We start from the raw sequence: 57652 nt of genomic DNA, 5'->3' as shown, positions 1-57652 counted from the left end.
TTCACGCCCAATTGGTCGTTCGGTATCGAATACGACCATCTCTGGATGGGGCGTGACAACGCCGGCTTCGCAGGCGTGGTTACTCCTGGAGGGTTTGTCCTCACCGGCGGTGGGATCAGTCAGGATGTGGACATGGTCACGCTTCGGTTGAACTACCGCTTCGGTGGATACGGCGCACCGGTCGCGGCCAGATATTGATGGCACCCACCTTGGCAAACCAAAGCCCCGGCACGCCGGGGCTTTTTCGTGGTCGATCGCGTCAAACTGGTCACATTCGTGAAGCAAGCAATCCGAGCCGCTGAGCTATGGTGACCAGCTGTGCCAGAGACCGCACGTTCATCTTCTCCGTCACTCGATGACGATGTGCCTTGATTGTCCGCTCCATCGCTCCCAATTCAGACGCGATCGGCCTGTTGAGTCGCCCGCGCACGACACCTCGAATACTTGACGTTCACGTGCAGTCAGTGTCGCCAGCATCGCCTGCATCTGCTGCAGCGCCGTCCGCGACGAGCGTCGCTCAATTCTTCGGTGCAAACGCTTCGGTCGCCGCCTTCATGGCAGACTCGCCCATGCTTCTGGTTTGTTCGGTGAGCAATCGCATTTGGGCCTGGAAGAAATCAGACTGGATCTCAAGGGCGTCCTTCATGTCCTTGGCCTGCATGAGCTTGTCGCCGAGGTCGAACGTCGCGGTGACGTTGCGCTGCATGTAGCCGCAGAACTCCTTAGCGCCGCTTGCAATCGGCAGCTTCGAGGCACTTAAGCCCATTTCCAGCTGCTCGAAATAATCGGCGTTGGCCTTGCGCAGGCGAAGAAGCGTATCGGCGAGCATGGTGCGGATACCCGCTGCGGATGGATTGCTATCGGCCATGGTGTCATTCCTCCTTGTTACGCAGCAAGTCCCCCGAACCACGCACCAAAATAGCCGGCGTAGAGCGCGGGCATTTCAAGGTTCATCGAATGTCCGATACCGGGCACCACGACGAGGCGACAGTCTGGCATTGCCACGGCCATCGCATGAAGATCGGCGGGGGGGATCCAGCCGTCCCGTTCGCCCCACAATACCAGATGCGAATGCCCGATCTCCGGCATGCGGCTCTCCAATTCCCGGCTCTCCCGCTCGCGCGTGAGATTGACGGGTGTCCCGATCCAGATGCCTTCGGAGACGCCGAAGCTTTGTTCGATAATCCGCTCGAACAGCGCCTGGATGTCCGCGCCCCCTGGACGGAATTGCGGGACCTTATTCGGGGCCATGCTTTCTGGGATAAACAGGGATGAGGCCGCGGTCGCCATCACCGAACGGGTCAACTCTTTGCTCGCCATCATGGCTCGGAACAGTCCGATCTGATCGGTATTGAAGGCCATCCCCAGCGGCGTGACCGGATCAAGCGCGAACACCCGTCCGAAACGGCGCGGTTGCATCAGCAGCATACGGGCCGCAATGATGCCGCCGGTCGAATGCGTTGCAAGATGGCAATAGTTGATATCCAGGGTGTCGAGCGCAGCCAGCATGTCCTTTGCGTGCTGCAGCATCGTGTAGTTGGTGTAGTCAACCGTAGGCTTCGGCCGGTCGCTGTCGCCGCAACCGCGCCAGTCGATGCCGATGACGCGAAGACCAGAAGGAAACAGCGGGGCAGCGAGCTCGATCCAGTCCTTGCTGGCGAGATTGCCGTGGATGAAGACGACGGTGACGTCGCCTCGTCCCCACTCTCGCCAACCCAGCTGGACTTCGCCTGCCTGCACCCTCGGCATCAACCGGCCCTACTTGTTTAGGCCAGCGGTAGGCGCGGCCCCGGGCGGTGTCGGAGCCACCGGCAAGGCCGTGACCACCGCCCCCTTGAGCATGCGGTCGGTCCCGAGCGGCGATGACGTGTCGACGCTTCCCCGCGTCACGAAATCCACGACATCGGACGAGTATTCGACCGGATTGTCTGTGTGAATGAAATGCCCGCTCTCCGGATAGATCTTGAGGATCGGTCGATTGCCCGCATTGGTCATGCGCGTCATGAACGGCGTGATGGCGTCGCGTCCGAGGTCTGTCAGCCCATTGAATGCCGGCGTCGGGATGAACGGCTCCTTGTCGCCGAATGCGAGGAAGATCGGCGCCTTGATCTGCGTGAGCCGCTCGTACAAGTTCTTCGGATCATCCTGCTGGAGCTCTGCGCCGATCGTGTAGATGTCGTAGATAAAGATGTTACACCACTGCTCCAGCTCCTTCGGATTGCCTTTGGTCAGCCCGACGCGCTGCTCGGTGTGGAGGCGGGCATATTCGCTGTCGCTGAAGAAATAGCCGCTTTTGGCAGCCGACACCGCGCCGGTCTCCGGGTCACGCTTCTTAAAGTAGAAGAAGTCACGGATGTTCTGCTCGTCACGCGCCTTCTCCGCGGCAAGGATGCCCGTCTGGTCCCAGGTCGCCCTCCATTTGCCGAAGTCATGATCGAAGGCCGGGTCGAACAGTGGCGCCTTTTTGCCCTTGGCGATGGTGATCTCGCGCGGATATTCCTCGAGACCTGACGGCGCCTCCAGCGCCAGGCCCTGCACTGCATCCGGCCAGGTCAGGGCATAGCCCATCACGAACTGACCGCCGAGCGAATGGCCGAGATAATACGCCTTCTTGACGCCGAGCTGGTTGACGACGAGGTCGTAGATGACCTCGCGCATGTCCTGCATCGTGCGCGCCGGACTCTTGTCGAGATTGCCGGGCCCGGACATGCCGTAATGCGGCAGGTCGGGCACGATCACGCGAAGGCCGCTGCGCAGCGCATACTGCATGATATTGCCGTAGTGACCGCCGAAAGCGCCTTTGCCATGGATGACGACGAGGACCTTCGGATCCTTGTCCGTGCCGGCATATTCATCCATGTAGCCGATCTGCCAGGAATTGCCGCCCTTGTCCTTGGCATTGGCGTATTTGACCGGATAGGGGTAGGTCACGAACTCCTTCCAGAACGACTTTTTGGGGTCGATGTTCTCTGCGACGCCGGGCACCCGATAATTCTTGTCAATGAATTTCTGCGCGCGGTCGAGGCTTGCCACATCATCCATGAACGCAACGAACTTCGGGTCATTCTTGCGCTGGTTGATGATCGGAAACACACCATAATGGGCGACCGGGCTTTCCTGAGCAATAAGGTCCGCGCCAGGCACGCGATCGACTGCCTTCTGAGCCAACTTGAAGTTCAGCCACAGGTCATTGGTGATGTGCATCACCAGCGTCCGCGCCTGGATGCGGCCGAGATAAGGGTTGATGTTGTGCGTTTCGCCGACACGGTTGCGCCAGACAAGGTCGACCGCATCATAAAGCTTGGCGCGGTTGACGACGTTCAACGCCGCCTTTTCGTTCGGGGGGTCCCAATAGAAGATTTCGGGCTGGACGGCGCCCCAATTCTGGGTCGTACGGAAGGCAAAGTCATAGCCCGTCATGCCGAGGATCGACCAGCCGAACGCCACGCCCGGCATCGGATGCTTCTCTTTGGCCAGCTTGTAATAATCACCCTTGGTGTCCTGCCACACCGGATCGGATTCGATCGCTGCCGTCATCATCTGGAATGTCCAGTTGCCGACCGGATCTTCGCCATCCGATTGCGTGGTGCCGCCGATCGGCATCATTGCGCCGATATATTCGGGATGCATCACGCCCCAGACATAGGTCTGCGTGCCGCCCATGGAAACGCCGGACACCAACGCAACGCGCGCGACCTTCAGCCCGTCGCGCAGCATCCGGTAGTTGGCCTGGACCATGTCGTAGTAACTGTACTGCGGAAATTTTACGCCGAGACCGTCCGAAGGTTTACTGGCGCCCCAGGTCCCAAGCGGATCGACCATGATGACATAGTAGCGATCCGTATCGATCGGCCGGCCCGGGCCGATAATTGGCACGGTGCCTGACAAGGCTGCTCCTTTGACCCACTGCTCGTACATGTCGGTGGAGTCGCCGGAATAGTATGAGTTGATGACAACGGCATTGGTGATCTCACCGGCGGCGTTGCGGCGCGGCGTACCGACGGCGATATAGGCCGTGTGCAGTTTCCCGGCGCCAAGCGATTCCAGGGTGACACCGCCCTCCCCGCCATTCTCCCACTTCGAGGAATCGGCGAGATCGTACTTGCCGCCAAGTCGGAAATTCGCGATCTCATAGGTCTTCTTCAGCCCGTCATGCTGCATCTGCGATGAGCGGCGCGTGAAGGGCTGCGCGACCGCGAGCGATGTCCCGATCAACAGCAACAGCAGGCTGATGAGATATCGCCGCATGACATGTCTCCCAATCATGGCGAATTCCTCCGGCAGGCCTGATTTTTGCCGAAAGCTAGGAGCGGACGCGGCGCGACCTTTGATCTAGCGCAAGGGAATTCGAACTGCCCGCGCGAGAATTTTGAGAACGAATTACATGCCGGGTCGCAGCGATGCCTTTCCTCACCCACGGCTCCTACCGGATCCGGTATGAGCTCGACGGTCCTGCGACGGCGCCGGCCTACGTGCTGGTCAATGGACTGACTCAATATTCCGAACTGTGGACCGCTTATCGCGACGCGCTCTTAGCACGGGGCTTTCGCGTCGCGACATTCGATCTGCTCGGCCAGGGCGCCTCCGACAAGCCTACGCTTTTCATCAATCAGGACGACCATGTCCTTGCGCTGCATCGCTTGATCGAGATGCTCGGTGAAGGACCGGTCTTCCTCAGTGGAATCAGTTTCGGTGGCCTGATCGCGCTCCGCTACGCGATCGAGCATGGGGCGCGCCTCTCGGGTCTGGTGCCAATGAGTTGCTTTGCCGAGCTTTCGCCTCAACTTCTCCTGATCGGCAACGCACTACGCACCGGCCTAATTCTGGGTGGAACCGGCTATCTCCAGGATCTGCTGCTGCCGATGAATCTGTCCGATGACTGGTTGAAGCCGCTGTTGGACAAGCTCGACGGGGTCAAGCGGCAGGGCTGGCTGGTCAATGACCTCTACGCGTTGCAGAACCTGATGGAGTCGTTCCTCGACTTCAAGCCGCTGACGCCGCAACTCGCCTCCATCGCCGTCCCAACCATGATCCTGAACGGAGAGTTCGACTTCCTGACGCCGCGCGCCCTCCACGAGACCCTGAGAGTCGGAATCCCCAACAGCGCGCTCGTGATCATCCCGGGCGCCTATCACGCTTTCACGTTGGAAAAGGGTGCGCTCACAGCCGACCTGCTCGCGCGCTTCGCCGATGACGTGCTGGCAGGACGCTGGGAGGGTAACAAGGCGGTCCGGATTGCGCCGGAAGATCCTGGCGGTGAGCTCACTCCATTTCCCGCCGGTTACGACCATCTGCGCGCCATCCCCGTTCAGAAGACGCTGAGATGAGCGGATTTCTCGGACCACTCGACTCCGAAGGCCGCGTGCCGCCCAGCCAGCAGACCCGCATCGCCGCTTTTCTGATCTCGGCCCATGGCGCTCTCGCAAGGCAGTTCGCCCTCGCCCTGCCGGCTAAGTTCGAGGCCGGCTGGCAGACAGAATTGAACGCTCAGTTCTACCGCGAAAGCGAGATCGTCTCGCTTTTGATGCGGGCAACCGCATGGGTGCCGGATCTCGCCCTAGGTTACATGGCCGTGTCCTGGGAGGCCGCCTGGCTTCCGACGCCGAACGAAGGCATGGCCGATCGCTCTCTCTGGCAAGCAGTCCATCTTGCCACGCTCGCGCACGCCCTCCACGCCGCAATCCGGCCAGCGGCGTTGCTACCGGTCGAGGCAAACGCGAATGACCCCTTCGTGATGGCGTTGCGCCGCATCGAGTTCGAGAGCGGGCGTCTGTTGCAGGCACAAATCCTGTTCCTGAAAGGTCCCGACCTATTACCCTTCCGCGACACCGTCAGTACAGTCCTGGAAAGCCGACACACCGAACTGCGCAAGCTCTGGCACGACACGCTCGCGAGCCTGGGAATCGTCTGCGAATGATGCGGAGCCTTGACGCAGATCAAAGCACCGCGACTTCCGCCCTCCAGCATTCATTGACCGTCCTGCACGCGCCGACCGGAGTTCTCCCTCATGAAGGCCATTTCCCTCGAAGAAGCCGTCGCAATGATCCCGGCCGGCGCGAGTGTCATGGTCGGCGGGTTCATGGGTGTCGGAACACCAGAGCGCCTGCTCGACGAGGTGGTTCGGCAGAAGAAGAGCGGCCTCTCGCTGATCTGCAACGACGCGGCGATCCCCGGCAAGGGCGTCGGCAAGCTGTTCGATGCTGCGCTGGTCGCGCGATTGACCGCAACGCATATCGGTCTGAATCCGAAAGCACAGCAGCAAATGTTGGCGAACCAGATCGTCGTCGATCTGGTACCCCAGGGAACCTTCGTCGAGCGCATTCGTGCGGGTGGATGCGGGCTGGGTGGAGTTTTGACGCCAACCGGCGTCGGCACGCTGGTTGCCCAGGGCAAGCGCGAGATCGAAGTCGACGGAAAGCCTTTTCTGCTTGAGACAGCCTTGCGTGCACAGTTTGCGCTGGTGCATGCTTTCCTTGCCGACTACCTCGGCAACTTGGCGTACGCGCTGACCTCGCGCAACTTCAATCCAGTCATGGCGATGGCCGCCGACACCGTGATCGTCACGGCGGAAAACATTGTGCCTGTCGGCGTGATCGCGCCCGACCACGTCGTGACGCCGGCGCCGCTGGTCGACTACCTCATTACAAACGGGTGACGGCATGGATCCGCAGATCATCATCGCCCGGCGCGTCGCCAAGGAGCTTCGGAGCGGCGACCTCGTCAATCTCGGCATCGGTATCCCGACGCTGGTCGCGAACTACGTGCCAACGGACTTGAAAGTGTTCTTCCAGTCGGAAAACGGTCTGATCGGAACGGGGCCCATCCCCGAGCAAGGCCTGGCGCATCCAACGCTAACGGACGCAGGGGGGCGCCCAATCAGTGCGCTGCCCGGGGCCTCCACCTTCGACAGCGCGATGTCTTTCGGACTGATCCGTGGCGGCCATGTCGACGTCACGGTGCTTGGCGGCCTTCAAGTCGATGCCCATGGCCATCTGGCCAACTGGATGATCCCGGGCAAGATGGTTCCTGGCATGGGCGGCGCCATGGATCTCGTCAGCGGCGCCAAGCGGGTCATCGTCGCCATGCAGCACGCAGCAAAGGGCAAGTCGAAGATTGTTGCGAAGTGCAGCTTGCCGCTGACCTCGGCGCGGCCGGTGAATCTGGTCGTCACCGACTTGGCTGTGATCGGCTTTGCCGACGGCAGAGCGACGCTTCTTGAGACCGCGCCGGGCGTCACGATCGGCGAAGTGATGGCTGCGACGGAAGCCGACCTCCTCGTCGGCGACCATGTCCCGGAGATGATGATCTGAAGGTGAAGGACATGCGGATATTTGGCGATTTCGATGAGATAAGATCCGCGGTCGGCACCGAAATCGGCGCCAGCGACTGGATCGAGGTGACGCAGGACCGGATCAACAAGTTTGCGGAGGCGACCTGCGATGAACAGTGGATCCATGTCGACCAGGAGCGCGCAAGGACGGAAATGCCCGGCGGCACCACCATCGCCCACGGCATGTTGTCCCTGGCGTTGGCGCCGATGTTCATCCGCTCTGTGATGGGGTTGAAAGGCCTCCGAAATACCCTGAACTACGGCGCCGACAGGATCAGGTATCTTTCGCCGGTCCCGGCGGGATCGAAGCTGCGCGGCCGCGTCAGCGTTGCTGAGACGGAGGACGTGCCTCCCGATGGGCTGCGCGTGAACTATCATCTGGTCATCGAGATCGAAGGCGGCAAACGACCGGCCTGCGTCGCCGAGTTGATCGCCCTGCACTATCGCTGAGTCGCGTTCCCGTCCTCATCAATCGATGATGTGATAACCGCCATCAATATAGAGAACGCTTCCCGTAATGAGCTTGGCGCCGTCGAGTGCGAGAAATGCCGTGGCGTTGCCGACGTCGTCAATGCTGACGAGACTGCGCGCCGGCGCCTTGGATTGCGCCTTGTCCATCAGTTCGTCGAAGTCGGGAATGCCTGATGCCGCTCGCGTGGCCAGCGGTCCGGGCGAGATCGCGTGCACGCGGATTCCCCTCGGACCCAGCTCAGCGGCGATGTAGCGCACCGAGGCCTCGAGCGCTGCCTTGGCTACGCCCATGACATTGTAGTTCTCGACCACCATCTGGCTGCCATAATAGGTCATGGTAAACATGGTGCCGCCGTTTTTCATCAGCGGCTCGGCCAGATGAGCCATGCGCATGAAGGACCAGCAAGAGACCTCCATCGTCTTCAGGAAACCGTCGCGGCCGACGTCCACCACACGTCCGTGCAAGGCTTCCTTCGGTGAGAAGGCGATCGAATGCAGCAGGAAATCGAGTTGGCCCCAGTCCCTCTCGATCCGGGCAAACACGTCTTCAGTCTGCCCCTCCGTCATGACGTCGAGGGGCATGAAAATAGACGCCTCGAGTGCCTGCGCAAGAGGCTCGACGTGCTTCTTCGCGCGCTCGTTCAGGTAGGTGACGGCGACATCCGCGCCGAGGGCGCGAAAGGCCTTGGCGCACCCCCATGCGATCGACTGGTCGTTGGCGATGCCTACGACGAGGCCTTTTTTCCCCTTCAGGGCAATCTTGGAATCTGGAAACACTGGAATCATGATGCCCTCTCCTGCCTTTGATTGTTCGCTGTTCTCTTCATCAGCAGCGCCAGTGTGTGCTGCGCGATCATCAGCTCCTCGTCGGTCGGAACCACATAGACTGGGATGCGACTGTCGGAGCCCGAGATCAGCTGTGCGTCGCGCAAATTCTCGGCGGCGCTGAGGGTGACGCCGAGCCACGCGAGCTGGCGAACGACATGCGCGCGAATTGTTGCGGAATTTTCGCCGATACCGGCTGTAAAGACAAACGCGTCCAGCCCCTGCAGCGCCGCGGCAAGCATCCCGGCATTGAGGCCGATGCGATAGCTGAAATATTCAATCGCCAGTCTAGCTCTCGGATCCTCACTGCTCTCCAGCTCCCGCATATCGTTGCTGACGCCGGATAACCCTTTCAAGCCGCAATCGCGGTAAAGGAAGTTCTGGACGTTGGAGGCTGACATCCCCTTCTCGGAAATGAGATAGAGCACGACCCCGGGGTCGACCTGACCAGGGCGGGTTCCCATCGGAAGCCCATCGAGAGCGGTGAAGCCCATGGTGCTTTCGACGCTTTGTCCCGCGCTGAGAGCGCACATCGAGGCGCCGCTTCCGAGGTGAGCGACGATCACCCGACCATTCGCGATTTTCGGCGCGACCTTTGGCAAGGTCTTCGCAATGTATTCGTAGGAGAGACCGTGAAAGCCGTAGCGGCGCACGCCCTCAGCATAGAGCTGATGCGGGATCGCATAGTGATCGGCGACCGCGCTGTGCGTACGATGAAATGCCGTATCGAAACAGGCTACCTGCGGAAGCTCCGGTAAATTGGCCAGGATCGAGCGGATCGGCGCCAGATTGTGAGGCTGATGCAGCGGCGCGAGCGAGATGAACCGCTCCAGCCGGGTCACGACACCATGATCGACTAGAATCGGCCGGTCGTAGTCCGGGCCGCCGTGAACGACGCGGTGACCGACCGCGATCGGATGAATGCGTAATTCATCCCGCAACCAGGCGCCGGCAATGTCCATCGCGGCCGGAACATCCGGCACCGCCTCGATCGGATAGGCGCGATCCGCAAGCGGATCGCCGGCGGAGCCACTCGCACGCAGACGCGGGCGGCTGCCGATCCCATCCATCTGCCCTTTCAGCTGTCGCCGCAATATTCCGTCGCCCTCGATCGAGTAGACCTGGAACTTGACGCTGGAGGAGCCGGCATTGATCACCAGGATGGTGTCCACGGCGTTCACGCGGCAATCGTTGGCGCACGCCGGCGCCGGGCATAGGCATACAGCGCTGCGACCGCGCACGAGGCCATCCGCGCGCGCGCCGAATCCGCGCGTGACGTCAGGACGACGGGGACCCGGGCTCCGAGCACGATGCCCGCGCCGTCCGCCTTAGCGAAATAGGCGAGATTCTTTGCCAGCATGTTGCCGGCCTCCAGGTCGGGAACGACGAGGATCTGCGCGCGACCGGCGACCTCGGACTTGATCCCCTTGATCCGCGCCGCCTCCACGTCGATCGCGTTGTCGAAAGCCAGCGGTCCGTCGAGGATCCCTCCGGTGATCTGCCCGCGGTCCGCCATCTTGCAGAGTGCTGCCGCCTCGATCGTAGACGGAATTTTCGAGGTCACGGTTTCAACCGCTGACAGGATTGCCACGCGCGGCGATTTGCCGAACCCAGCTTCCACATACAAATCAATCGCGTTCTGGATGATGTCGCGTTTGGCGTCCAGATCAGGGAAGATGTTGATGGCCGCGTCCGTCACGAAGATGGTCTCGGCATAGGCCGGCACGTCCATCACGAAGACATGGCTGATACGGCGGTCGGTGCGCAGGCCTCCGGCCTTCGCGGTGACCGCGCGCATCAACTCGTCCGTATGCAAGCTGCCTTTCATCAACAGCTCACCTCGGCCGGCGTGAATCAGCTCTACCGCCTTTGCAGCGGCTTCGTCGCTATGTGCTGCGTCAACAAGCTCGAAGGCCGCGATGTCGAGACCATGCCTGGCGGCCGTATCCCGGATCTTCCTTTCAGGTCCGACCAGGAGCGGCCGGATAATGCCGGCCTGTGCACTATCGACAGCGCCGCGCAATGAGCTTTCATCGCACGGATGCACAACGATGGTTGGGGCCGGCGGCACGGCCTGCGCGGCCGCGATCAAGCGGTCGTATTTGCTCGGGGACTGTGCCTGCGACGTGTCGGCTGACATGAGCCGGTTCCTTCCAGACAGTGTTACGATGCCTTCGCCTTGGGGTCGAAAGGGGCAACATTCGACGCCCTCCCCGACGTTTCGGCTTCGAGACCGAACAGCTGTGCGACACGCTGCAGGCGGCTGGCGCGCTCGCCTGTGATGTCCTCGCTGGCCGACAGCACCTCGCTCATCGTCGTGAAAGCCGCGCGGCGTTGATTGACATCGTCGGGAAGCAACTTCGGGATAACGGCCAGCGCCGCCTCGCGATCGAGCAGCAGCATGAAGAACTGCTCGCGAACCAGCATCTTAAATTCGGCAAGCGTTAGTCGCGTTCCGCTGTCGTCGCGACGAGCCTGACGCAACGCCTCGATGCTGCGTTCATCCACCATTCCTCTCGCCGAGCCGATATAAAGCAGGGCACGGATGGCCGCCTCGCGAAGCCCCCCTTCGCCAATCCTGGATCGGAGCTCGGCGATCCGTTTGTCGAGCATGGCACGGTGTTCGGCCGGCATCTCGCGCCGGCGCGACGGTTCAGCTTTCGGATCTATGCCGACCGCCGCCTGTAGCGCCGGCGAGCCGTAGACGTTGAGGAAGATCGCCTCGCTCATCGCTTCCTGCGAATCGCGCCAGCTGTCCAGCGCATGAACGATCTGCTTGGAGACCTGCTCCTGAAATGCCAGGAACGGATTGTCGTTCGAAACCGGCTTGCGGTTCTCTTCTAGCCCTTCCGCTGCCGACTTCACTGCTTTCATCCACGGATTTTGGCTGCTGAACGCCTCATACTGCGTCCGTAGCGGATGCAGATTGCGCATCATCTCCGCCGTCTGCGGCGCCACCATGCCCTTGATCCAGGGCTGCACGAACTTGCGGTAGGCGGCAAGATTGAGCTCCGAGACGCGTTTTGCCGCGGCAAAGCGCCGCTCGTCCTCAGGGGAATTGCCACCCATGGCCCGAATATCGTCTAGCGTCCGGGCCTCACAGCGCATCACCCACTGGCCCACAACGAGATCGGAACTAGTGGTTTCTTCGTCCTTGGCTTCGAACGTCGCTTCGTAAAGGCCGGGCGGGAGTACATCGATCAGATCGATGTTGCTGGAAAATTCAGCATGCTCCTTCTTGGCGACGCCACCTGAAACGAAGATGCCGAGATGGCCGACGTTCTCGTGAACTGTATAGACGATCGTCTGCCCATAGGCCCTGATGTCATCCACATCGGCATAGCATTCGAGGATCCAACCCAGCGCCTGCTGTGGCGGAGTGATGTTGTCGCCCTTGGAGCAGAACACCACGATCGGCGAACTGATGTTGCGCAGATCTACCTTCTGCCCGTCGGACAAGGTGATATTGCCGGCGGCCAAGTTGTTGCCGACGAAGAGTTCGTCGACAATGAACTGAATCTCCTCGGCGTTGAGATTGACGTGCCCACCCCACCAGCGCTCGAACTCTAGGTAGCGATCGGCTTCGGTATCGACCTTCGAATAGACATTGTACTGCTTGGTCCAGAGCGTGTTCGAGGGGTTCTGGCTTTCGAAGTTCTGGACCAGCCAGGCACCATCGAACTTCCCGCCGCCGAGATCGCTAACGAGCGCGGTTAGCCAGCTTCCGCCCAGCAGGCCGCCCGAATATCGCATCGGGTTTTTGCCATGCACGCCCGCCCAGTACGCGAGAGGCGCACCGGCGATGATCAGCGGCCCGAACAGTTCGGGCCGCACCGAAGCCAGGATCATGACCGCCCAGCCGGCCTGACAATTGCCGATGACGCAGGGTTTCCCGTCAGCTTCCGGGTGACGACTGATCACTTTTTCGATGAACAGTGCCTCGGCACGCGCGATACGCTCGATCGTCTGGCCCGGCACCGGCTCCGGCAGGAAGCCGATGAAGTAGCAGGGATGCCCCGCCTTCATCGCGACGCCGATCTCGCTGTCGGCCTTGAACCCGCCGATGCCTGGACCGTGCCCGGCGCGTGGATCAATCACGATGAACGGCCGCCGCGTGGAATCGATCTCGAGACCGGCTGGCGGGACGATGCGGACAAGCGCGTAATTGACGGGGTCGTCCAGCTTGCGGCCATCGATGATCAGTTCGGCCGCATATTGCAGAACGTGTGGCGCGGTTTGGGCGACGTGCTCCCGATATTGGTCGCCGCGCCGGCGCATCACATCGAGGAAGAGTATGCTCCGTTGCCCAGCATCGACCATGTATTCAACCGCCGAGGCGACGAGACCGGACATCGGACCACCGGGCAATCCAGGTACTTCCATCTGCATGCTCCGACCTCAGTGTCGTATGAATGCATCCAAAGCCTGCCGCAGCTGCAGGCCCTTGATATAGGTCAATGCTTGACGGCCGGTACGCCGGCCTAGTCGTGTCACGTCCGTCATCCCGCCCGAATGTGTCGAGTTGACTGCCGAGATTCAGGCCGCCCGCCTTTTGCGGTGCCCTTGATACAGATCAAACGGGCAGCCGACCGCCCCGTTCATAGACGAGCCTCAGGCCGATGTGTTTTCCGGCTTCCGAACCGAGACCTCGCATGTCGGACATCGCTAAATACGGCGTGATGGAGCACTTGCGGGACGGCAGCACGGCCCAAATCCGACCGTTGCGGCCGGCCGACGAGGCCGCTCGTCCTCGACGCGCTGGATCAGACCAGCGACAAGGAACGCGCCTTCTTCATGGATGCCGACTTTAGAAATCACGGCGCGCTAGTGTCCGAAGTCGGGCAACGCGGGGCGGTTCACCTGCGAGCGCGCCGGTATCGATGGCCTGACGTTTCACGATCTGCGCGGCACGGCCGTGGTTCCCTTGCGATCGCGGGCGCCAGCGTGCGTGATTCATGTACCGTGCAGTCCCTGGTGTGGACCTGACTCGATCGGCGGCGCCCAGGACGTCCTTGATCGCCTGTTCAAGTTCGTCGCGCATCAGACCGATGGCGTCCTCGATTTGCCCGGGAGCGCCGTCAAAGACGCCTTGCAATGCGCGCAGCAGCTTGGAATAGGCGGCGTCGCAAGCATCCGCCAATCCGCCGACTTTCCCATCGAACTGCTGAAGCGGGGGATCATTGACCATCTGGATGACGTCTCTCGCATCATCAATGGCGATGGTTTGCGCGGGATCAAAGCTGAATTTGAGTGGAGAGGCCGGATCCGGCATGATCTTCATCCCCTTCGCCAGTTCCTCGAATGTGTAATAGTGGGCAACGCCGGTTGCGCTGGCCGGCGAGGTCGGCGTGCCCTCCCCTTGCTCCACGATCGTGTTGATTGCCACCACGGCACTATCGACGTCGGTGACGGCCACCGCTCCGAGTGGCCCGGCCACCTGCCTGCTGGGGTTTCCCGTGAAGATGGAATTACCTTGCCGCACGATCTCCGCGCGGATCGCTGCATAGAACTGTCCAATCGTCCTGATCTGCGGCGGGAACCCAACAGTACGGTTTTGACCGGAATCTTCAGGGGAGTCTCCGGCTCTTCGATCACCATGAAGGTCTGCTCGACCAGATTCCTGGAATAGCGCTTGAGGTGCACCACCAAGCTCGACTCGATTCCCATCGGCAGATGGTCCGTATAGCTTGGGACGAATGATGCGTTCGCAATTTGCGGCACCCCGCCGATTGCATTGAGGATGTTGCAGGCGAAACCAAAGGGAGGCAAGAAGAAGGCCTTCGATATTCCGCTGTCGCGACAGATGATCCTTTGCCTCGTCCGCGCAATCCGGTTCGGCAGACAGATGTATCTGTGCAAGCACATCATCTGCGAAGCCAGCAGCAGGCGATCAGCAGGGCTGTATTTTCTGCGTTGGGCGCATCGATGATTCAAGAACGTTCGTTGCAGGCATGGCTCGGAAGAGGTGGCAGCCGACGTGAGACTCAACGGGCCCCTTCCGATAGAAAACAAGGTGCAGCCGTACCGGCTGCTCGAATTGAACAGGAATCAATCTGGATCTCTGCGCGTTGAAATTTCGACGGTTCTGCGCTGGCGTATGGATCGGTCCAATCCATCATGGGCAAGTTTGAGCTAGCTCCAGCTAATACGGTCCATGCTCACAGTGCCGACAACCACGCCTGCGCACCTTCGGCCCGCACTGGCCGATCGGCACCTGAGAATCGCTGGTTAATCGCAGACAAGACGAGGACTCGCTGCCCGCCAGCTTCCGCTTCTGGAGACGTGCTCCAGCTTGGGACGCCCCAGTGCTTTTCCAGATCCGACTTTCCGGTAGCCCTCTTTCGTCTGTCAATCGTCTGGTCGAGCCGTTACGGTTCCTATTCAATCGGAGAACGGAGCACTATGCGTTTGGCGGTACCATGGCGACCTTTTTTTGCGCGGACCTTCACCGCTGCGCTGGCCATTGCATGGTTGCTGGCGACCCCGTGTCAAAGTCGAGCGGCTGGTCCAACGCCGAAACGCATTCTGATGCTGCATTCATACGGTCTTCGCTTCCAGCCGTGGGCCGACTATTCCGAGGCCCTTCGCGCCGGAATAAGCCAACGTCCTTTCGTGACCTTTCAGGACCATTCGCTTCTGAATGCCCGGACGGCCAGCGACAAATCAGACGCAGCATTTGTCGACTACCTTCGTGCGCTCAACCATGATCAGCAGCCCGACCTTATCATCGCTATCGGCTCGCCCGCCGCGAATTTCGTGCAGGCGCACCGGAAGGACCTTTTTCCGACAACCCCTATGCTCTTCACGTTGGTAGAGCGTCGCCGGGTGGACATCGACAAGCTGACCGAATACGACACGGTGGTGGCGGTTGCCAACAATGACGTCGCTTTTTTTGATAACGTCGTGCGCGTCCTGCCCCAAACAAAGACCATCGCCATTGTTGTGGGAGCTTCGCCGGGCGAAACATTTTGGCGGAACGAATTGGCCAAATCCACCGCGCTGTTTGCCGACCGCGTGCAGTTTCGGTGGTACGATGAGCTTTCCTTTGAGGATATGCTCAAAGACGCGGCCAACCTCCCGCCACACAGCGCCATTTTTTGGCTTGGCTTGACTATCGATGCGGCGGGAGTGGCCTATGAAGGCAATAGCGCGTTCTCACGGCTTTTTGACGCCGCCAACGCACCGATCTTTTTCCACGATTCGATCTTTTTCGGTAAGGGCATCGTCGGCGGTCCAATGCAGGTCATTGCCGGGCAGGGCAAGAAGGCCGCGGAGGTCGCCCTCCGCATTCTTGACGGTGAAAGGGCCGGCGACATCAAGCCGACGTTCGTCGTCCCGGCAGCGCCTATGTTCGACTGGCGACAAATGCAGCGCTGGGGAATTTCCGAGAGCCGTCTGCCGCCTGGCAGCACCATCTACTTCCGCGAGCCGTCGGTGTGGGAACGGTATTGGTGGCAGATCTCGTTGATCACCGGAGTTATACTTTTGCAAGGCGGGCTTATATCGACCCTGCTTCGCGAGCATCATCGACGTCATTTGGCGGAAGTGCAGTCCCGGCAACGCATGGCCGAACTGGCCCATGTTAATCGCTTCTCGACGGCTGGCGAACTGACCGCAACAATCGCGCACGAAATCAACCAGCCGCTCGGGTCCATTCTGACTAATGCCGAGAGCGCGCAGTTAATCTTAAAATCTCAGAACCCTGACATTGCGGGGCTGGCCGAGATTGTTGACGATATCTTGCGGGATGACCGGCGCGCCAGCGAAGTCATCCGGAGGATGAGGAGCCTCCTTAAGAAGGCACCTTTCGAGCTGAAAAAACTCGATCTCAATGATCTTGTTCGTGAGACCATCGAATTTCTTTCGATGCTGGCCGTTGGACGAAAAGTGGAGCTGATTGGACAGATCATGCCGGAGGCGCTTCCGATCCTGGGCGACCGCATCCAACTTCAGCAAGTCATTCTGAACCTTGTCGTGAACGCGATCGAGGCGATGAAGGACACTCCTAGCGAAAGCCGCATCATCAGCATCCAGACCTCGCGCGCCGAGGGCTCTGCCGAGCTGTCCGTGTCGGATCGCGGATCGGGCATTCCAAAAGACCAATTAAAGGAAGTCTTCGAACCCTTCTTTACCAGCAAAGCGGAAGGCATGGGCATGGGCCTGTCCATCGCCCACACTATCGTTGAAGCGCACCAAGGGCTGATAGCCGCAAAAAATCGAGATCACGGCGGTGCAACGTTCACGATCAGACTTCCTCTGGTTTGATGGGGCAGGACGGTCGGATTCAACACAAAGGCCCCCTTGCGGACGGCACTTAGATGCGCAAGGCTCCAGTTGCCGAATTCGATAACCATTGGACTGGCGTGAAATGAAACGCGAGGATTTATTGGCAAGGTTACAAAAGTTGGCCGTCGCGGCTGCTTTAGGGATGCTTGGATCCGAGTCGGTGATCACAGCAGTCTCCGCCCAATCATCGGCAAATTGCCGTGCCTACGCCGAGGACTACTCTCTGCGCTACTCGATGCACGCAAGGTCAAATTTCAGAATCGGGGGCCGTCGCGCTGGCGTTAGTACGTTGGCCGCCCATAGGTCCCGCGCCGCTCAACGGTCCACGCTCTTTGACAACGCCTATGCGCGTTGCAAGCGCGGCCGATGGCCGTAATGGGCATCGGCACGGCAGTCGGTCCGGGGGACTCGGTGCAGCAGACTATTCTCTCTTCGAGCGAGCCAGGTGGAAGAACGAAAGTGAAGCCTAGTAGAGCCTTAGGCCCGCTACGCCCAACGCCAGATTGATGCCGAATACGCCCTCGACCGACAGCGGTTGCAGCGAGATCGTGCGGTTGGATCCTCCTATAGGCACATTAGCGCCGAGTCCGATACCGAGCGACGCGTTTCCGCCTGCCCCTACGAAGGTCCCCTGCAACGCGCCTGGACCGATATGGCTCGTCGGCGCAAAGACTCTCCAGAATAATCTTCCCGCGCCGGTGACGCCTACATCGAAGCCAAGGCGAGTTATCCTGCCCCTATAGCGATACAGCAGATCTGCGATCCGGGCGAGGACGCCGACTGAAAGAGGGACACGACGGCGAAGATTCCGTGGCCCACCTGGTCAGCGAGCGTCGACAATGGGGTTCGATGATCTCGCTCTCAAGCGCGCCGTCTGGCGCTTGCTGCGCGGCATGATATGGAACGGCGCCGGCGGCTGGGTGATCTTGTCGTGGAAATTGAACTTCCCGCGCACGGTCTCGATGACATTGAACCGGCGCGGATAGCGAGCCTTCCGGCATGTCCCACTCCAAACGGGCGCACCGCGCTCCCGAGGATGGCATTTCAGGGCAGGTGCACGCTATCGAGTTGATCTGACCACGGCAAGCCTACAGCACGGACAAGGGTAAATACCGATTTCGCGGCACACGTGGCGCGTTAACGTAACACGGACAGGTACCGACGCAGGAAGTCCATCATGGCTGCCAACACTGCTAACGGCCCGCTACTTCTAGTGAAGAAGCTCGGGGGCGTCATGCTGATCCTTCTCGGCATCATCGGCATTGCCGTTGGTCTTGAATATCGTACCACGGGATTCTCGACCGGAATAACTGGAGCGGGTGTTGTAGCGCTTCTCTTGGGCATGGCGCTTCTCGCGCTCAAAATCATCCGTCGTAACGCCAGTTAGTCGGTCATCTTGTACCCGGTGTGGCGCCCCGCGATCCGCCATGATCGCCGCGACGCGTATCGCGTCGATATAACGGTCCGGGAGCAGAGCGACCGGTGGATCTCTCGAAGGGGAGGAAAAGGATGGATCAACGCCAAGTGGACGCGTCCGCGATCATGATCGCACTCACGTTTTTTACAGCCCCCATGGCTGCTGCGATGCTCGGATATACCGCTCATTACAATTTTGGGCTGACTAGGCAGGAAATCCGCACCTTAGCGATAATCGGCGCAATCACCATTGCAATTGCTGTTGCCACGCTAATGGCGATCGATTTTTTCTATCGAAGGCTGCGCAAACCATGATCCATCCCATGAGGTTAGGCATCCCTGATCGCGCTGGTGATTTTGGTTCCCAGCCCAGTGAGACGGTTCGACGCCTGTGAACAGCCGCTTCACATTGGATTTTCCTGCGAATGGAACAGCACAAAGCAGCCCAAGCGGACAGCCACCCACCGAACTCGGGCATTCAGGACAACGGCGGAATCCCTTAGGGCGCCACGAGTTTCTTCCGAATGGCATAGCGGACTAGTTCGGCCGTGGAGGACATCCCTAGCTTGCGCATGGCCGATGCACGATGGGTCTCGACGGTCTTTACGCTCAGCTGCAACAGGTCACTTATGGATCTGTTGGTGTGCCCTTCCGCAATCAACTGGACCACGCTCTGCTCGCGCGACGTTAGTAGGGTGTCTGACCTGCCCTGCCTGTTGAGCTGATAGTCGTGGAGCAGCTTCTCCACCAGAGCACTGGTGAAGTAGGGCCTGCCGTCGAGCAGCGCTTCGATTGCGGAAATCAGATGCTTCTTAGCATCCGACTTGAACAAAAAACCGCGGACGCCTGCCAGAATAGCTTCGGTCAGCAGTTCCTCGTCCTCATGCATCGTCAAGATCAGCACTTCCGTATGCAGATCGAGTGCCTTCAGCCGGCGGCTGACCTCTAAACCGTTCATGAGCGGCATCGAGTAATCGACGATCACGGCGTCCGATCTCGTCTCGACAGCCAAACTGACTGCTTGTTCACCGTTCGTCGCTTCGCCGGTGACAATCCAGTTGGATTGCGTTTCAACAATCGCGCGAAGTCCCGAACGTACGACCGCATGATCATCCGCAATCAAGATGCGTTTCATGGCGCCGTTCTCGATTCCGGCCGCACCCCTGGAGACGCTCAGTGCGGCAAGGTCAGACGATCATGCCGCTCATGGTTCTAAGCGCCATCCTGCAAAACCCTGAGCCTGCCACCGCGAATGTACCGACGTGGCGGTCCTCAAGAACATCATACGCAGTCACGCCTCAACCAGATGCGAGCGAACAGCGTACCGAACCAAACCTGCGGCTGAGTTCACCTCCAGCTTGCGCATCGCGGCCGCTCGATGAGCTTCAGTCGTCTTGACGCTGAGGTTCAGGATCGCGCTAATGCCTTTGTTGCTGTAACCCTCCGCCACCAGTTTGACCACAAGCTGCTCGCGTGGCGTAAGCCTCCGGCGCCCATCTACGCCCTCGCCGCCGTGATCGAGCTCGTCTCGACAGCTTTCGCTGCAGAACCGCTTGTGCGCCAGAAGTGCGTCGACGGCCGCCAACAGCAATCTGTTAGCATCCGACTTCGCGAGAAACGCGCGGGCGCCTGCCTCAAACGCCTGCTGCGCCAGCAGACCCGACTTGTGGACCGTGAAGATCAACACCTCCGTCTGCAACGGATAATCCCTGATCCGCCGTGCGACCTCCACGCCGGTCATCCGCGGCATGGAGAAGTCGATGATGGCCACATGCGGCCGGCTTTCGATTGCCGCCGTCAATGCCTTGCTGCCGTCGTTCGCCTCGGCAACGACCTCCCAATCGGCCCGCTGTTCGAGCACCGCTCGCAAGCCCGATCGCACCGCTTCGTGATCATCCGCGATAAGAATGCGTTTCATGGCAGAGCACTCCAATGTCGTTACGCAGTAGCCACCCGCCACCGGTAACCCTTCTTCTTCTTCTCTCAGTGGGCCCCTGCACGGACCCTCACGGAGGTCGTTGCCCTTCGCCGGCTATCCGCATTCGTCGCGAGCTCACGCGGAAGTACCACGCGCAAGATGGTGCCGGGGCGCCGTGATGCCGGATCGGATCTGATGTCCAGCGTCCCTCCAATCTGCTCGAGCCTTGCCCTCATCGCCGGAATCCCGACGCCGATTGAAGTCGCCCTTGCTCGTTGCTTGCCGTAGTCTGCGCCAAACCCCCGCCCGTTGTCGCTGACCGTCAATCGAAATTGGTTATCGACCGCGTCGATGACGATGCTCACTTCTGTCGCTTGCGCATGGCGAAATATGTTCGTGAGCGCTTCCTGGACGATCCGCAGCAGTGTCCGCTGCTTCTCGTACGGGAGACGATCGACCTCGGGCACGATCCTGCTCGTGACCCGCAATGAGGTCCGAACCGCAAATCCATCGGCGTAGTTTTCTATCGCGGCTTTAAGCTTGTCGACCGTCAGAGTTCGGGGGTGCAGCAGATACGAGAAGGCACGAATTTCTCTGAGGGCCTCGTCGATTGACGCATCGATGTCATCGCAAAGCCGTTCGGCGTCGACCGTATCGCTGATGCTTCGCCGGATCCGCATCAGGCCGAGGCTCGCGGCAATCAAATGCTGACAAGTCGAATCGTGGAGATCAGAAGCAATCCGTTGCTGGATTCCCTCCTGGATGGACGCCAAATCGAGGTCGACATGCGCGTTGTCCGATCCGTGGATCGCGGCGTCGGGTGCGCTATTGTGCACGCGACGATGGCTCCCGATCAGCCGGTTCGCGCCACTGCCGGCCGGATCCACGACGGGAACAATCGTCGTTTCCATATTTTGCAGCGGGCCCGCAAATGCGAGACGGTGGCGAATCTTCACTTCCGCTCCTTCTGCGAGACAGGCGCGGAGAGCTTCGCGGGTAGATCTGGCGTCGTCCCTGCTCATGCACTTGGACACGTCCATGTCCCGGACGTCGTCGGCCGAAATGCCAAGACGCGACTCGAAGGCCGGATTGATCCCCTCATAGACGAAGCGTCCGCCAGGCAAAGGGCGCACGACGAAAAGAAAATCCGGTGAATACATCCAGTACAGGCGGCCGCTGGCTTCTTCAAGCCCGAGCGGCAACCACCCTGTACTGCTGGTTCGAACTGATTCGGGGCGGGAAAGCTACGGAGCTTCACGGTACGCACTCACTTTGCTGCGGCAACATCCGACATTGCAGCTCAACATCGAGACGCGCCGTCCTGCGCGCGCGAGGCGTCCATTGTCAATCAGAGTACGGACGCCCTTGCGGGCCCGCCGGATTATACACCGTCTGGTCGACTTTACCAGAGGTAGTAATTGTCATAGATTAAAATCGCGGATCCATGAGGTGGAACCTGGAGGTGATCGAATATGAAACTCATTCCAGACTAGGCAGCACTGGATTCAAATGAAGTGCAATAGATGCTAAAGTATCGCAGAAAGCCTTCACGAACTGCTTGTGGCGACAACAGCTCCCCGATGCGCAATCAGCGGCTTCCGAGACTCGTGAAGTCGTTCTCGGGTACCGCCACGGCAATCCGACCGCACCTGCGTCCGTGCGCTACCGGGCTCCAACTCCGCTCGCGCTGGATTTCTTTTTCTTTCCCGCCTTCGCGCTCGGAGCGGGTTGTTGAGGCGGCGAAAGCACCAGCGGATGAGACGGCACCTGGAGGCGGTTAACGCCGACATCATCCCTCAGTGCATCGGTATCCAGGCGCTGGCTCCGGTCAGCAGAATCGCGGGGATCCGCAAAAGCCACGGAGGCGGCTGTTAGACCAACGATGATTCCCACCAATACACACCCGCATCTCGTCATCTTCCGAGCCCTTCAAAACGCGAAATCAAGTCGGGGACCAACCCTGAGATCCCTGTATCGCCGCTCCGGAACGTTCGATGTTCGCGCCTCGTACAATACACTGGTCGTGATGGACACGTTGCTGGCGAAACTATACCTCAGCCCGACGTCCGCTGAGTAGATCTGATCCTGTCGGCCCCTGTTAAGCCCGTCCGTGAACCAAAAGGCTTCGAACAATGGCGTGCTCACAATCGACCATCTCGGGTCCAGCTTGACTTCGATACCCAGCACCGCGTCAAAGCGCCAGCGGCGGGCTTCCGCAAGATCGGAAAACCGATAGGTCAGGAGCAACAGTGGCGACAGCGTTCCGCGTACACCAGGAATCACGGCAGCGTGGGCGGTGATTGTGGCGTGTTAATGATCAGTAACTAAATCTGTGATTGAGGCGGCTGATGCCGTCTGCGGAAGCTCTCCGGAGACTACCCAGCAACAGCCAAATGCCAGCGGCTTCGACGCCCTGCCTTCAGAGCCGGAGCACCCGCAAGGTCGGCTAATAATCCACCGCGTCCCTGGTGATCGGACAGGTCATGCAATGACCGCCTCCCCGGCCGCGTCCCAGTTCTGCACCGACTATGGTGATCACCTCGATCCCCTCCTTGCGCAGCAAGGTGTTGGTGTATGTGTTGCGGTCATAGGCGAAGACCACGCCCGGAGACGCGCAGACCAGGTTCGCACCGCTATCCCACTGGGTCCGCTCGCGCATATACGCGTTGCCGCCGGTTTCAATCACGCGCAACTTCTTCAGGCCGAGCGCTTCCGCCACGACATCCACGAACGGCTTTTCATCCCTGCGTAGATCGAGGCCCACGGAATTGTCGGCGGGCCGGTAAGAAAAGGCCGCGATGTTGTTGACGATATCCGGATAGAGCAGGACGCAATCCCGATCTGCGAACGTGAAGACAGTATCGAGATGCATCGCCGCGCGCAGCTTCGGCATGGCCGCCACAATCACACGTTCGGCCGCTTTTCTCTTGAACAAGGCTGCGGCAACCTGGCTGATCGCCTGCCGCGAGGTGCGCTCACTCAATCCGATCAGAACGTTGCCCTTGCCGATCGGCATCACGTCGCCGCCTTCCAGCGTCGCGAGGCCGTGATCGCGCGTCGGATCGCCCCACCAGACGTTGACCTTGCCGGCGAAATCCGGGTGGAACTTGTAGATGGCTGTGGCGAGGATCGGCTCTTCGTGTCGCGCTGGCCAGTAGAGCGAATTCAGCGTGACGCCGCCATAGATCCAGCATGTGGTGTCCCGCGTGTACAAGGTGTTGGGAAGCGGCGGTAGCAAATACTCGGTCATCCCGGCTGCTTCGCGCACCAGCTTGAGCATCTCGCCGCCATGGGCATCCGGAAAGTCGTGAGTCGATACTCCGCCGATCAGCGTTTCCGCCAACTCGCGCGGATTGAGACTTTCCAAATAGCCGCGCAGCTCGTCGATCAGACCGAGACCGACCTGATCGGCAACAACTTGGTTGTCCAGGATCCACTTCCTGGCCTCGGGGATCGCGACCGTCTCGGCGAGCAGATTGTGCATCTCGACGACTTCGATCCCGCGGTCACGCATTTTCTGAACAAAGTCGAAATGGTCGCGCTTGGCATTGTCCACCCACAGCACGTCATCGAACAGCAGAGTATCGCAATTGGAGGGCGTAAGGCGCTGATGGGCCCGCCCTGGCGAGCAGACCATCACCTTCCTCAGCTGGCCGACCTCTGAATGGACGCCGAAGGGAGCCGAGGTGTCCGATGTCTGCTTTGCCATGGGAGTTCTCCCGGGAGTTGCCTGCCTAGATGGTGATGTAGCCGGTGGCCAGTCCGTGTATTCCAACAGCAGCGCCGAGGGCGGCTGCAATGAAGAGGCCCCACTCGATGGCTGTAAAGACCCGCGCCTTCCGTTCCAGGCGCGCCCAGAAATAGAGTGCAGTGCCTGGCGCGTAGAGGATCAAGGACAGCAGCAGGAACTTCATCCCGGCGGCATAGATCAGGAACAGCGTATAGACCAAGGCGACGCCGGCAAAGATCATGTCGCGCTTGCGATCACGGCTGCTTTTCTCATAGGTCTCGCCGCGACGGACGAGCAGGAGCCCGTAGGCTGCGACGAGGAAGAACGGAATGAGTGACATCACGCTCGTGAGATTGAGCATAAGCGCAAATGCATCCTGCGACCAATAGGTGCTGATGACGAAGAGCTGAACGATCACATTGGTGAGCCAGAGCGCCGCAGCCGGCACCTTGTTCGCGTTTTCGGTGCCGAACAAAGCCGGCATATCCTTCGTTCGTCCGGCGGCGGAGAGCACCTCAGCGCAGATTAGCGACCATGCAAGATAGGCCCCCAATACCGAAACCAGGAGCCCGATGCTGACGAAGATCGCGCCCCAATGCCCGACCACCGCCTCCAATACCGTTGCCATGGACGGCTGTCGCATGCCGGCGATCTCGGCGCGGGGCAGCGCGGCATATGGCAGCATGGTCACGAGCACCATCAGGGTCGTAACGATCGCAAACCCTAAAATGGTCGCCGCGCCGACATGCGCCCGTTCCTTGGCATAGCGTGAATAGACGCTGGCGCCCTCGATACCGAGAAAGACAAACACCGTCACCAGCATGGTCGCGCGAATCTGGTCGAACAGACTCTTGTCCGGCATCCCCTCGCCGCCCCAGAACTTGGCGCGGAAAAGATCGGCTTTGAACGCAAAGATCAGGATAGCAATGAAGACCAGGATCGGCACGATCTTCGCAATCGTGACGATGGTGTTGATCGCCGCGGCCTGCTGCACGCCGCGAAGAATCATGAAGTGAAACAGCCAGATTCCTATCGAGGCGACGATGATAGCGGTGACTGTATTGCCGTCTCCAAAGACAGGAAAGAAGGCGCCCAAGGTCGACTTGATAAGGACCCAATAGGATACGTTGCCGATGCAGCTGCCGATCCAGTATCCGAACGCCGATAGGAAACCAGGATAATCACCAAATCCCTCTTTCGCATAGGCATAGACACCAGCATCGAGCTCTGGCTTTCGTTCAGCCAGCGTTTGGAACACCCGCGCGAGCGTGTACATGCCGCCTCCGGCTATACACCAGGCGAGGACCGCTCCGAACGGACCAGTGGCGATGCCGAATGTTCTCGGGAGCGAGAAGATGCCCGAGCCAACCATCGATCCGACCACCATCGCGGTCAACGCGAACAGGGAGAGCTTCTGGACTGACGGCGTCCCAGTCATGTGAAGACCTCGCGATAGTGCGGGTGCGCAACATCCTGGCCGATCGACTTGCCGGCACTTCACCATGCACCTCGGGCGGAGCCCGGAATATCAGGTGAACTCCTAATCCCGGGACAGGATTCCCCTCGCCGGAAACCAGCGACTTAGCCGACCGATTGAGCGGAAGTCCCTACCCGCCCCTTCTCTCCGAACCAGCTCACATACAATGTCGGCAGCAAGACCAGCGTCAAAACGGTTGCAACCAGCAGACCGCCCATGATTGCGACGGCCATCGGGCCCCAGAATACGGTGGGAGCGATGGGGATCATGCCGAGCACGGTCGACACCGCCGTCAACATGATGGGACGAAACCGGGAGCTGCTGGCATCGACCGCTGCGTCCCACGGGCTCTTGCCCTGTGCCCGTTCGGCGTCGATCTGGCTGATCAGAATCACCGCGTTCTTGCTGATCATGCCGAGCAAGGCGAGAATTCCGAGGAGAGTGACAAAGCCCATCGGTCTGCCGGAAAGCAACAGTGCGGCGACAACGCCGATCATCCCGAGTGGCGCCACGCATGTGACCATCAGCAGTCTCGGAAAGCTCTGCAATTGGATCATCAGGACCGTGAGCATGACGAATAGCATCATCGGCACCACAGCAAGCACCGACGCCTGCGAGTTCCGACTCTCTTCAACGGTTCCGCCCACGACCACCTCGTAGGACGCCGGCAGCGTCTTCCTCAACTCGCCTATTGCGGGCGACAGAGCCTCCACCAGCGCAGCCGGCAGTGATCCGCCGCCAATGTCGGCGCGCACCGTCAGCGTCGGAATGCGGTCGCGCCGCCAGATCAGCGGATGCTCCTGGTGATACGCGAATGTCGCAAACTGACTGAGAGATACCGTCCTGCCGCTGGGCAACGGCACCTGAAGCGTACGCAGGTTGGACAGCGAGATGCGCTGCTCATCGACCGCCCGGGCCACCACATTGACCAGATAGATGTCGTCGCGGACCTGCGTGACGATTGCGCCGGATATCACCGTGTTCAGCACGCTCGATATCGCTTGCGAGCTCAGTCCGAGACGTCGCGCTTCGTCCTGATCGACCTGGATGCGGAGCTGGCGTTCCGGCTCCATCCAATCGAAATTGACGCCCTTGGCCCTAGGCTCGGAGGCAATGATTTGCCCAAGCTTGAGCGCAATCTCACGTACCCGTTCGACATCCGGTCCGCTGACGCGATATTGCAGTGGCCATCCCACAGGTGGGCCAAGACCGAGCGGCGAAACCGACGAGACGGCGGCGGGAAATTCCTCCGCGAGCAAACGTTCCAGCCTCAGACGCAGACGCTCGCGCGCCGCGACGTCCTTCGCGACAACAACCGCCTGCGTGAACGAATCGTTTGGAAGCTCGACATTGAGCGGAAGATAGAAACGGATGGCACCGCGCCCCACGTTGGTACTCCAATGATCGACGTCCGGATCGCCGGTCAATGCGGCATCCAAGCGCCTGGCTGCCAGCTCGCTCGCATGGATCGATGCATTCTGGGGCAAACTGAGGTCCACCAGCAGTTCAGGTCGATCTGACGATGGGAAGAACTGCTGCGGAATCAGGGGAAGCGCAAGAACCGACGCGATAAAGAGCACCAGCGAGGTGGCGATCGTGAGCCACTTGGCGCGCATCGCCAGCGTAAGAAACGTGCGATAGAAGCGAAATATCCTGCCTGGCGCGTCCGAGCTCTCCTGTCCCGGCGGAACGAGAATGATCACACCCAGCAATGGCGTAAAGATCACAGCAACGAGCCACGACACCAGGAGAGCGACAGCGACTACCGCAAACAGCGAAAATGTATACTCGCCGGCCGAACTCGCGGCAAAGCCAACCGGGATGAAGCCTGCGATCGTCACCAGAGTCCCTGCAAGCATAGCAAAGGCGTGGCTGCGGTAGGCGAAGGTCGCTGCATCGATTTTGCTGTCGCCTTGGGCCAGCCGGTTGAGGGTGGCGTCCGTGGTCGTCATCGCATCATCGACCAAGAGTGCGAGCGCGATGATCAGCGCGCCCAACGATATTCGTTGCATGTCGATGCGGGCGATCTCCATGATCGGGAACACGACGGCTAGGGTCAGCGGAATGGCAAGCGCGATGATGAGGCCTGGACGAATTCCGAGGCTGATGAAACTCACCACTAGAATGATTGCGACGGCCTGTAGTAGCGAGGTCATGAATTCGCTGATCGCACTACCAACCACCGCAGCCTGGTCGGCGACGAGCGCGGGCTCGATTCCAATCGGGAGATTGACGGTCATCTGGGCCATCGCCGCCTTGATATTTCTGCCAAGCGCAAGAATGTCGCCGCCATCACGCATTGCGATAGCAAGCCCGATTGCCGGCTGGCCGTTGACCCGGAACATCGGCTGCGGCGGATCCACGTAGCCACGCCGCACTTTCGCAATGTCGCTCAGCCGGATCGTCCGACTGCCTGCGACGAAATTGACACCGGCGATGTCCTGCTCCGACCCAAAGCCGCCGGACACTCGAACGGAAATGGTTTCCCTGCCCGTCTGGATTGTCCCCGCCGGCCGGACAATATTCTGAGCTTGCAGCGCACCGAGTAGAGCCGCCCGATCGACCTGCAAGGTCGCAAGGTCCTGTTTGGAGAACTCGACGAAGATCACCTCGTCCTGGGCACCCAGTAGCTCGATTTTCGACACGTCAGGAACCTGAAGCAAGCGCGCACGGACATTCTCGACGTAATCTCGCAACTCTCGCTGCGTGAAGCCGTCGCTGCTAAAGCCGTAGACGATCCCGAAAGTGTCACCAAAATCGTCGTTGAAGCCGGGGCCGACAACGCCAGCGGGAAGCGTGTGGCGCATGTCGCCAATGTTCTTCCTCACCTCATACCAGGTATCGGCGACCTCCCTGCTGTTCGCGCTTCCCTTCAGGTTGATGAAGATAGTGACGAGCCCGGCGCGGGTGAAGCTGCGCAGGAACTCAAGATGAGGCGTTTCCTGCAATCGCCGCTCGAGTCGCTCGGTCACCTGTTTCATCGTCTCTTCGGCCGTTGCCCCCGGCCAGGCGGCCTGCACGACCATCGTCTTGATCGTAAACGAAGGATCCTCGCTCCGGCCAAGGCGGAAATACGCGAGATAACCTGCGATCACAGCAACGATCATCACATAGACGACGAGCGAGCGGTGCCTGAGCGCCCATCCGGAGAGGTTAAACCCGGTCATGGCTCTGATCCGAGCACGCGCACCTTCTGGCCCGGATGGAGCGCTTGGACGCCCGCGGTGACAACGATGTCGCCGGCATTCAGTCCCTGCGAGACGATGACGTCGGTCTGGTCGAAACGCAGGATGTCGACATTACGCGCCGATATGATGTTCGTCTGGGGATCAAGGATCCAGACGGCCGGCTGCTGATTTATTCTTGTTAAGGCGGTGGCGGGTACATCGATCACCGGTCCGGAACCCAACTCGATGCGGCCGTTTACGGTGGCGCCGAGCCGCATGGCTGGTGGCGGATCCGTTAGACCGACCTTGACCTCGAACGTTCTGGTGACGGGGTCGGCTTGCGCCGCGACCTGGCGGACGCGGCCCTGTGCCGTGATCTTCGCGTCATCTGTCAGGCTGACCATGACCTGCACGTCGGCCGGCGTCGATCTGATCATTTGAGCCGGAACGTCGAAGACTGCGTCACGGCCGTCCTGCCTCGCGATCCTCGCGATCATTTGCCCGGCCTGAACGACCTCGCCATCAGAGGGACCTGTCGCGGTGATTTTGCCAGGCGCATCGGCCCGCAGCTCCGTAAAGTTGACGAGGTCGTGCGCGGAGTCGACTTGCGCCTCCGCCGCCGCGACCTGCGACTGCGCGGCCTGTCGTGCCTGCGTCGCCGCCTCGAAATTGGCACGCGTGGTCCACCCCTGGGCCAACAGCGTTTCCTGCCGTTCGTAGTGGTTGCGTGCCTGCGTCAACTGGCCCTGCGCAGCGGATAGAGCCGCTTTTGCCTGCCGCAATGTGCTCAGCTCGTTCTGGGACTCCAGTTGTGCCAGCAACTGTCCGGCCTCAACCCTGTCTCCGAGTTTCGCATGGCTCGCCAGCAAGCGTCCGGATATCCGAAAGGCGACGGCCACCTCGTCCTCGGCCTCGATGCGGCCTGTAAAAATCAACGGCACCAGGCTATCGCGCTTCTCGATCGTCGTGGTCCGAACCAGACGCGGAGGCAGTTCCTTCGTTTCCGCTTGGCGGCCGCAGGCTGCTAGAAACGGTGCGAACACGGAGACGATCAACGTCACTGCGAGGACTTGCCGAGATGTGGTTCGCCTACCGCGCATCGCCATGCCCTCCTCGATTCCAGACGTTAGATCAGGCAGGTCGCCCTTTCACATCTCGCGATCTACGGTGTCGTCCCTCGGTATTCTTGCCCAAAGGAGGGGCCACACACATCGGCAAATCTACTTGGTGCGTCCGGATGCAATCGCGACCGCGGGCCGCAGTCGAAACGCCGGCGATTTATGAAACGGCGCCTCATGGAGCGCTCTGGGGAATTCCTGACGCCTAATCGGGCAAAGACGTATCAAGAGCGCATCTTCAGGTCCGCTAAAGCGATCGGGCCTATCAGCCCGATGAACCCGGAGGATTTTCGAATGCGGAGGTTTAACCTAGTTGCAATGGCGGTCTCGGGAATGCTGGCCATCATGCCACAGACTACATCAGCGCAGACCCAGCAAAACCAATGGTGCTCCAAGTTCAAGGGGCATGCGAACTGCAGGTACTCCACCCAAGATCAGTGCCAGGCGTCCCGAAGCGGGAGGGGCGGCACCTGCTTCCCCCGGCAGGCGTCGCGCTAGTTGCGTAGCAGGGCAGCGAAGGGCCATCCAAAACGATGGCGTCGAACGATCCGCTCATGGACGCCATTCGAGGCGGTGTGGATGCTGCTGTATCGCTACGCAACTCACGCATCCGCCTGTCGAAGGATACCCGGTTGCAGACACCGACAGTCGTGCCGCCGGGCTCCCGCCAGTCAATACACGATGCCGGATTTTCGAAGCACCGCACGGGGCGGCGCCATCCGTCGCCAATCGGGGAATCGCCTGTGAGAGGGTCCGCGGGAAAGCTAGATGCGCTCACGGGCGCCACAGCCGGCGCGTCCTGGTGGAGCGCGACGTCCCGCGCGGGCGCACACTTTTCGGCCGGGATAAGGTCAGCCTCAGGCGCCCCTCCAGCAACAACGATCAGGAACATTCATCCCTACGCCTCAGGGTTTTCTCCGATCCCAAGCCGACCGATCGAAAGCTAGTGTTCGAAAGCGCGTTCCGCCAGTGGCACGGTTGCACCGGGTGGCGCATCGTGTTGGCCGCGGCGGAGCTTGATCCAGCAGGAGGTTTGCATGTCCGATCTAGTAGCGATCGTGTATCCATCCGAGGCGAAGGCCGAGGAAGTGCGTCAGCGGCTGCTCAAGCTGCAGAAGGAATATCTGATCACCATCAGCGACGCAGTGATCGCCGTGAAGACGGATTCAGGCGGCATCAAGCTCAATCAGCTCGTCAACACGACGTCGATGGGCGCGGTGACCGGCGGTTTCTGGGGACTTCTGATCGGCATGATCTTCCTCAATCCGATCCTCGGTGTCGCCGTCGGCGCAGCTTCCGGCGCACTTGGCGGCGCACTGTCCGATTTCGGCATCGACGACTCCTTCATGAAGGAATTATCAGTATCACTTCACACGGGCAACGCCGCCTTGTTCGTGCTGATCAAGAATATGACTGCGGACAAGGTCTTGAAGGAGATCAAGGACGCCGGAGGGACCGTGCTGAAGACGTCCCTCGACGATGCCAAAGAACAGGCTCTGCGCGACGCACTCGCAAGCGCCGCGGAGCGGCCGGCGGCCTGAAGCCACTTAGCGGCGGTTCCCGGCCAGACGCAGCAGCATCATGAACAGGTTGATAAAGTTGAGATACAACGACAGCGCTGAAATTACCGACTTGCGGCCTCTGGTTGTTTCGTCGTCCCGACTGTCATGCATCGCCTTGATCCGTTGCGTGTCGTAGGCCGTCAGCCCGGCAAGCACGCCGACGCCCACAATGGAGATCAGCCAGTCAAGCCCGCTGGATTGCAGGAACAGATTCACCAGGGTGGCGATGATGATTCCGACAAGGCCCATGAACAGGAAGGTGCCGAGACCGGATAAGTCGCGCCTTGTGGTATAGCCAAAGACGCTGAGCGCCCCGAACGTCGCCGCGGTGATGAAGAAGACGCGCGCAATCGAGGCGCTGGTGTAGATGTGGAGCAACGTCGAGAGCGACACGCCGACCAGCGCCGCATAGATGAAGAACAGCAGACGCGCGATCGGCACCGACAGCGTATTGATCCGCGAGCCGATGAAGAAAACCAGACCCAGCGGCGCCAGTATGAAGACCCACATCAACGGGCTCTGCAACAATGCAGGGCTGGTGAGCTGATAGGTGAGCCACGCGACAACAGCCGTTAGGCCGACGCCGGCAGCCATATAGTTGTAGATGCGCAGCATGTAGCTACGCAGTCCAGCATCGACCGCGATTGCATCGCCGCCGCCCGCTCCCACCATCGTCACGTTCGGATCATAGTTCGACATTGCCTGTCTCCTGCCACAGCTCGCTAATCAGGTCATGCTATCTCTGGGTATCAGTAGACGGCATCGGACAATCACCCGAGAGCTGGCAAGGACAATCACCCTATCGCACAGCTTTTTCGGTACTGCGCACCTGAGCACGGTGATTACGAACCGGTAATCGAAACCGCCGGAAGTGTCCTCCTTTGGTCCGAGACGCATTACGTGTTTGTCACTTGGAAAATGGCCGCGATCCGGCCTAATCCAGCCGGTATGCGCTTCTACTTTCATATCGTCGACAAATACGGTCTCTCGCCCGATGGGACCGGATGCGAGCTCGCCAATCAGGATGCAGCGTCCCTGCATGCCCGATGCATAGCAGCTGAACTCGCGAAGGCGGGCGAGTTCTGCCGTTTCAGCGTCGTGCTTTTGGCGACCGCTTCCGGGCCATCATCCAGTCCCGGTCAAATCGCGACTGTCCCTCCCCCAAAACCTTGAGGGCGATGCCCAGCCTTATAGTACGTCAATTTCCTGCCCTCGCTCCCTACAGAGAATCCCGGATGTGCGAAGGGGAAAGCCACGTCTAAGGTCCTCTCCAATGCGGCGGGCATCAATGCCCGTCGCATCCCGGATTGGAAGGCCACCCGTCATGGCTCCCCCGCCGAATGCGGCCGACCAGAAACTCTCACGGAATGCTCTCATCGCGCTCGTGATCGGCTCGATGGTGGGGTCCGGCATTTTCGCACTACCTGCGGCGTTCGGACGAGCCACGGGTGCGCTTGGAGCAATGATTGCCTGGGCTATCGCGGGCAGCGGCATGCTGATGCTGGCTTTCGTGTTCCAGACGTTGTCACACCGCAAGCCCGACCTCGATGCCGGGATCTATGCCTATGCCAGAGCCGGATTTGGCGACTACATCGGCTTTGCTTCAGCCGTCGGGTACTGGATCGGTTGCTGTCTTGCAGACGTCGCCTGTCTCGTCTTGATCAAGGCAACGCTCGGGCAGTTTTTTCCCATGTTCGGCGACGGGACAACTCCGGTGGCGATCGCTTCGGCGTCTGTCCTGCTGTGGGGAGTGCACATCTTGCTGCTGCGCGGCATCAAGAGCGCAGCCACGCTCAATACGATTGCGACCTACACAAAGATCATCCCGATTTTGCTGTTCATTGGCACTGCCGTCATTGCTTTTAATGGCGGTCTGTTCGGCGTTAATTTCCACGGAGCGGAGCAGTCGGATGCGTCGAGTGTGTCTTCTCAGGTTCGTGGCACGATGCTGCTGACCGTGTTCGTTTTCGTCGGCATTGAAGGCGCGAGCGTCTACTCCCGCTACGCTCGGCGTCGTGCCGACGTCGGGTTCGCAACCCTCGCCGGGTTTCTGACGGTGCTGGGCCTGCTCGTTCTCGTGACGCTCTTGTCCTACGGCGTGTTGCCGAGGGCTGAACTGGCCGATCTTCCGACGCCATCCATGGCTGGCGTGATGGAAGCAATCGTCGGCCGCTGGGGCGGCGTATTCATCAGCCTGGCGCTCCTGATCTCGGTTCTCGGCAACTACCTATCTTGGTCACTGCTGGCGGCCGAGATCCTGCATTCCGCGGCGATCCACCGCACCATGCCTTCCTTTCTTGCCAGGGTGAATGCGCACAAGGTCCCTGCCGGCGCGCTCTGGCTCACAAATTGCGTCATCCAGATCTTTCTGCTGGTCGCCTGGTTTGCGGAGTACGCGTTCACACTCGCGTTGAAGATGACGAGCGCGATGACGCTAATCCCGTATTTCTTTGTCGCGGCGTACGGCTTAAAGCTTGCTTGGTCGGGCGAGACCTACCGCGCGGGCGAGCGCGCTCGCACCACCGACTGGATCCGATCGGCCATAGCAATGATCTATGCAGCTGGCATGATCTACGCCGGCGGACCGAAATTTCTCTTGCTGTCGTCCATCCTGTATGCACCCGGCACTCTGCTGTTCCTGCTTGCGAAACGCGAGCGCAAGGAAGCAATCTTCAGGCCATTCGAAGCTATGCTTTTTGCTGCGATCACGATTGCCGCGTGCGCCGGCGTTTACGCACTCGCAACCGGAGCCATATCGGTTTGAATCTTTGTCCCTAGTTGCATGGAGGCGAATATGAGCACACGAGCCATCTGTGGCGCCTTGATCATGTGCGGATCGATGGCGGTCTGCGCCTTTCCAACCGTGTCGCTGGCCCAGTTGACTGAGACCGGCGTGTCTGCCCAAAGCGGCGCCGGCGCGTCGCCACCGGAGAAGGCAGCTCCCAACACCAATACGAACCCGACGAAGCACCGCTACTGGCGTCATCGCGGCGGAAAGCATCCGCACTTTGGCAGCCGGCGCATCCGGACCTAGGTGTCAAGGCGACGGCGATTGAACCGATACCATGAACGAGTCCAGGACAGCACCGGAGAGACTCTGCGAGATCGCTCCACGCGATGAGGCCGCCGTCGTGCCGGAGAACGGCACACCGCGCGGCATTCTCGCAACCGGGCTCGGCCTGGTGGCCGCCTGCGTCTTGCTGTTTCTGGTGTGGCAGACGGTCTCCAGTCTCCTGCTGATCTTTGCAGGCGTGTTGTTCGCCGCGTTTCTGGATGCTTGCGCAAGAGCCCTGGCGGCCGTCCTCCCGCTCAATCGCGCCGCACGGTTGACGCTGGTTCTGTTGCTGTTCTCCGCTCTGTCGGGATTTGGACTGATCTGGGGCGCGGGAAAGCTGCCGGAGCAGACGCGTCTCTTGCTGAAGGTCATGGACAACCAACTCGACATCCTGCAGCAGCATCTTCTGTCATACGGCGTGGATCTGCTCGGTCCGGAATGGGGCCGCGACTTTGCGCAGTGGCTGTTCTCGGATCAAGGCCGGTTTCTCAACCATGCTCAGTTCCTGCTTGGCGGAGCGTCGAGCCTTCTGACCAGTATCCTGGTGGTCCTGTTCCTCGGGATCCTCTTTGGTTTCGACCCAACCAGCCACCGTGAAAGCCTGATCATGCTGGTGAAGCCCTCCCAGCGCCAACGGACGAGAGCGATCATGGACGAGATGGGTAATGTCATGCGGCTGTGGCTCGTCGGGCAGTTCATCCGCGTCATACTCATGACGGTGTTGGTCTGGGCCGCACTCTATCTCATCGGATTGCCCGGACCCTTCGTGCTCGGACTGCAGGCGGGCCTGTCGAATTTCATTCCCTATGTCGGACCAATCGTAGCCGCAATACCGATCGCACTGGTCGCAATGCCGCTCGGCAGTTCCCTGCTGATCTGGGCCGTCCTCATTTACTCGATCATCCAGTCGGTCGAAGGCTATGTGATCGGTCCGCTGATCCAGCGTCAGGCCGTCGAGATCCCTCCTGCCTGGACGTTGGTCGCCATCGTCCTGCTCGGTGCGCTGTTCGGCGTCCTGGGCATCGCGCTCGCCATGCCCCTGGTGGCGATCGGCCGTGTCGCAATCATCCGATTCTATGTCGAGGACTACCTCGGCGACGAGTTCAAGCAGACGTTCAACAGCGGTGAATCGTGAGTGAGGAGCCTATGAACCAGAGCGGTGCGCCACGGCAGGAGGGTACCGATCCTCCCTCGCCTCAATCGACAATGGCTCAATTCCTGTGGCAGCAGCTTCCTTATGTCGTGGCGCTGGTGCTTGCCATCGCGGGCGTCGCCTATACCAACGTTTCCCACCAACCTCTCGTCGGCTACTGGGAATTCCTGGCGCTTGCCATCTGCATCGTGTGCGTCGTCACCAAATGGCCGGAAACCCAAGGCAAGGAGGCCCGGCTCCGCTTGATCTGGACCCAGGCGCTGCATTGGGTCGCCGTGCTGGTCACGATGAACATCATTCTGATCTCGGGCGTTCAGCAATTGCTTCCGACCCCGGCGACCGGCCTTGTCCTGCTGACTTTGCTTGCGCTCGGCACGTTCCTCGCTGGCGTCAGCCTTCTATCACTGCAGATCTCTTTCCTCGGCCTTGCCATGGGCATTGCCGTCCCGGCGATATCCTGGCTGAAGCAGTCCGTCTTTTTCTTCCTGCTGGGCGCAGTGCTGCTGATCGGACTCGGCATCACATTCTGGCTCCGCCAGGACAGCCGACCGAGGAGCGCGCTCTCCGATACCAACAGTCAAGTGGAGGCCTGAATGCGAATGATCCGGTTTATGGCAGTCTTCGGCGCGTCCGCGTTGCTATGCGGCGCAGCCCTGCCGGCGCGCGCCGAAACGTTCAGGGTCGGCCGGCTCCTGTGCTTCAGCAACCCGCGCGTCGGGCTTGTGCTCGGATCGGTGCAGTCGTTGCGCTGCACATTCTTTGCGAGAAATCCGCCGAGGCAGTTCATCTATGAGGGACGAATCCGGCGTGTCGGCCTTGATATCGGCGTGACCAGCGCAGGCACCTTGTCTTGGGCCGTGCTCGCCAAAAACTCGCGGATCGGATCCGCCACCTTGCGCGGCAACTATGTCGGCGCGAGCGGCAGCTTTGCGTTCGGCCCCGGGCTCGGCGCGAACGTCCTGATCGGTGGCTCGCGACGGAGCGTGATGTTGCAACCCCTGTCGATAGAGCGATCGATCGGGATCAACCTGGCCGCCGGCGTCACTAACCTGACGCTGGGTCCGCGCGGCCAGCGATAGCTTGCAAAGGCGATCGAGCACACAATCGCTCCGTTCGTGGCCCACGAGAACATTCCCGCCCCGTCGCTCAGGGTTTCGTCGGATGTCGACAGCGCGGGTTCGACGCTAGCGTCCCAAGCGTGCCGACCATCACGCAGACCAGGAGGATGGGATGACAGCTTATGATGACCGCTCCGATATCGAGGCTTTGGGCGCCCCTCCGCTGTGGGTCTGTGCCCTTCTCGGAATCGTGATGATCGCCGCCGGTTTCGCAGCTCTCAGCGACGTGGCGTTCGCAACCATCATCAGCGTCAAGTTCATCGGGCTGACGGCCATCGCGGCCGGCGCGTTCGAGATCATCCATGCATTCTGGACCAAGGGATGGGGTGGGTTCCTGTGGCAGATCCTGCTCGGCGCACTCTACGCCGCGTTCGGCCTTGTGCTGCTTACCCAGCCCGCCTCGGGTGCCTTGATCCTCACCTACCTCCTCGGCGCGGTGCTGTTCGCCTCAGGCGTCATTCGATGCGTGCTGAGCTTCGCCCATTGGCGGCAAAACGGATGGATGATGCTGATCTCGGGCATTTTTGGGCTGCTCGCCGGCGTGCTGATCCTATTCGGCTTTCCGACCATCAGCGTCTGGGCCCTCGGATTTCTGCTTGGCGTCGATCTGATTTCGCACGGCCTCGCCTGGCTGCTTTACGCTCTTCAGGCGGCGCGGCGAACCGCCTAACAAAGGAGAAGAAACATGATGGACACACCGAGCCGTCGGGCTTTCCTTGGCCTTGCTCAGAATGCCGTCGCTGCCGTGGCGATCGGCGCCATCGGCGTTCGTTTCATTGAGGCCGCGGACGCAATGCCTATTGCTCAGGATCTCGGCCAGACCAGCGAGCGATCGAATCACCTGACGCAAGCACAATGGGGACCACCCCCTCGCCCAGGCTGGGGTCCGCGGCGATCGCCGCGGCGCCGGCGTCGCTGGGTGTGCTGGTGGCATCGCGGTCGTCGCCGTTGCGGATGGCGGTGGCGCTAACAACGCGTCCTCGCGCAATCCGCGGGCGACAGAGCGCCGCGAAGCCGGCACCAGTCCCAATCAGACGAAGGAGGCAGCCTTGCGCATCACGAATAGATGGGTCGTTGGGACCTTTCTGGCAGCTCTTCTCGTTGCGGCAAGCTGGTATTGCGTGGCGGTATGGCAGGCAACGCCGTCCATGCCGCTTTACCGCAACGCCATCCTGGGAGGCGCTGCAATCCTGATGCTGGTCACCGGCTGCGGCCTGATCGCGCTGATGTTCTACAGCCGCCGCAAGGGCTACGACGAACCCGCGCGCAGCAATCGCATGCGGCGGGAGTAGCGAGGCGCCGGTGAAGCACTGACCCGGCTCCAGATCCGTTGCAAGGAGCGGACAATGAACTTTGCTGGCGTCTCGATCAGCCTGCCGGGGGCAACTCTCCTGATGATCATCGCCGGCGGATCGGCCCAAACCCAGTCGACTTCGGCCGCGCCACCCGCGGTCGGCATCGTGGAAGCGGCCAGGCGGCCGATCACCGAGAGCAGTGAATTTCTCGGGCGGATCGAGGCGATCAATCGGGTCAACCTCGTTGCTCGCGTCACTGCATTTCTGGAACGGCGCCTGTTCGAGGAAGGGGCCGAGATCAGCAAAGGCGATGAGCTCTATCGGCTGGAGCGTGGCCCCTTCGAATCGGATCTCGCATCGAAACAGGCGCAGGTGTCCCAGCTTGAGGCCACACTCGAGAATGCCAAGCTGACAACCGAACGCGCGCGGACCTTGCTCGGAGGCCCTGCCGGGCAACAGTCCACCTACGACGCAGCAATCGCGAACCAGCGCAGCCTCGAAGCCCAGGTGCGAGCCGCGCAAGCCGGGGTCCAGGCCTCTCAGATCAATCTCGATTACACAGTGATCAGCGCGCCGATCGCGGGCAAGATCGGACGAACGGCGGTGACGGTGGGCAACGTCGTCAGTCCAAGCTCGGGGGTACTGACCAGCATCGTAAGCCAAGACCCGATATATGTCATCTTTCCCGTGCCGGTGCGTCAGGGCCTGGAGCTGCGCGAACGATACGCGCCGCAAGGCGGTCTGGAAGCCGTGGTCATCAGGCTGCGACTGCCGAACGGGCGAATGTACGGAAAAGCCGGCAAGCTGAACTTCGTCGACAATACCATTGCCCAGAGCACTGATACGATCACCGTGCGTGGCGAGATCGCCAATCCGATCCTGCGGGCGCCCTCGGCGGCCGGTGTCTCCGTTCACGAGTTGACCGATGGCGAGTTCGTGACCGTAGTGCTTGAGGGCGTTCAGCCGGTCGAGGTGCTGGTGATCCCTCGCTCGGCCGTGCTCTCCGATCAGCAGGGCAACTATGTTCTCGCTGTCGGCGCCGACAACGAAGCCGAACAGCGTCGCATCCAGCTCGGGCAATCGACCCCGACTGTCGCGGCGGTGATCGCCGGACTTGCGGCCGGCGACAAGGTGATTGTCGAAGGCCTGCAGCGGGTTCGTCCCGGCCAGACCGTGTCGCCAGGACCAGCCAGCGCGCTGATCCTGTCGAGCATGAAAGCCGCCGCAGATGGCACGGCTCCGCAAACGGATCACGGCCCCTCCGGCAAGGCTCGTCCGGCGGATAACAAACCATGATGTCCGCCGTCTTCATCGATCGTCCGCGGCTTTCGATGGTGATCGCATTCATCATCACGATTGCCGGCGCACTGGCGCTGGCGCAAATCCCGGTGGCGCAATTTCCAGACATCGTGCCGCCACAGGTCACGGTCGCCGGCATCTTCCCTGGCGCGTCCGCCGAGGTTGTAGAGAGCAGTGTCGCCCAGCCGCTGGAGGCGCAGATCATTGGAAGCGACCGCGCACTCTACATGAAATCGACTAGCGCCAATGACGGCAGCTACACACTGACGGTTTCGTTCGCGCTTGGTACCAACCCCGACATCAATACCGTCAACGTCAACAACCGCGTGCAGAGTGCTCTCTCGCAATTGCCCACAGAAGTACAGCAGCAGGGCGTGACGGTGCACAAGCGCTCCTCGTCGATCCTGCAGTTCCTCGTACTCTACAGCGGAAATGGCCAACAGGACCCGCTCTTCATCACCAACTACGCAATCATCAACGTGCTTGATGCGATCGCCAGCACGCCGGGGGTCGGCCAGGCGAACCTGTTCGCGAAGATGAACTACTCGATGCGGATCTGGTTTGACACGCAGCGGCTCACCAGCCTCAACCTCACGCCGTCGGACGTCATTGCCGCGATCCGTACGCAAAGCGTCCAGGCTCCGGTCGGCCGCATCGGCGCGCGCCCGATCAGCGACGACCAGCAGTTCCAGTTCAATGTGCAGACCCTGGGCAGGCTCGCCACCGTCGATCAATTCACCCAAATCGTGCTGCGGGCCAATCCGGACGGTTCATCCCTGCTCGTGGGCGACGTCGCCCGCGTCGAGATGGGCGCCCAAAATCTCGACAGTGAAGCGCGGATCGATGGACGTGCGGCCGTGCCGATGGCGATTTATCTGTCGCCGGGTGCCAATGCGGTGACCACCGCACAGGCGGTGACAGCGACGATGCAGCGGCTGTCGCAGCATTTTCCCACCGGGCTGAGCTACCTCGTCCAATACGACTCAACGAGCTTCGTGCGTGCCACCATCGCGGAAGTGTTGCAGACGCTAGGCGAGGCCTTCCTGCTAGTCGTGATCGTGGTGTACCTGTTCCTCGGCAATCTCCGGGCCACCGTGATCCCGGCCGTTGCCGTTCCGGTGAGCCTGATCGGCACCTTCGCCGTGCTGCTGGTGCTCGGATATTCGGCCAACACGATGTCCCTGCTCGCCATGGTGCTCGCCATCGGCATCGTGGTGGACGACGCTATCGTCGTCGTCGAGAACGTCGAGCGGGTTATGGAGGACGAGCCCTCGCTTTCTCCCGCCGAGGCAAGCAAGAAGGCTATGGTACAGATCACGGCGCCGATTATCGCGATCACGCTGGTACTGCTCTCCGTCTTCGTGCCGATCGCTTTCATTCCCGGCATTTCCGGCACGCTGTTTCGCCAGTTTGCAGTGACAATCAGCGCCGCGATGATGATTTCGGCACTGAATGCACTGACGCTGTCGCCGGCGCTGTGCGCGCTGTTCCTGCGCCACACCGGGCCGCGGCGTGGCCTGATCGGCCGTGTGCTTGGCGGCATCGACTGGTTGCGGGACGGCTACAGCAGCGGCGTGCGCCGCTTGGTGCGGAAGGCGGGGCTCTCGCTCCTGCTGATTGCCCTATTCGCCGCCGGCATCTTCGGCATGTCGCTGATCACGCCGACGGGTTTCCTGCCCGAGGAAGATCAGGGAGCCTTCTTCACCTCGGTACAACTGCCGGACGGTGCGTCGGTGGCACGAACCAGCGAGGTCACCCAACAGCTCGAACATATCTTGAAGCAGATGCCCGCCGTCGATCACGTCCTTGCCATCATCGGCTTTTCCCTGCTCGACGGCGCATCCGAACCGAATAGCGCGCTGGTGGTAACGCGCCTGAAGCCGTTTGCCGATCGCAAGGCAGCAACGGATTCTGCGCGAGCGCTGATCGGCCAAACCTTCGCCGCTGGCGCGCAGATCCGCCAAGCCAATGTCCTGCCGTTCAATCTGCCGCCGATCATCGGGCTCTCCACCGGCGGTGGCTTCGAATACCAGCTCCAGGCGTTGGAAGGACAGAACCCGGCCGAAATCTCCAGTGTCACGGGTGCGCTGATCGGCGCCGCCAACGCCGACCCACGGCTCTCGCGCGTCTTTTCGACCTTCACTGCGACCAATCCGTCGATCTATCTCGATATCGACCGCCGCAAGTCCCAGGCGCTCGGAGTGACGATCAGCGACATCTTCACGGCCCTACAAGCGACGCTCGGCGGCATCTACGTCAACAACTTCAATCGGTTTGGCCGCACCTGGCAGGTCAACGTTCAGGGCGAGGCGCTCGATCGCGCCGACATTTCGGACATCTGGCAAATCTACGTGCGCAACGCCAACGGCCAAATGGTGCCGATCAGATCGCTCGCCGGGATCAAGATCGTGACCGGACCTCAAGTGATCACCCGCTACAACAATTATCGCTCAGTGACGGTAAACGGTAGCCCGGCGCCCGGTGTCTCCTCAGGTACCGCCCGCACAGCGATGGCCGACGTCTCTCATGCCGTACTGCCTGCGGGCTACGGTTTCGACTGGACCGGCACCGCCTATCAGGAGCAACAGGCCGCCGGCCAGACAGGCATCGTGCTCGCGCTTGCCGTGCTGTTCGCGTATCTGTTCCTGGTCGCGCTCTATGAGAGCACGATTGTCCCGATTCCGGTCCTGTTGTCGGTCCTGGTCGGCGTGCTCGGCTCCTATGTCGGCATCAAGGTCGCTGGCCTCAATCTCGATCTGTACGGTCAGATCGGGCTCGTGGTGCTGGTCGCACTCGCCGCCAAAAACGGCATCCTGATCGTCGAGTTTGCGAAGGAGCAGCGTGAGGCGGGCGTGGCGCTCGAGCAAGCCGCGATCCAGGGCGCACATATGCGTTTCCGCGCAGTGATGATGACTTCCGTTGCCTTCATCCTTGGTCTCCTGCCGCTTGTGATTGCGACCGGCGCCGCCGAGCTCAGCCGCAGGGCCGTCGGCACAGCCGTGTTCGCAGGCATGCTTGCGGCGAGCTCTGTTGGGATCTTCCTGGTGCCGATGCTCTACGTGACGTTTCAGCGCCTGCGCGAGCGGGCAAAGGGGAATTCCAAAGCAACCCGTGGGCCGACATCACCGATCGATGAGACGGTCTAGGCAATGGCAAGCAATCGAAAAGGCTGGCTGATCGCCCTTCTCGGCCGTGGTCCTCGTCGCGGTCGGATATTTCGCCCCAGCCGCTGTCCGCAAAGCGATCAATAGGGCTGAACTTCGAGGCCAGAGTGACCGTTAGGCCGCAAAGCAGGAGGTAACGACATGCTCTCCAAAGTTGTTGTGCGGATGCAAAAAGCCGCGCGCATGGCAGCCATTCTTGCGTCATGCGCCGCTCTCGGTCCTGGGCTGGCGCAGGAGCGCTCTGCCGTGACGGTTTTTGAGAACGTGCGCATTTTCGACGGGAAAAACCAGACCCTCTCCGCTCCGTCGAATGTCCTCATCCGAGGCAACACAATCGAGCGTATTGCGATCGCTCCCATTCCGGTCGATCGTTCCCTGGACACCCGCACTGTAGCAGGCGGCGGACGCGTGCTGATGCCCGGGCTCAGCGACATGCATTGGCATGCGACGATGGTTCGTCCAGCCCCTGCTCAAATGCTTTCAAGCGACTTGGGTTACACGATGCTGATCGCGGGCGCGGAAGCCACTGCTACGCTGATGCGCGGGTTTACCACCGTCAGGGACATGGGCGGCCCAGCTTTCGCGCTGAAGCGCGCCATCGATGAGGGGTCGTTGCAGGCCCTCGCATCTATCCGTCGGGGGCCGTCATCACAGTCACCGGCGGCCACGGCGACTTCCGTGAGCTCTGGGAGCTGCCGCAAAGTCTCGGCGGAACGAGCCGCGTCGAGCAGCTTGGTGGAAGCATGATCGCGGATAGTCCCGACGAGGTTCGCAAGCGCACGCGCGAACAGCTCATGCAGGGCGCATCGCAGATCAAGCTGACGGCAGGCGGCGGCGTTGCCTCGCCTTTCAGTCCACTCGATGTGACCACCTTCAGTGAGGCTGAGCTGAGGGCCGCCGTCGAAGCAGCTACCGATTGGGGAACCTATGTGGCGACGCACGCCTATACGCCAAACGCCATTCGACGCTCCGTTGCTGCAGGCGTCAAGGTGATCGAGCATGGTCATTTGATGGATGAGCCGACCGCACGTCTCCTTGCGGAGGAGAAGATCTGGCTGAGCACACAGCCCTTCGTGGACCTTGGCGGCGCAGCCATGCTTCCTGCCGCGCAACAAGCGCAGATGCGCCAAGTGGTTGCGGGCACCGACACCACGTACGGGTTTGTCAAAAAATACAAGATCAAGACGGCCTTCGGGACTGATATTCTCTTCTCCAAGGCGTTGGCTGAGCATCAGGGTCAGGGTATCGTGGATCTCACACGTTGGTTCACTCCGGCGGAAGCATTGGCAATGGCGACTTCGGCAAACGGAGAGTTGCTGGCGCTCTCCGGCGCGCGCAACCCCTACCCCGGCAAGCTCGGAGTGGTCGAAGAAGGCGCCTTGGCGGATCTCCTTCTCGTGGACGGCAATCCCCTGGACGACATTCGCCTTATCGCGGATCCGGAGAATAAAATCTTGGTCATCATGAAGGATGGCATCATCTATAAGGACGTTGGTCCGAAATGACCCTCTCCTGACTGGGCGGGATGTTTCGCGCGCGCTGCCGGCTTTGCTCGCACCCGCAATTCACGTCCGCAGGTTCAATTGCCGCTGTGGGCTTCCCGATCACAAGCCCGCATCGGAGAGAGGGGCCAAATGAACATCGTCAAGAGTCCCGCGCAGATTGTCTGGCGGTACGTGGCATCTCTCTCAGGTGTTGGATTGGCGTTGGGAGCATTGTTCTTCGCAGCCGCGCTTACGCCGACGCTCGTCCCAAGAAGCTATTTGATCCAGGGAGTCCTTGCCGGCACCTGCTTTGCGATCGGTTACGAGCTGGGCGTGCTCTGGCGCTGGCTATGGCGCTATCTCGAACTTCCCGAGCCATCGCCACGAATCCGATCGGCGGCCAACGTGGCAGTTGCAGTCGGCTGCTTCGTCACGGTTATCTTGTTTCTCTGGCGGGCGGTGGAATGGCAGAATTCGATCCGTAGCGCCATGAACATGGAGCTGGTTGAAACCGCCCATCCCGCCAAAGTCTCCGTGATCGCGCTCATCACGTTTTTCGCACTGTTTTGGCTGGCGAAATCGTTCAAGCTGGTAACCAGTTTTGTCTCCGGCCGGATCCGACGGTTCATTCCTAGGAAGATCGCGAACTTCGTCGGCCTTCTCGTGGCCGTCCTGCTGATCTGGTCGACCGCCAACAATCTGCTTATCCGCGCCGCCTTTAGCGCGTTGGATTCTTCGTTCCGGGAATTTGACGCCCTGCTTGAACCGGAGCGACCTCAGCCGGGCGAAGCCACCAGAACGGGGAGTGCAGCGTCGCTGGTGAAATGGAATGAGCTCGGCCGTGCCGGACGGGAGTTCGTGGCTTCCGGACCGACCGCCGCGCAGATCGCCGCATTCACCGGCCGTCCCGCCCGGGATCCGCTCCGCGTCTACGTGGGATTGCGCGGCGCAGACACCGCGCGTGGGCGCGCGGAATTGGCGCTTGGCGAGCTCAAGCGCCAGGGAGGCTTTGAGCGGTCCGTGCTCATCGTCGTTACTCCGACGGGAACCGGCTGGATCGATCCGGCTGCAATGGATACGATCGAGTATCTCGCCGATGGCGACGTTGCCAGCGTTGCCGTGCAGTATTCCTATCTCAACAGTCCCTTGTCCCTGCTGTTTCAACCGGAATACGGCGCGGAAGCCGCACGTGCCCTGTTTGCCGTGATTTATGGGCACTGGACGACGCTGCCGAAGGAACGCCGGCCAAGATTATATCTGCATGGCCTTAGCCTCGGCGCCATGAACTCGCAAGATTCCGCTGAGTTGTTCGAGACGATCGGCGATCCGATCGCTGGGGCTCTCTGGAGCGGCTCACCTTTTACGAGCCGGATCTGGCGCTCGATCACCGCGAACCGCAATGCCGCCTCTCCTGCCTGGCTGCCGGAATTTCGTGACGGCCGCTTCGTGCGGTTTATGAACCAGAACGGGCCGACGGTCGCCCCCAGTACGCCGTGGGGGCCGATGCGCGTCGTCTTCCTTCAATATGCAAGTGACCCGATCGTGTTCTTTGACTATCACTATGCCTACCAGCGCCCGACCTGGATCAATGCACCGCGGGGTCCGGACGTTTCAGCGGAACTGCGATGGTATCCGGTCGTGACTATGCTGCAGATCGCCGTTGATATGGCGGTCGCAACGGGCACGCCACTCGGTTATGGCCATGTCTACGCGCCAGAACACTATGTCGATGCATGGGTTGCCCTGGCCAATCTCCGAAATTGGTCGGGCGAGGCACTTGGAAGACTTAAGATTCATCTCGGAAGGGCTGCGAACGACTCTGCCGGCGCCAGCGGCGACAATCCCTACTTCGACAGGGGAGGATAATGGCCGCTCGCGTTGCGCTCAATGCTTCGGCACCGAGAATTGGTCACTCGGCCATCTGTACCGTTTTTCACTTCGACAAGATCAAGTTGACCTCAGCTTTGTCAACGATATCGGCGAGTACGAGGAATTCTTCGCTGATCGTTCAAGCTGTTGTGCAGGCGGGTTGGGTTTGCTGGTCCACCACACCTTCGATCTGCATCGCCTGCCAGCCGTTCTGCAGTGGCGCACACATCCGCTTCTCTTGCGCCTGCCTCCGCTGCCTTTAGTGAGATCTTGTTTGATGTCCCGGTGCACACGCCCTGCACACGACACCAATTAACAAATTGAAAACACTGAACTCTCGCTCCAATCCATCACTGGACAAGCCGCCGCGCCACTCGTGTCGTGCCATCCGCCGACAGTCAATCAGGAGTCAGCAGCTGCTGAGGCGTCCGAATGACGCCCCTCTCTATCGGGTGCTGTTGGCCGTGGGCTAAAGAAGACCGTTTGAAAAATCAGATGCTCAAACGGCCTCGCTGGCTAAGGCATTGATTTGGTGGGCGCACCAGGGCTCGAACCTGGGACCCGCTGATTAAGAGTCAGCCACCGGTCAAATACAATCAATGGCTTATCGGTCGCACTGTTGCGCTTATCCGGCCGTAGATGGACATTCGTCGCACACCACATTCCACGCCCACCTACAGAGGCCGATTGGAGGCGGTCAATATCCCTTGACGATCTTTTTAGAGCCGGTTTGGTTCGGCTGGAATCGCAATCGCCTCAGCGGATTTACCGTCGACGGCGGATCAGTCGCATTGACATGCGTCGAGGTTCGAGCCGGGAGACCGCTACATGGCTAAACACACTACCATGGAGGCGCTGTTCTCTTACCGTAGGGCAGCTTAACTCCCGACCTCGCGCCTTGATGGCCCGGCAGTAGCCGCCGTTCTTACGCGGTCCACGCAGGCCGGTGCGTCGACGTAAAATTCACGATTCCGACAGAGCCGCTGATTAAGAGTCAGCCACGAATTAGGAACGACCAATGATTAGGCGGTCGCCCCTGAGCATATCGAAATTGGCATCCATCGCATAAGTCCTTCCATGACACTTTCCTATTCCCGGGAGACGAACGAACGATAGGCTTGGCAGGGATCAGCTGAGATGTCCGCGAGCCTGCCGAACTCCAGTTAGCCGGCTGATTGTGCTTTGCAGTGCCGTCGGACAGGCACACCTCCACAATGGGAACCATATCTGGCGTAACCGGTTGGACTCCTGTTGAGTTTTGCAAACAGCTGGGCACCAGCCGGCACGAGGCCTAGCGCCGGACATCCGTGGGGGACGAATCCCATGATGGACCACGCGACCAGAGTTGGTAATCGATTGTTAGCAGCGTTGCCGCCGGCAGATTTCGCTTTGCTTGCGCCTCACCTGCGGAAAATCGTGCTCGAACGCGACGCCGTACCGATCCGATCGGGTGATCGGATCGACCACCTTCTCTTCCCCTGTGGCGGTGCTGTTACGTTTATCGTGGACTTGCCGAACGGTCAGAGTGTCGCCGTAGCGGTGATCGGTCATGAAGGTGCGATCGGCCTGACGTCGGCGCTTGGCACATCCCACTCACCCGTGACGGTGGTGGTTCGCGTACCAGGGCCCGTGCTGCAGATTCCGGCGGCGCAATTTTTGTCAGCTCTGGGTCGCAGCCCCGCGATCGCATCCATGGTGCAGATTTTCACGAGATCGCTGCTGACACAGGTTCAGCACGTCGCGGCTTGCAATGCACTACATTCCGTCGAAGCCCGGATGGCCTGCTGGCTGCTTCAAATTCACGACCGGGCGAATGGCAGCACCCCCCTCCCTTTGACGCAGGAAACTATGTCGGAGCTACTGGGCGTCCGGCGCACCACCGTCACGCATGTTGTGAGGGCGTTGCGCGCGTCAAGAGCGTTGAAATCCAACCGCCGCGGTCAGCTCGAGATTGACCGGCCGCGGCTCGAAGCCGTGGCGTGCGAGTGCTACAAGGTGATGAGCCGCAGGATCGATCGGATAATTTCGCGTGGCGGAGCAGGACTTCTTCACACCGCGCCGGCGCGAGACGCGTGCCAGCCGCCCGGCAACCGACTATCCAGGGCAGGCTCGTAGACCCAGGCCTCTCGCGCGAACCACTCGTGTGTAGCCGCGCAGACCCGGCAATAGGTGCGCGAAAAGAATACCGCGCTGCAGCGAAACCTTTCGCGATCAATTTCGATACCCGTCGAAATAGCGTCGCCCGTTTCCGGGCACTTGATCATCACCACACCCATCTTGATTTCCTGCAACTAGTTGCGGACTCTGGGCACGCTGGCCCGCCATCGACTGGACCGAGCGTCCCCTCGTCGCGGAGACGCCCGTCCAGTCGATCGCGCGGCCGGTAGCCTCGGTTCAGACGGTCTTGTGCAGCACTCTGTTGAAGCTGGTCTTGATGGGCTCGGTCGTCTCGATCGCAACTTTTTGCGCGAGATCCCAAAGTTCCCGATTCTGTGCGGAGACGACTTCGAAAGCCTCGCGGCTTCGGGCGGTCGAAAGATGCACGATATCCAGCAGCGACCTGGTCTCAGCGAGCCGGGATAAGAACTCCAGGGTGGCGCTGGTATTTTCTTTGGAAATCTCGATGACCTTGGCGCCGTAATCGACGGCCCCTCTGGCGTTCATAGAGCAGGCTTCACGGAGAATGTCGCTGATCTCCTCGGAAGTCGCTTTCATGCTCGCGATATTTTTCTTGGTCTGTGCGGCGCCCTCGGCGAAGCCACGGAGGAGTTCCTGGAAATTCAAAAACGGCAAATCGAACCTTGGTTTTGCACCATTCGTGTTCTCATTCACCGCATCGGCCTGCGTTTCGACTTTCACATCGGCATCATTCACGAGCTTTCATCCTTTCAAGCGAAACTAGTTAATGGATTGAAGACTCCCCGCTCCCGGCACGTACTGCGCCAGGAAACCAGCGCCCCTGTTCTCAGCGTGACGGGAGGCTGCTGCGGAGGAACCGCTCGCCCCCTGCCGAAGCTGAATATTATCGATTAAATTCGAACCATCCGTTCGCTTTCGGACTCTCGCTGAAATAATTAGATCGGGTGCGACCGGGTGGAGCTTTAGATCCGCGACGTTGCAGCGACGGCTCGGTTGCACTCGGAGCTTGCTCGCCGTCTGAGATAGCCGGACCGGCGCAACTCGCGCTGATGGTTCTCTTCTCGATCCACTCGGCCCCTGAGAGTCTCGAGTTCTGCGAGTTGGGAGGCAAGCGCTTCGAGACGCTGACGAAGAACAGCAGCGGGGTTGTCCACTCGAGCGCAGAGTTTCATGTGAGGTCTCCTTGCAATATGTCCGCGGAAATTCCGCCAGCTTTGACGGTGGGCAAAAGAATATGCAATCACAGGAAAACGCGACTAATGCGACAGCAGCGGGTCGAGCTGCTGTTAATGCTCGGAGCGGGTTGCGCTCGAAAGTCGAGTGGCGGCTCGCTCGCAGTCGGGCTTGTGCCTCCGCACTTCGTCTTCTTCATCTACACAATCGACCCCTCCATATGCGGTCGGATCTCCGGAGTTCCCTCCCGTCGCGAAAGGTCCTTTGCCACCGGCCGCCCCGCCGGATCCGCCGCCACCACCGGATGGCCCTCCAGCAGCAGATGCCCCACCACGGCGCCCCCCAGGTCCACCACCACTAGGTGCCCCGCTGCCAGAGGACCCCGACGCTGCAGAGGACGGGCGATCGTTGTCGAAGAACGACTGGCCCCTGTCGTCGCCATGCGTTGCTCCGTTCTGTCCGCCTGAACGCGCAATGGCCGTCGAAGTCAGCGATGTCGACAGCAGCAGCGTCATGACGGGGGGTGTCACGGCCGCGAATCTTCCGCAGGTTTTTAGGAACGCCCGCCGGTCGTCATCTTCGTTGCCGCCTTGGGTCACGATGCGCTTCCCTTGATTTAAATCTGGTTCATTGATATTATACATTAAATAGACTTTCAACCAAATTTTGTTTGAAAGATGGAGGCTGCGAAGCGTGCGCCACAGGCAGATTGCCAGCATTTCCAGGGCCTCGGGCTTGCTCGTCCCGGCGCCGGGCCCCGATCTGGAGTGTCAAACTAATACTTAATATGCATATATCTGATTAGCTTGATTAAGGGCAGCGCACGACGGATGATTGCCATGCCACTGCAATTTCACCGGCCCGTCGAAAACATGGAGATCTGGAGCGCGAGCGGCGATGGCTTCTCGTTTGTGATCAGCCTGGAGAGCCCTACCGGTCCAGGCTTTCACGGACGCTCCGGGTACCTGGCGAGTTGGCGACCACTCTACGAGAACAATGGCGCGATCAAGATCAGCGGGTCGCCCTTCCGAACATTGGCTGAGGCCGAAGGAGCCTGCCGCAACATGGCCGAGCATCTGCGCGCCGCAACCGATGCTCACCGCCCAGCATGATGCGATGTCCAGCTAACGCGTACGTTCCGGGAGGACATTGCCGCGCTTGACGTCCTCGTCGTTTCGAACCGCCGAATCCTGCTGTAGTAGGCCGGAAGGGGCGAGTTCACGTGCGGCCGCATATTGCCCGTTTTGCGAAATTGCAAATGCCGCGAGAACTGTTCGATTGCTGATATCGAGCTTCTGGAAGATGTGGTGAAGGTGGACTTTGATCGTACCATCGGTAATGTTCAGGAAACGCCCAATCTCCTTGTTCGACAGCCCCTCCGATACAAGTCTCATGATCTGCCGCTCCCGGTCGGTCAGCTGCGTCGGAGCCTTTTCCTCACCGGTGTGAGACTCCCCACGGACCTCGCCACCTGTGCACGGCGACCGCGATGCCGGTCCCTGGCGTTCCGCACCCCTCCTCAGGGTCGCGACCAGCATCTCCGGCTCAGCATCTCTCGTGAGGACGAGGCAGGCGCGGCCCGCGGCCAGCGTCTGCAACCGTTGATCGCCGGCCTTTTCAGCGAAGAAAATGACCCGGGTACCTTGGCCAGCGGTGTTTGCGATAGCCAGAATGTCCGGTCGACTGATACTGGGCATTGCAATATCGACCAGTGCAATGTCGGGCACCAGAAGTCGGATGGCCCCAATGCAGCTTGCAGTATCGCCGCAGGCGGCCACGATCGCAAAATCGCGCTGCGCCGCAAGGACGCTGCTGATCCCCTGCAAGACGATCGGGTGCCGATCCGCGATGACGACTCTGATGCGGCGCATGCTTCCCCTGCCTATTCCTGATACCCCGCGCGGCAGTTTTTATTCCTGCATTCACCTCAAGACGCGCGGGAAGCACAACCGATCCGTCTGCCAAAACGCCGCACTGTCAATTCGTCACGGCGCATCGGCAACGCATGATGGCCACACCACTGTAACTCGCTTTGAGAATGCGTGCAGCACCGTAGGATTCCGGTCCTCCATGGAAAATCCGAAGCAGCGAATTCATCTACAAAACAGCGCCTTCTCAGCTGGCTACGATCTGCAAAACTCTCCCGCAGATCTGGCGGTCCAGTATGTGGCTGCCTTGTCAGGATTGGTTAACCGCTATCAAGCTCATCGCCGACCACTTATTACGAACGATATATAGTCACATTCATGATTCAAATCTAACATTCGACAAACTTGACCGGAGCGAGGCAGCTGAAAAGCCTCGACCCATAACACGAAGAGGAGGCCAAAAGTAATACTATTCATCCAACATCAATATGAGGAGTGGAAGTTTTTTCAACCATTAATCAGACGTCTCGAACGACAACGGCTCTGCTTCGGCAGTAGCACCGATGAAAACCTGGTCAGCAAAGTTCGGGCGACATTTTCGCCAACCCGGCAAACTTCAATTTGGGGTCACGGGTCATCGCTGGTAATGAGTAGGTGGCATATGTATTCTTCGGCTGTTTTGCGGCAAACGCATGAATCTCTGATCGTTCAATTCACCGAATTGCAGAATTTACGTAGTCGCGTGTCGATGGCCGAGCAGCGCCTGCTCGGCCCGATGCGAAGGGTCCGCCGGCGGAGACCGGCTGGGAGGCGACCGGCCGGTCGAAGGCACAGGCCCGGCTGGTAGCGCCAGAAGTACCGCACTGCACACTAGAGTTCTGTGCGCGGGCCGATCAGGCTTGCCCGACGGGGCTTTGACCTGATAAGCCCCCCTCCTATTTCGAATCGGAAGTAGTGGGGACGGCTTCCATGGGGAACGACGAGTGGGCATCCACGGCCACAGCCGAGCTGTGGCGGCTTTACGATGAAGTGACGACTGTTCTTAGTCGGAGAATGATTGCGGAAAAAGCCAAGCTCGAAGAGCGGCTTCGCAGGATCGAGGGAACTTCCGGGGCCCCCAACGGGGAACGTGCGCGCCGCCCCTACCCGCCAGTGCTGCCGAAGTATCAAAATCCGAAAAACCCGTCCGAGACCTGGTCCGGTCGTGGCAAGCAACCCCGCTGGCTGAAGGCGCAGCTCCGAGCCGGCAAGAAGCTGAACGATTTGTTGATTAACCGCTCGTCCATCCACAAGCGCCGCCGGACTGGTTGAGCACGGCCCGGCCCGACGCCGTACACACCGCGACGGCGCGGCCGTCCATGGACCACGAAATCTAGCGATCGCGATCCTCTCTATTGTTAGGACTGCCGTCACCGCCGCCGTTGCCGTAGCCACTGTTGCCATGCACAATACGGCCGTCTGAACTGGCTATGGCGGCTGAAGTCAGAGAGGTAGACAGCAACAGCGTCATGGCTGGAGGGGTAACGGCAGCAAATTTTCCGCAGCTTTTCAAGAACGCACGACGGTCTTCGCCGTCGGCGTCGAGGTAGGTCATCAGTGCCCTCCTCCAATCGTCGCTGAGGTGAAAATAGGGCAGAATGGACATACTGCAAGTTAACTTTTGATTCAGAAATTTCAAATGCCGACCCGCCGTCACGGCATAATGCTCACCGGCCATTACTAGCTATGAGGCTGCATTATCGCACCGTCTCGGGCCCAACGGTCGTCGTTGACATTAAATCTGCAATAATATAATTATAAATTCATTAATTAACTCGGAAGCATCCTTCGCCAATAAAACCCTTTCGGCGCACAACGAGCTCAGGGCAGCTCGACCACACATGCAGCGCACAAAGCATTGCTCTCGCCAAGTGTAAAAACGAAAGTCAGTTCATGACCGGAACCGGGACCGGAGCAGCATTCGGGCAATTGCGGTCTGGCTTCGACACGGCTTTGCGACCAGGATTCTCGCTGCCGCGTCTGGGAGCCTTGATGAGCCGAGCGCTCACGGAAACGCTCTTAGACCTGTCGGAATTAACGGTTCTCACTGAGGCTGCGACCGGCGCATATGCCGTGACGGCCGTTCTGGCAGCGATGGCTGGAGCCAGGCACGTCTATGCCTTCACGAAACCTACGCGGCACGGCACACAGGGCGATGCCAGGCGACAGACTCTGGAGCTTGCAGATTCGGTCGGTGTGGCCGATCGCATCGACGTCTTGGAGCAGATCACCCCGGGTATTCTCAATCAAACGGATATTATAACCAACAGCGGCCATCTTCGGCCTCTTACCGGTGCGCTAATCGATAAGTTACCAAAGGAGGCCGTTATCGCCTTGATGTTTGAGGCTTGGGAATTTCGCGCCAACGACCTCGACATGCAAGCGTGCTTGCGGCGCGGAATTCCGATTGTCGGCGTGAACGAACGCCACCCGGCAGTCGATGTCTTCTCGTTTCTCGGTCCACTGAGCGTAAAGCAACTTCACGATTGCGGTTTACCCGTTTACAAGAATCGCATTGGTGTGCTGTGTGACAATGACTTTGTTGGCTCGCTCCGCGCCGGTCTCGCGAACTCTGGAGCGAGCGTGGAAACCTTTGACAGCGTCCAAGCTGTGTATCGCGACGAGTGGGACGCAATCATCGTCGCGCTGCGACCGGCGGCTCAGCCTCGTATCGGTTCGCCGGAAGCAACGCACCTCGCTGCTTGCGCGCCCGCCGGCGGGGTTATCGTGCAATTTTGGGGCGATATGGATCGAACCGTATTGTCAGCAAATGGATTGGCCGTTTGGCCAACAGCGCCTCCCGCATTGGGGCACATGGGCATTCTCCTCTCGGAGATTGGCCCTGAACCGATCGTGAGACTGCAGGCAGGCGGCCTGCGTGCTGCCGAGTGCGTTCGGCGCAGTAGACCTATTTCGACTGACGGATTCGCGCAAATCGTTACTGAGCCCCTGATCGAGCTTTCGCCGATTCACACCCCGCCCTCGCCTCGATAAAGCGTCGCCGAGGCGAGAAACACTACAGCGCATGTCAAACCCGTGCAGCAGTCAACGATACGATTTCTGTCGGGCGCCACGCAGGCGGGAAGAAGCAAAGGGTCCGTGATCCACGTGGGGCGATGGGGTGCTCCAGAAGACAGGCAACACCTAATTCCAGCGTGAAATTCATCGCCTCCAGAAGCGGGATGCCTGCGCCGACTGTGCTGGCCTAGCTGGTAGGGCAATTACTCCTCTCGCGCATCGAGGAGCAGCGCCGACCAAACCTGTTTCAATCGCGGATAATCTTCGCGCGACATTCGAAACGTGATTACGTCGTCGCCGTTCCACCAAGCCTGGGATGCAATCTTTTCGATTTGGAAACCGAGGCGAATATGCAAGCTCTTCGAGAGAACGTTCTTGCTTTGCACGTTGGCCACGACGACCGAAAGCCCTAGCTCCGCGAACGCAAACGTGAAAAGCAGATCGAAGACCTCGGCCACAAAGAGACGCGCACCAGGATCGACGATCAACCGCGCCACCTCGCCGCGTTTCGCCGCGAAATCCACGTTTGCAATGGCGATGCTGCCAGCCGGCTTTTTCGACCGCTTGAACTCGGCAATGAGATAGTAGTCGTCCGCCCGAGCCTGGTAGGTTCGGAAAAACTCTTCCTGCTGGGTCAACGTCAGCTTTTCGCGGGTCAGGAACTTACCGAGAACGGGATCATTTCGCCAGGCGACGATTTGCGCGGAGTCGTCCAGCCGGATCTCTCGCAGGGTCAGGTTATTTCCCTCGGGAAGCCGTTTGAGATTCTCAGTCTTGGTAGAAAGCGTGGCCAAGCCCAGCGGCTCCAATCCCATATGCGCCGTCATCTATTCATAGACCTTAATTCGAGTAATTTAAATATATTTAATTGACCGGAAAGCTAGCGTTATTTAAGGTGCGTGGCAATTAAATGATGATGCTTTCCTTAGTGGAGGCCCGCTATTCTCGCTGCTGCTCCCGTCTTGCCGGACCGGCACTTAAATGATGCCGAACTCAAGTCCTTGGCGCTATCCGGCGACGCCGCGTTCTGGGGACATCTTGCCGCCCGCTCGCGGCAGGCTGCGAGCTTTTCCGAAATATTCTATCTGTCGACACTTCGGAAGAAGGCGAAGCGACATACGACCGAAGGTGTCCAGCCCAGACTCCGCCTCGCATTGATCGGCGGTTACAACCTGTACCCATTGCACGAATTGGTTGAACACCTCCTGGCCATTCGTGGAGTTGAGTGCGAACGCTTCCTCGGCGACTATGATAATTTCGTCTCGGAAATGCTCGACGGTTCGAGCCCACTGTACGCTTTCAAGCCGGATCTCGCCTTCATTCTGCCGAACGCGAGGCGCTACCGGTTTTCCGGTTCGCTCCTCGATGCCGTGGAACATCAGCGCGCAGCTGCAGTTGGCGCTGCGGAGCACCTCCTCAACCTCGCGCAGACTTTCATCGAACGCTCAGGTGCGTCGGTGATCCTCGCCAATCTTCCGCTGCCCGGTGACCTCGATCTCGGTTCGTTCCGTTCACGCACGCTTGGCGCCGATTGGAGTTTCCGCAAGGCGGTAAACCTTGAGCTCGGGCTCCGGGCCCCGGCCGGGGTGCAAATCTGCGACGTCGAGTTCCTCTCGGCACGCCGAGGGATCGCGGCCGCGGAGGATGCGCGAGGGTGGTACGAATCGAAGCAGCCCGGTTCACCTGATTTTCTAGTGGACGTCGCGCAAGAGCTAAGCCATTTGATCGCCTCCCGTAAGCAAGGTCCCAAAAAGGTGCTGGCCGTCGATCTGGATCACACGCTATGGGGCGGCGTGATCGCGGAGGACGGTATCGAGGGAATCGAACTTGGCGACTCGTCTCCCCGCGGCGAAGCTTTCAAGGCTTTCCAGAAGTACCTCCTTGCGCTTTCCGAACGCGGCGTCCTGCTCGCGGTATGCAGCAAGAACGACCATGCGCGCGCGATCGAGGTCTTCGAGCAGCATCCAGAGATGGTTCTCCGCCTGGAGCACTTCGCAGCCTTCAAAGCCAATTGGGATCCGAAGTCCGACAACCTGCAGCGTATCGCGGATGAACTCCGCGTTGGCCTGGACAGCTTCGTCTTCGCCGACGACAACCCCGCGGAGATCGAGATCGTGCGCCAGTTTCAGCCCCAGGTCGACGGCGTGCTCCTGGGGCCAGATCCCGCCGAATTCATCGGCCGCCTCCAGGCCGGGCGCCATTTCGAGCCTCGGAACGTTACAGAGGAGGATCTCGAACGGACGACGCAGTATAGGCAGGAACGGCGACGTACGGAGCTCGCGGCGAGCGTGACCGACATGCCAGCCTATCTCGCCTCGCTGGAGATGAGAGGCACGATCAAGGAGTTCGACTCGCTCGACCTACCCCGCATTGCCCAGCTGATCGCGCGCAGCAACCAGTTCAACCTGACGACCTTGCGTCGATCCGAAACCGAGATCCAGGGGCTCTTAAGACGACCGGACTACCGGTGCTTTACGATGCGGCTTGAGGATCGATTCGGTGATACCGGGCTCATCTCTGTGGTCATTGCAAAGATCGAGGGCGGCGTCTTCGTTCTCGATACCTGGCTCATGAGCTGCCGCGTCCTTAAGCGCCAGGTCGAGGACGAGATCATGAATGAGGTTTTTCGCCTTGCAGAGGTCGCCGGCTGCGCAAGAGTGCGCGGCATTTATCTTCCGACGGCCAAAAACGGGATCGTTGCCAGCTTTTACGAGGAGTTTGGCTTCGTGCACACGGAAGACTCCGCCTCCCGAAAGGAGTTCGAGCTCAAGGTGGAGAAGTATAAGAGGCGTTCGACAAAGATCCGCGTAACCCGGAGGGCTTATGAAGCAAGCTGAAGTACTAGCGAAGTTGCAGGAGGTCTTCGACGGCATCTTCCTTGAGAAGGTCGCGGCCAAGCCCGAGCTGTCGGCGGCCGACGTCGAGGAGTGGGACTCCCTCATGCAGATCTCGCTCGTCATCGCCGTCGAGCAGAAGTTTCGCGTGCGATTTCGCGTTGGCGAAGTCGAAACGGCCCGGAACCTGGGTGAGTTCGCCGACCTGATCGCGAAACGGTTGGAACCATAAGAGCTGCGCATCGCGAGCGTCTTCGGGGCTGGCAACGAAGTGCGCAGCCGCTTCATTCAAATTGTGGCGCCTCTTCCCCCGGGATCGAGCGACGTGGATAGTGCACGGTCCGTGACGCGCGCCCGCTTCGTTCAAAATTCAAGAGAAGTTGACCAGCGTTACTTCCCAGCAGCTAAAAACAATTTCTATTTAATTGCCTTTTATGTTATTTAAAATTATTAATTCGAGTACCGCAACAACCACGCTGTCGCTGCACCTCGCACAGGTCGGCCGGCAAGTTTAGACCCTAGCCAAATTCCTTGACTAGCCCGGGGAGTACAACGTGGCTGTCACCACCACTCTGCTCACCACCCAGACACCGTCCATCCCCAATGCCACCGACGGGACAGGGGCGGATTACGAGCTGGGGATGCGCTTCACCAGCGACACATCCGGCGTGATCCAGGCGATCCGGTACTACAAGGCCTCGAACGAGACCGGCACCCATGTCGGCCACATCTGGTCGGCAACGGGCCAGGAACTGGCGACGGTCACGTTCACCAGCGAAGGCGCATCGGGCTGGCAGCAGCAGGCGCTCGCCACCCCGCTCACCATCGCGGCCGGTACGACCTA

51 protein-coding genes and 6 pseudogenes are annotated in these 57652 nt (G+C 60.2%); 31 read left to right on the top strand and 26 right to left on the bottom strand.

Features of this window, described 5'->3' with window-relative positions:
• Window positions 1–198 (top strand): annotated as a pseudogene (locus AC0L27_RS35520) (hypothetical protein); the annotation flags it as partial.
• 70 nt (window positions 199–268) lie between these two features.
• Here AC0L27_RS35520 and AC0L27_RS35515 read toward each other — a convergent pair.
• From AC0L27_RS35515 to AC0L27_RS35500, 4 genes and pseudogenes are all read right to left on the bottom strand, one after another.
• Window positions 269–477, bottom strand: a pseudogene (locus AC0L27_RS35515) (LuxR C-terminal-related transcriptional regulator); the annotation flags it as partial.
• Window positions 478–517: 40 nt separating this feature from the next.
• Window positions 518–868: a phasin gene (locus AC0L27_RS35510; protein WP_354208679.1), complete on the bottom strand. Its 351-nt coding sequence runs from the start codon at window positions 866–868 to the stop codon at window positions 518–520.
• 17 nt (window positions 869–885) lie between these two features.
• Window positions 886–1749, bottom strand: a complete 864-nt coding sequence (locus AC0L27_RS35505; RefSeq protein WP_473322430.1) for an alpha/beta fold hydrolase — start codon at window positions 1747–1749, stop codon at window positions 886–888.
• Window positions 1750–1758: 9 nt separating this feature from the next.
• Window positions 1759–4266 (bottom strand): alpha/beta hydrolase, encoded by a 2508-nt coding sequence (locus AC0L27_RS35500; RefSeq protein WP_473322428.1) that lies wholly within the window; start codon window positions 4264–4266, stop codon window positions 1759–1761.
• A 134-nt stretch (window positions 4267–4400) separates the two neighbouring features.
• Between AC0L27_RS35500 and AC0L27_RS35495 the strand changes: the two genes are divergently transcribed.
• The 5 genes from AC0L27_RS35495 to AC0L27_RS35475 all read left to right on the top strand — a co-directional run bounded on the left by AC0L27_RS35495 (window position 4401) and on the right by AC0L27_RS35475 (window position 7780).
• Window positions 4401–5327 (top strand): alpha/beta fold hydrolase, encoded by a 927-nt coding sequence (locus tag AC0L27_RS35495; RefSeq protein WP_473322427.1) that lies wholly within the window; start codon window positions 4401–4403, stop codon window positions 5325–5327.
• Window positions 5324–5917 (top strand): hypothetical protein, encoded by a 594-nt coding sequence (locus tag AC0L27_RS35490; RefSeq protein ID WP_354065451.1) that lies wholly within the window; start codon window positions 5324–5326, stop codon window positions 5915–5917. The genes AC0L27_RS35495 and AC0L27_RS35490 overlap by 4 nt, the downstream gene beginning before the upstream one ends.
• Window positions 5918–6007: 90 nt before the next feature.
• Window positions 6008–6655, top strand: coding sequence for a CoA transferase subunit A (locus AC0L27_RS35485; RefSeq protein ID WP_354065449.1), 648 nt, complete (start codon window positions 6008–6010; stop codon window positions 6653–6655).
• Between the two features lie 4 nt (window positions 6656–6659).
• Window positions 6660–7310, top strand: coding sequence for a 3-oxoacid CoA-transferase subunit B (locus AC0L27_RS35480; RefSeq protein WP_354065447.1), 651 nt, complete (start codon window positions 6660–6662; stop codon window positions 7308–7310).
• A gap of 11 nt (window positions 7311–7321) precedes the next feature.
• Window positions 7322–7780 (top strand): MaoC family dehydratase, encoded by a 459-nt coding sequence (locus tag AC0L27_RS35475; RefSeq protein ID WP_354065445.1) that lies wholly within the window; start codon window positions 7322–7324, stop codon window positions 7778–7780.
• An 18-nt stretch (window positions 7781–7798) separates the two neighbouring features.
• On the opposite strand, the gene fabI is transcribed toward AC0L27_RS35475, so the two are convergent.
• The 6 genes and pseudogenes from fabI to AC0L27_RS35445 all read right to left on the bottom strand — a co-directional run.
• Entirely contained in the window at window positions 7799–8587 is a 789-nt protein-coding gene (gene fabI, locus AC0L27_RS35470; protein ID WP_275173316.1) for an enoyl-ACP reductase FabI, read from the bottom strand.
• Window positions 8584–9798 (bottom strand): acetate/propionate family kinase, encoded by a 1215-nt coding sequence (locus AC0L27_RS35465; protein WP_473322437.1) that lies wholly within the window; start codon window positions 9796–9798, stop codon window positions 8584–8586. Before AC0L27_RS35465 ends, fabI begins: the two co-directional genes overlap by 4 nt.
• Before the next feature lie 5 nt (window positions 9799–9803).
• A complete protein-coding gene (locus AC0L27_RS35460) occupies window positions 9804–10766 on the bottom strand; it encodes a phosphate acetyltransferase (RefSeq protein WP_473322424.1) in 963 nt (320 codons plus the stop codon).
• 23 nt (window positions 10767–10789) lie between these two features.
• Window positions 10790–13015 carry a DUF3141 domain-containing protein gene (locus tag AC0L27_RS35455; RefSeq protein ID WP_473322422.1) on the bottom strand — a complete coding sequence of 742 codons (2226 nt, stop codon included), beginning with the start codon at window positions 13013–13015 and terminating at the stop codon, window positions 10790–10792.
• Window positions 13016–13433: 418 nt separating this feature from the next.
• Window positions 13434–14153, bottom strand: coding sequence for a ferritin-like domain-containing protein (locus AC0L27_RS35450; RefSeq protein WP_473322436.1), 720 nt, complete (start codon window positions 14151–14153; stop codon window positions 13434–13436).
• Between the two features lie 89 nt (window positions 14154–14242).
• Window positions 14243–14491, bottom strand: a pseudogene (locus AC0L27_RS35445) (ferritin-like domain-containing protein); the annotation flags it as partial.
• 537 nt (window positions 14492–15028) lie between these two features.
• Between AC0L27_RS35445 and AC0L27_RS35440 the strand changes: the two are divergent.
• On the top strand, window positions 15029–16891 hold the full coding sequence (locus AC0L27_RS35440) for a sensor histidine kinase (RefSeq protein WP_473322420.1): 1863 nt from the start codon (window positions 15029–15031) through the stop codon (window positions 16889–16891).
• 487 nt (window positions 16892–17378) lie between these two features.
• Here AC0L27_RS35440 and AC0L27_RS35435 read toward each other — a convergent pair whose 3' ends face one another.
• Window positions 17379–17663 (bottom strand): DUF992 domain-containing protein, encoded by a 285-nt coding sequence (locus AC0L27_RS35435; protein ID WP_473322434.1) that lies wholly within the window; start codon window positions 17661–17663, stop codon window positions 17379–17381.
• A 32-nt stretch (window positions 17664–17695) separates the two neighbouring features.
• Window positions 17696–17894, bottom strand: a pseudogene (locus AC0L27_RS35430) (IS66 family transposase); the annotation flags it as partial.
• 195 nt (window positions 17895–18089) lie between these two features.
• Here AC0L27_RS35430 and AC0L27_RS35425 point away from each other — a divergent pair.
• Both AC0L27_RS35425 and AC0L27_RS35420 read left to right on the top strand, forming a co-directional pair.
• On the top strand, window positions 18090–18299 hold the full coding sequence (locus AC0L27_RS35425) for a hypothetical protein (RefSeq protein ID WP_473322416.1): 210 nt from the start codon (window positions 18090–18092) through the stop codon (window positions 18297–18299).
• Window positions 18300–18421: 122 nt separating this feature from the next.
• A complete protein-coding gene (locus tag AC0L27_RS35420) occupies window positions 18422–18643 on the top strand; it encodes a hypothetical protein (protein ID WP_473322412.1) in 222 nt (73 codons plus the stop codon).
• A 184-nt stretch (window positions 18644–18827) separates the two neighbouring features.
• Here AC0L27_RS35420 and AC0L27_RS35415 read toward each other — a convergent pair whose 3' ends face one another.
• From AC0L27_RS35415 to AC0L27_RS35380, 8 genes are all read right to left on the bottom strand, one after another.
• A complete protein-coding gene (locus AC0L27_RS35415; protein WP_354065431.1) occupies window positions 18828–19463 on the bottom strand; it encodes a response regulator transcription factor in 636 nt (211 codons plus the stop codon).
• A gap of 156 nt (window positions 19464–19619) precedes the next feature.
• Window positions 19620–20246: a response regulator gene (locus tag AC0L27_RS35410; protein ID WP_275173333.1), complete on the bottom strand. Its 627-nt coding sequence runs from the start codon at window positions 20244–20246 to the stop codon at window positions 19620–19622.
• Between the two features lie 65 nt (window positions 20247–20311).
• On the bottom strand, window positions 20312–21448 hold the full coding sequence (locus tag AC0L27_RS35405; RefSeq protein WP_473322407.1) for a sensor histidine kinase: 1137 nt from the start codon (window positions 21446–21448) through the stop codon (window positions 20312–20314).
• 727 nt (window positions 21449–22175) lie between these two features.
• Window positions 22176–22391 (bottom strand): outer membrane beta-barrel protein, encoded by a 216-nt coding sequence (locus AC0L27_RS35400; protein WP_473322433.1) that lies wholly within the window; start codon window positions 22389–22391, stop codon window positions 22176–22178.
• Between the two features lie 301 nt (window positions 22392–22692).
• A complete protein-coding gene (gene arcA / locus AC0L27_RS35395) occupies window positions 22693–23955 on the bottom strand; it encodes an arginine deiminase (RefSeq protein ID WP_473322403.1) in 1263 nt (420 codons plus the stop codon).
• A gap of 25 nt (window positions 23956–23980) precedes the next feature.
• Complete coding sequence (locus tag AC0L27_RS35390) at window positions 23981–25414, bottom strand: basic amino acid/polyamine antiporter (protein ID WP_473322401.1); 1434 nt, start codon at window positions 25412–25414, stop codon at window positions 23981–23983.
• Window positions 25415–25557: 143 nt separating this feature from the next.
• A complete protein-coding gene (locus tag AC0L27_RS35385) occupies window positions 25558–28620 on the bottom strand; it encodes an efflux RND transporter permease subunit (RefSeq protein WP_473322398.1) in 3063 nt (1020 codons plus the stop codon).
• Window positions 28617–29720, bottom strand: coding sequence for an efflux RND transporter periplasmic adaptor subunit (locus AC0L27_RS35380; protein ID WP_473322431.1), 1104 nt, complete (start codon window positions 29718–29720; stop codon window positions 28617–28619). Before AC0L27_RS35380 ends, AC0L27_RS35385 begins: the two co-directional genes overlap by 4 nt.
• Before the next feature lie 180 nt (window positions 29721–29900).
• Between AC0L27_RS35380 and AC0L27_RS35375 the strand changes: the two genes are divergently transcribed.
• Both AC0L27_RS35375 and AC0L27_RS35370 read left to right on the top strand, forming a co-directional pair.
• Window positions 29901–30236 carry a DUF3551 domain-containing protein gene (locus AC0L27_RS35375; RefSeq protein WP_473322394.1) on the top strand — a complete coding sequence of 112 codons (336 nt, stop codon included), beginning with the start codon at window positions 29901–29903 and terminating at the stop codon, window positions 30234–30236.
• Between the two features lie 539 nt (window positions 30237–30775).
• The gene (locus AC0L27_RS35370; RefSeq protein WP_007601211.1) at window positions 30776–31279 is read left to right on the top strand and encodes a DUF1269 domain-containing protein; all 504 of its coding nucleotides are present in this window, start codon (window positions 30776–30778) and stop codon (window positions 31277–31279) included.
• Between the two features lie 6 nt (window positions 31280–31285).
• On the opposite strand, the gene AC0L27_RS35365 is transcribed toward AC0L27_RS35370, so the two are convergent.
• Entirely contained in the window at window positions 31286–31999 is a 714-nt protein-coding gene (locus tag AC0L27_RS35365) for a Bax inhibitor-1/YccA family protein (protein ID WP_473322390.1), read from the bottom strand.
• Window positions 32000–32218: 219 nt separating this feature from the next.
• Here AC0L27_RS35365 and AC0L27_RS35360 point away from each other — a divergent pair, with 219 nt between their 5' ends.
• The 13 genes and pseudogenes from AC0L27_RS35360 (at window position 32219) to AC0L27_RS35300 (ending at window position 47852) form a co-directional block, all read left to right on the top strand.
• Window positions 32219–32473 carry a DUF6894 family protein gene (locus tag AC0L27_RS35360; protein ID WP_473322386.1) on the top strand — a complete coding sequence of 85 codons (255 nt, stop codon included), beginning with the start codon at window positions 32219–32221 and terminating at the stop codon, window positions 32471–32473.
• Between the two features lie 151 nt (window positions 32474–32624).
• Window positions 32625–34064, top strand: a complete 1440-nt coding sequence (locus AC0L27_RS35355) for a basic amino acid/polyamine antiporter (RefSeq protein WP_473322383.1) — start codon at window positions 32625–32627, stop codon at window positions 34062–34064.
• Between the two features lie 30 nt (window positions 34065–34094).
• Window positions 34095–34334 carry a hypothetical protein gene (locus AC0L27_RS35350; RefSeq protein WP_275173343.1) on the top strand — a complete coding sequence of 80 codons (240 nt, stop codon included), beginning with the start codon at window positions 34095–34097 and terminating at the stop codon, window positions 34332–34334.
• A 31-nt stretch (window positions 34335–34365) separates the two neighbouring features.
• The gene (locus AC0L27_RS35345; protein ID WP_473322382.1) at window positions 34366–35490 is read left to right on the top strand and encodes an AI-2E family transporter; all 1125 of its coding nucleotides are present in this window, start codon (window positions 34366–34368) and stop codon (window positions 35488–35490) included.
• Between the two features lie 11 nt (window positions 35491–35501).
• Complete coding sequence (locus tag AC0L27_RS35340; protein ID WP_354208701.1) at window positions 35502–36101, top strand: hypothetical protein; 600 nt, start codon at window positions 35502–35504, stop codon at window positions 36099–36101.
• Window positions 36102–36587, top strand: coding sequence for a DUF992 domain-containing protein (locus AC0L27_RS35335; protein ID WP_275173349.1), 486 nt, complete (start codon window positions 36102–36104; stop codon window positions 36585–36587).
• Between the two features lie 151 nt (window positions 36588–36738).
• Window positions 36739–37296 carry an HdeD family acid-resistance protein gene (locus tag AC0L27_RS35330; RefSeq protein ID WP_275173351.1) on the top strand — a complete coding sequence of 186 codons (558 nt, stop codon included), beginning with the start codon at window positions 36739–36741 and terminating at the stop codon, window positions 37294–37296.
• A gap of 379 nt (window positions 37297–37675) precedes the next feature.
• Entirely contained in the window at window positions 37676–37918 is a 243-nt protein-coding gene (locus tag AC0L27_RS35325) for an Asp23/Gls24 family envelope stress response protein (RefSeq protein ID WP_473322380.1), read from the top strand.
• Between the two features lie 54 nt (window positions 37919–37972).
• Window positions 37973–39217: an efflux RND transporter periplasmic adaptor subunit gene (locus AC0L27_RS35320; RefSeq protein WP_473322379.1), complete on the top strand. Its 1245-nt coding sequence runs from the start codon at window positions 37973–37975 to the stop codon at window positions 39215–39217.
• Window positions 39214–42366, top strand: a complete 3153-nt coding sequence (locus tag AC0L27_RS35315; protein ID WP_473322378.1) for an efflux RND transporter permease subunit — start codon at window positions 39214–39216, stop codon at window positions 42364–42366. Before AC0L27_RS35320 ends, AC0L27_RS35315 begins: the two co-directional genes overlap by 4 nt.
• A 159-nt stretch (window positions 42367–42525) precedes the next feature.
• Window positions 42526–43889, top strand: a pseudogene (locus tag AC0L27_RS35310) (metal-dependent hydrolase family protein).
• A gap of 129 nt (window positions 43890–44018) precedes the next feature.
• Window positions 44019–45734: an alpha/beta hydrolase gene (locus AC0L27_RS35305; protein ID WP_473322377.1), complete on the top strand. Its 1716-nt coding sequence runs from the start codon at window positions 44019–44021 to the stop codon at window positions 45732–45734.
• A 1326-nt stretch (window positions 45735–47060) separates the two neighbouring features.
• On the top strand, window positions 47061–47852 hold the full coding sequence (locus tag AC0L27_RS35300; RefSeq protein ID WP_473322376.1) for a Crp/Fnr family transcriptional regulator: 792 nt from the start codon (window positions 47061–47063) through the stop codon (window positions 47850–47852).
• Window positions 47853–48131: 279 nt separating this feature from the next.
• On the opposite strand, the gene AC0L27_RS35295 is transcribed toward AC0L27_RS35300, so the two are convergent.
• Window positions 48132–48611, bottom strand: coding sequence for a phasin family protein (locus tag AC0L27_RS35295; protein ID WP_473322374.1), 480 nt, complete (start codon window positions 48609–48611; stop codon window positions 48132–48134).
• A gap of 704 nt (window positions 48612–49315) precedes the next feature.
• Window positions 49316–49693, bottom strand: a pseudogene (locus tag AC0L27_RS35290) (hypothetical protein); the annotation flags it as partial.
• A gap of 186 nt (window positions 49694–49879) precedes the next feature.
• On the opposite strand from AC0L27_RS35290, the gene AC0L27_RS35285 reads away from it, so the two are divergent.
• Complete coding sequence (locus AC0L27_RS35285) at window positions 49880–50161, top strand: hypothetical protein (protein ID WP_473322372.1); 282 nt, start codon at window positions 49880–49882, stop codon at window positions 50159–50161.
• 12 nt (window positions 50162–50173) lie between these two features.
• On the opposite strand, the gene AC0L27_RS35280 is transcribed toward AC0L27_RS35285, so the two are convergent.
• Window positions 50174–50920 (bottom strand): LuxR C-terminal-related transcriptional regulator, encoded by a 747-nt coding sequence (locus AC0L27_RS35280; RefSeq protein WP_473322370.1) that lies wholly within the window; start codon window positions 50918–50920, stop codon window positions 50174–50176.
• Here AC0L27_RS35280 and AC0L27_RS35275 point away from each other — a divergent pair.
• Both AC0L27_RS35275 and AC0L27_RS35270 read left to right on the top strand, forming a co-directional pair.
• Complete coding sequence (locus AC0L27_RS35275) at window positions 50910–51287, top strand: hypothetical protein (protein WP_473322368.1); 378 nt, start codon at window positions 50910–50912, stop codon at window positions 51285–51287. The two genes, AC0L27_RS35280 and AC0L27_RS35275, sit on opposite strands and share 11 nt — an antisense overlap.
• A 599-nt stretch (window positions 51288–51886) precedes the next feature.
• Window positions 51887–52228, top strand: a complete 342-nt coding sequence (locus tag AC0L27_RS35270; RefSeq protein ID WP_473322366.1) for an H-NS histone family protein — start codon at window positions 51887–51889, stop codon at window positions 52226–52228.
• A 61-nt stretch (window positions 52229–52289) separates the two neighbouring features.
• On the opposite strand, the gene AC0L27_RS35265 is transcribed toward AC0L27_RS35270, so the two are convergent.
• The gene (locus tag AC0L27_RS35265; RefSeq protein ID WP_473322365.1) at window positions 52290–52511 is read right to left on the bottom strand and encodes a hypothetical protein; all 222 of its coding nucleotides are present in this window, start codon (window positions 52509–52511) and stop codon (window positions 52290–52292) included.
• Window positions 52512–52849: 338 nt separating this feature from the next.
• Here AC0L27_RS35265 and AC0L27_RS35260 point away from each other — a divergent pair, with 338 nt between their 5' ends.
• Window positions 52850–53950 carry a hypothetical protein gene (locus tag AC0L27_RS35260; protein WP_473322363.1) on the top strand — a complete coding sequence of 367 codons (1101 nt, stop codon included), beginning with the start codon at window positions 52850–52852 and terminating at the stop codon, window positions 53948–53950.
• 227 nt (window positions 53951–54177) lie between these two features.
• Here the strand turns inward: AC0L27_RS35260 and AC0L27_RS35255 are convergent, their stop codons facing one another.
• Window positions 54178–54801 (bottom strand): GNAT family N-acetyltransferase, encoded by a 624-nt coding sequence (locus tag AC0L27_RS35255; protein WP_473322361.1) that lies wholly within the window; start codon window positions 54799–54801, stop codon window positions 54178–54180.
• Between the two features lie 135 nt (window positions 54802–54936).
• On the opposite strand from AC0L27_RS35255, the gene AC0L27_RS35250 reads away from it, so the two are divergent.
• The 3 genes from AC0L27_RS35250 to AC0L27_RS35240 all read left to right on the top strand — a co-directional run.
• Window positions 54937–56811, top strand: a complete 1875-nt coding sequence (locus AC0L27_RS35250; RefSeq protein ID WP_473322359.1) for an HAD-IIIC family phosphatase — start codon at window positions 54937–54939, stop codon at window positions 56809–56811.
• The gene (locus AC0L27_RS35245) at window positions 56798–57040 is read left to right on the top strand and encodes an acyl carrier protein (protein WP_354065357.1); all 243 of its coding nucleotides are present in this window, start codon (window positions 56798–56800) and stop codon (window positions 57038–57040) included. The genes AC0L27_RS35250 and AC0L27_RS35245 overlap by 14 nt, the downstream gene beginning before the upstream one ends.
• A gap of 322 nt (window positions 57041–57362) precedes the next feature.
• Window positions 57363–57652, top strand: a 290-nt coding sequence (locus tag AC0L27_RS35240) for a DUF4082 domain-containing protein (RefSeq protein WP_473322358.1), incomplete at its 3' end; no start/stop codon positions are given.

The sequence above is a fragment of the Bradyrhizobium sp. Ken51 genome (assembly GCF_055807435.1).
The sequence above is the reverse complement of the archived record's forward strand: the minus strand, read 5'-3'. Positions and strand labels throughout refer to the sequence as shown.

What these genes read in the sequence shown, in the direction of transcription:
- AC0L27_RS35510 (WP_354208679.1), bottom strand. Translation starts at nt 868, where the DNA reads ATGGCCGATAGCAATCCATCCGCAGCGGGTATCCGCACCATGCTCGCC.
- AC0L27_RS35505 (WP_473322430.1), bottom strand. Translation starts at nt 1,749, where the DNA reads ATGCCGAGGGTGCAGGCAGGCGAAGTCCAGCTGGGTTGGCGAGAGTGG.
- AC0L27_RS35500 (WP_473322428.1), bottom strand. Translation starts at nt 4,266, where the DNA reads ATGATTGGGAGACATGTCATGCGGCGATATCTCATCAGCCTGCTGTTG.
- AC0L27_RS35495 (WP_473322427.1), top strand. Translation starts at nt 4,401, where the DNA reads ATGCCTTTCCTCACCCACGGCTCCTACCGGATCCGGTATGAGCTCGAC.
- AC0L27_RS35490 (WP_354065451.1), top strand. Translation starts at nt 5,324, where the DNA reads ATGAGCGGATTTCTCGGACCACTCGACTCCGAAGGCCGCGTGCCGCCC.
- AC0L27_RS35485 (WP_354065449.1), top strand. Translation starts at nt 6,008, where the DNA reads ATGAAGGCCATTTCCCTCGAAGAAGCCGTCGCAATGATCCCGGCCGGC.
- AC0L27_RS35480 (WP_354065447.1), top strand. Translation starts at nt 6,660, where the DNA reads ATGGATCCGCAGATCATCATCGCCCGGCGCGTCGCCAAGGAGCTTCGG.
- AC0L27_RS35475 (WP_354065445.1), top strand. Translation starts at nt 7,322, where the DNA reads ATGCGGATATTTGGCGATTTCGATGAGATAAGATCCGCGGTCGGCACC.
- fabI (WP_275173316.1), bottom strand. Translation starts at nt 8,587, where the DNA reads ATGATTCCAGTGTTTCCAGATTCCAAGATTGCCCTGAAGGGGAAAAAA.
- AC0L27_RS35460 (WP_473322424.1), bottom strand. Translation starts at nt 10,766, where the DNA reads ATGTCAGCCGACACGTCGCAGGCACAGTCCCCGAGCAAATACGACCGC.
- AC0L27_RS35455 (WP_473322422.1), bottom strand. Translation starts at nt 13,015, where the DNA reads ATGCAGATGGAAGTACCTGGATTGCCCGGTGGTCCGATGTCCGGTCTC.
- AC0L27_RS35440 (WP_473322420.1), top strand. Translation starts at nt 15,029, where the DNA reads ATGCGTTTGGCGGTACCATGGCGACCTTTTTTTGCGCGGACCTTCACC.
- AC0L27_RS35425 (WP_473322416.1), top strand. Translation starts at nt 18,090, where the DNA reads ATGGCTGCCAACACTGCTAACGGCCCGCTACTTCTAGTGAAGAAGCTC.
- AC0L27_RS35420 (WP_473322412.1), top strand. Translation starts at nt 18,422, where the DNA reads ATGGATCAACGCCAAGTGGACGCGTCCGCGATCATGATCGCACTCACG.
- AC0L27_RS35415 (WP_354065431.1), bottom strand. Translation starts at nt 19,463, where the DNA reads ATGAAACGCATCTTGATTGCGGATGATCATGCGGTCGTACGTTCGGGA.
- AC0L27_RS35410 (WP_275173333.1), bottom strand. Translation starts at nt 20,246, where the DNA reads ATGAAACGCATTCTTATCGCGGATGATCACGAAGCGGTGCGATCGGGC.
- arcA (WP_473322403.1), bottom strand. Translation starts at nt 23,955, where the DNA reads ATGGCAAAGCAGACATCGGACACCTCGGCTCCCTTCGGCGTCCATTCA.
- AC0L27_RS35390 (WP_473322401.1), bottom strand. Translation starts at nt 25,414, where the DNA reads ATGACTGGGACGCCGTCAGTCCAGAAGCTCTCCCTGTTCGCGTTGACC.
- AC0L27_RS35385 (WP_473322398.1), bottom strand. Translation starts at nt 28,620, where the DNA reads ATGACCGGGTTTAACCTCTCCGGATGGGCGCTCAGGCACCGCTCGCTC.
- AC0L27_RS35380 (WP_473322431.1), bottom strand. Translation starts at nt 29,720, where the DNA reads ATGCGCGGTAGGCGAACCACATCTCGGCAAGTCCTCGCAGTGACGTTG.
- AC0L27_RS35375 (WP_473322394.1), top strand. Translation starts at nt 29,901, where the DNA reads ATGAAACGGCGCCTCATGGAGCGCTCTGGGGAATTCCTGACGCCTAAT.
- AC0L27_RS35370 (WP_007601211.1), top strand. Translation starts at nt 30,776, where the DNA reads ATGTCCGATCTAGTAGCGATCGTGTATCCATCCGAGGCGAAGGCCGAG.
- AC0L27_RS35365 (WP_473322390.1), bottom strand. Translation starts at nt 31,999, where the DNA reads ATGTCGAACTATGATCCGAACGTGACGATGGTGGGAGCGGGCGGCGGC.
- AC0L27_RS35360 (WP_473322386.1), top strand. Translation starts at nt 32,219, where the DNA reads ATGGCCGCGATCCGGCCTAATCCAGCCGGTATGCGCTTCTACTTTCAT.
- AC0L27_RS35355 (WP_473322383.1), top strand. Translation starts at nt 32,625, where the DNA reads ATGGCTCCCCCGCCGAATGCGGCCGACCAGAAACTCTCACGGAATGCT.
- AC0L27_RS35350 (WP_275173343.1), top strand. Translation starts at nt 34,095, where the DNA reads ATGAGCACACGAGCCATCTGTGGCGCCTTGATCATGTGCGGATCGATG.
- AC0L27_RS35345 (WP_473322382.1), top strand. Translation starts at nt 34,366, where the DNA reads ATGAACGAGTCCAGGACAGCACCGGAGAGACTCTGCGAGATCGCTCCA.
- AC0L27_RS35340 (WP_354208701.1), top strand. Translation starts at nt 35,502, where the DNA reads ATGAACCAGAGCGGTGCGCCACGGCAGGAGGGTACCGATCCTCCCTCG.
- AC0L27_RS35335 (WP_275173349.1), top strand. Translation starts at nt 36,102, where the DNA reads ATGCGAATGATCCGGTTTATGGCAGTCTTCGGCGCGTCCGCGTTGCTA.
- AC0L27_RS35330 (WP_275173351.1), top strand. Translation starts at nt 36,739, where the DNA reads ATGACAGCTTATGATGACCGCTCCGATATCGAGGCTTTGGGCGCCCCT.
- AC0L27_RS35320 (WP_473322379.1), top strand. Translation starts at nt 37,973, where the DNA reads ATGAACTTTGCTGGCGTCTCGATCAGCCTGCCGGGGGCAACTCTCCTG.
- AC0L27_RS35315 (WP_473322378.1), top strand. Translation starts at nt 39,214, where the DNA reads ATGATGTCCGCCGTCTTCATCGATCGTCCGCGGCTTTCGATGGTGATC.
- AC0L27_RS35305 (WP_473322377.1), top strand. Translation starts at nt 44,019, where the DNA reads ATGAACATCGTCAAGAGTCCCGCGCAGATTGTCTGGCGGTACGTGGCA.
- AC0L27_RS35300 (WP_473322376.1), top strand. Translation starts at nt 47,061, where the DNA reads ATGATGGACCACGCGACCAGAGTTGGTAATCGATTGTTAGCAGCGTTG.
- AC0L27_RS35285 (WP_473322372.1), top strand. Translation starts at nt 49,880, where the DNA reads ATGATTGCCATGCCACTGCAATTTCACCGGCCCGTCGAAAACATGGAG.
- AC0L27_RS35275 (WP_473322368.1), top strand. Translation starts at nt 50,910, where the DNA reads ATGCGGCGCATGCTTCCCCTGCCTATTCCTGATACCCCGCGCGGCAGT.
- AC0L27_RS35280 (WP_473322370.1), bottom strand. Translation starts at nt 50,920, where the DNA reads ATGCGCCGCATCAGAGTCGTCATCGCGGATCGGCACCCGATCGTCTTG.
- AC0L27_RS35270 (WP_473322366.1), top strand. Translation starts at nt 51,887, where the DNA reads ATGGGGAACGACGAGTGGGCATCCACGGCCACAGCCGAGCTGTGGCGG.
- AC0L27_RS35265 (WP_473322365.1), bottom strand. Translation starts at nt 52,511, where the DNA reads ATGACCTACCTCGACGCCGACGGCGAAGACCGTCGTGCGTTCTTGAAA.
- AC0L27_RS35260 (WP_473322363.1), top strand. Translation starts at nt 52,850, where the DNA reads ATGACCGGAACCGGGACCGGAGCAGCATTCGGGCAATTGCGGTCTGGC.
- AC0L27_RS35255 (WP_473322361.1), bottom strand. Translation starts at nt 54,801, where the DNA reads ATGACGGCGCATATGGGATTGGAGCCGCTGGGCTTGGCCACGCTTTCT.
- AC0L27_RS35245 (WP_354065357.1), top strand. Translation starts at nt 56,798, where the DNA reads ATGAAGCAAGCTGAAGTACTAGCGAAGTTGCAGGAGGTCTTCGACGGC.